Origin of the sequence: Amycolatopsis plumensis (genome assembly GCF_042652605.1) — a bacterium.
GTDB classification, from domain to species: Bacteria; Actinomycetota; Actinomycetes; order Mycobacteriales; family Pseudonocardiaceae; genus Amycolatopsis; species Amycolatopsis plumensis.
On the sequence record NZ_JBHSJY010000001.1, the window covers coordinates 9,161,632 to 9,219,058 of the forward strand.

Annotated in this window: 49 protein-coding genes, 3 rRNA genes and 1 pseudogene (2 of these 53 running past the window's edge); 15 read left to right on the plus strand and 38 right to left on the minus strand. The window is 70.1% G+C overall.

What is annotated here, in order from left to right:
- The 14 genes from steA to ACFPLC_RS44205 all read right to left on the minus strand — a co-directional run.
- Positions 1-478 carry the 5' portion of a putative cytokinetic ring protein SteA gene (steA, locus tag ACFPLC_RS44140; RefSeq protein WP_378204683.1) on the minus strand. It extends 707 nt beyond the left edge of the window, so the window shows 478 of its 1,185 coding nt (coding positions 1-478); its start codon is at positions 476-478; its stop codon lies beyond the left edge, outside the window.
- A gap of 88 nt (positions 479-566) precedes the next feature.
- Positions 567-1,742: a DUF1266 domain-containing protein gene (locus ACFPLC_RS44145; protein ID WP_378204557.1), complete on the minus strand. Its 1,176-nt coding sequence runs from the start codon at positions 1,740-1,742 to the stop codon at positions 567-569.
- Positions 1,739-2,725 carry a zinc-binding alcohol dehydrogenase family protein gene (locus ACFPLC_RS44150; protein WP_378204554.1) on the minus strand — a complete coding sequence of 329 codons (987 nt, stop codon included), beginning with the start codon at positions 2,723-2,725 and terminating at the stop codon, positions 1,739-1,741. The genes ACFPLC_RS44145 and ACFPLC_RS44150 overlap by 4 nt, the downstream gene beginning before the upstream one ends.
- A gap of 67 nt (positions 2,726-2,792) precedes the next feature.
- Entirely contained in the window at positions 2,793-4,574 is a 1,782-nt protein-coding gene (recN, locus tag ACFPLC_RS44155; protein WP_191316059.1) for a DNA repair protein RecN, read from the minus strand.
- A gap of 90 nt (positions 4,575-4,664) precedes the next feature.
- Positions 4,665-5,591: an NAD kinase gene (locus ACFPLC_RS44160; protein WP_378204551.1), complete on the minus strand. Its 927-nt coding sequence runs from the start codon at positions 5,589-5,591 to the stop codon at positions 4,665-4,667.
- The gene (locus ACFPLC_RS44165; RefSeq protein WP_378204548.1) at positions 5,588-6,415 is read right to left on the minus strand and encodes a TlyA family RNA methyltransferase; all 828 of its coding nucleotides are present in this window, start codon (positions 6,413-6,415) and stop codon (positions 5,588-5,590) included. The genes ACFPLC_RS44160 and ACFPLC_RS44165 overlap by 4 nt, the downstream gene beginning before the upstream one ends.
- Positions 6,416-6,420: 5 nt before the next feature.
- Positions 6,421-6,618, minus strand: a complete 198-nt coding sequence (locus ACFPLC_RS44170) for a hypothetical protein (protein WP_043774930.1) — start codon at positions 6,616-6,618, stop codon at positions 6,421-6,423.
- A 17-nt stretch (positions 6,619-6,635) separates the two neighbouring features.
- Entirely contained in the window at positions 6,636-7,601 is a 966-nt protein-coding gene (locus ACFPLC_RS44175; RefSeq protein ID WP_378204544.1) for an HAD-IIA family hydrolase, read from the minus strand.
- Positions 7,594-9,588 (minus strand): hypothetical protein, encoded by a 1,995-nt coding sequence (locus tag ACFPLC_RS44180; RefSeq protein WP_378204541.1) that lies wholly within the window; start codon positions 9,586-9,588, stop codon positions 7,594-7,596. The genes ACFPLC_RS44175 and ACFPLC_RS44180 overlap by 8 nt, the downstream gene beginning before the upstream one ends.
- Before the next feature lie 95 nt (positions 9,589-9,683).
- A 5S ribosomal RNA gene (rrf, locus tag ACFPLC_RS44185) occupies positions 9,684-9,800 on the minus strand.
- 64 nt (positions 9,801-9,864) lie between these two features.
- Positions 9,865-12,986: ribosomal RNA gene (locus ACFPLC_RS44190) — 23S ribosomal RNA — on the minus strand.
- Between the two features lie 309 nt (positions 12,987-13,295).
- Positions 13,296-14,816 (minus strand): 16S ribosomal RNA (locus tag ACFPLC_RS44195).
- The 16S, 23S and 5S rRNA genes sit together here, the layout of an rRNA operon.
- 350 nt (positions 14,817-15,166) lie before the next feature.
- Positions 15,167-16,441, minus strand: coding sequence for a tyrosine--tRNA ligase (tyrS, locus tag ACFPLC_RS44200; protein WP_378207840.1), 1,275 nt, complete (start codon positions 16,439-16,441; stop codon positions 15,167-15,169).
- Positions 16,442-16,473: 32 nt separating this feature from the next.
- A complete protein-coding gene (locus tag ACFPLC_RS44205; RefSeq protein WP_191313272.1) occupies positions 16,474-17,112 on the minus strand; it encodes a DNA-3-methyladenine glycosylase in 639 nt (212 codons plus the stop codon).
- A gap of 108 nt (positions 17,113-17,220) precedes the next feature.
- Here ACFPLC_RS44205 and ACFPLC_RS44210 point away from each other — a divergent pair, with 108 nt between their 5' ends.
- Entirely contained in the window at positions 17,221-17,823 is a 603-nt protein-coding gene (locus ACFPLC_RS44210) for a TetR/AcrR family transcriptional regulator (RefSeq protein WP_378207838.1), read from the plus strand.
- Here the strand turns inward: ACFPLC_RS44210 and argH are convergent.
- The 8 genes from argH to argC are packed head-to-tail and all read right to left on the minus strand — an operon-like array spanning position 17,816 to position 25,263.
- Complete coding sequence (argH, locus tag ACFPLC_RS44215) at positions 17,816-19,231, minus strand: argininosuccinate lyase (RefSeq protein ID WP_378207836.1); 1,416 nt, start codon at positions 19,229-19,231, stop codon at positions 17,816-17,818. The two genes, ACFPLC_RS44210 and argH, sit on opposite strands and share 8 nt — an antisense overlap.
- A 32-nt stretch (positions 19,232-19,263) precedes the next feature.
- Positions 19,264-19,545 carry an argininosuccinate synthase gene (locus ACFPLC_RS44220; RefSeq protein ID WP_378207833.1) on the minus strand — a complete coding sequence of 94 codons (282 nt, stop codon included), beginning with the start codon at positions 19,543-19,545 and terminating at the stop codon, positions 19,264-19,266.
- The gene (locus ACFPLC_RS44225; RefSeq protein ID WP_191313262.1) at positions 19,542-20,042 is read right to left on the minus strand and encodes an arginine repressor; all 501 of its coding nucleotides are present in this window, start codon (positions 20,040-20,042) and stop codon (positions 19,542-19,544) included. The genes ACFPLC_RS44220 and ACFPLC_RS44225 overlap by 4 nt, the downstream gene beginning before the upstream one ends.
- Positions 20,039-20,965 (minus strand): ornithine carbamoyltransferase, encoded by a 927-nt coding sequence (argF, locus tag ACFPLC_RS44230; RefSeq protein ID WP_191313260.1) that lies wholly within the window; start codon positions 20,963-20,965, stop codon positions 20,039-20,041. Before argF ends, ACFPLC_RS44225 begins: the two co-directional genes overlap by 4 nt.
- On the minus strand, positions 20,965-22,167 hold the full coding sequence (locus ACFPLC_RS44235; RefSeq protein WP_378207830.1) for an acetylornithine transaminase: 1,203 nt from the start codon (positions 22,165-22,167) through the stop codon (positions 20,965-20,967). Before ACFPLC_RS44235 ends, argF begins: the two co-directional genes overlap by 1 nt.
- Entirely contained in the window at positions 22,164-23,081 is a 918-nt protein-coding gene (argB, locus tag ACFPLC_RS44240) for an acetylglutamate kinase (protein WP_191313256.1), read from the minus strand. The genes ACFPLC_RS44235 and argB overlap by 4 nt, the downstream gene beginning before the upstream one ends.
- Positions 23,078-24,238, minus strand: coding sequence for a bifunctional glutamate N-acetyltransferase/amino-acid acetyltransferase ArgJ (argJ, locus tag ACFPLC_RS44245; RefSeq protein WP_378207827.1), 1,161 nt, complete (start codon positions 24,236-24,238; stop codon positions 23,078-23,080). The genes argB and argJ overlap by 4 nt, the downstream gene beginning before the upstream one ends.
- The gene (gene argC, locus ACFPLC_RS44250) at positions 24,235-25,263 is read right to left on the minus strand and encodes an N-acetyl-gamma-glutamyl-phosphate reductase (protein WP_378207824.1); all 1,029 of its coding nucleotides are present in this window, start codon (positions 25,261-25,263) and stop codon (positions 24,235-24,237) included. The genes argJ and argC overlap by 4 nt, the downstream gene beginning before the upstream one ends.
- Positions 25,264-25,337: 74 nt before the next feature.
- Here argC and ACFPLC_RS44255 point away from each other — a divergent pair, with 74 nt between their 5' ends.
- Positions 25,338-26,294: a helix-turn-helix transcriptional regulator gene (locus ACFPLC_RS44255; RefSeq protein ID WP_378207821.1), complete on the plus strand. Its 957-nt coding sequence runs from the start codon at positions 25,338-25,340 to the stop codon at positions 26,292-26,294.
- Between the two features lie 145 nt (positions 26,295-26,439).
- Here ACFPLC_RS44255 and ACFPLC_RS44260 read toward each other — a convergent pair whose 3' ends face one another.
- Positions 26,440-26,937 carry a helix-turn-helix domain containing protein gene (locus ACFPLC_RS44260; RefSeq protein ID WP_378207818.1) on the minus strand — a complete coding sequence of 166 codons (498 nt, stop codon included), beginning with the start codon at positions 26,935-26,937 and terminating at the stop codon, positions 26,440-26,442.
- 203 nt (positions 26,938-27,140) lie between these two features.
- Positions 27,141-28,724 (minus strand): alpha/beta hydrolase, encoded by a 1,584-nt coding sequence (locus tag ACFPLC_RS44265; protein ID WP_191313245.1) that lies wholly within the window; start codon positions 28,722-28,724, stop codon positions 27,141-27,143.
- Between the two features lie 193 nt (positions 28,725-28,917).
- Here ACFPLC_RS44265 and ACFPLC_RS44270 point away from each other — a divergent pair.
- A pseudogene (locus tag ACFPLC_RS44270) lies at positions 28,918-29,603 on the plus strand (DNA alkylation repair protein).
- 328 nt (positions 29,604-29,931) lie between these two features.
- Here ACFPLC_RS44270 and pheT read toward each other — a convergent pair.
- From pheT to infC, 6 genes are all read right to left on the minus strand, one after another.
- Positions 29,932-32,502, minus strand: coding sequence for a phenylalanine--tRNA ligase subunit beta (gene pheT, locus ACFPLC_RS44275; RefSeq protein WP_378207815.1), 2,571 nt, complete (start codon positions 32,500-32,502; stop codon positions 29,932-29,934).
- Positions 32,502-33,563: a phenylalanine--tRNA ligase subunit alpha gene (pheS, locus tag ACFPLC_RS44280; protein ID WP_191313238.1), complete on the minus strand. Its 1,062-nt coding sequence runs from the start codon at positions 33,561-33,563 to the stop codon at positions 32,502-32,504. The genes pheT and pheS overlap by 1 nt, the downstream gene beginning before the upstream one ends.
- Positions 33,564-33,719: 156 nt before the next feature.
- Positions 33,720-34,535, minus strand: a complete 816-nt coding sequence (locus ACFPLC_RS44285; RefSeq protein WP_378207843.1) for a TrmH family RNA methyltransferase — start codon at positions 34,533-34,535, stop codon at positions 33,720-33,722.
- The gene (gene rplT / locus ACFPLC_RS44290) at positions 34,532-34,909 is read right to left on the minus strand and encodes a 50S ribosomal protein L20 (protein ID WP_004559056.1); all 378 of its coding nucleotides are present in this window, start codon (positions 34,907-34,909) and stop codon (positions 34,532-34,534) included. The genes ACFPLC_RS44285 and rplT overlap by 4 nt, the downstream gene beginning before the upstream one ends.
- 67 nt (positions 34,910-34,976) lie before the next feature.
- Positions 34,977-35,171, minus strand: a complete 195-nt coding sequence (rpmI, locus tag ACFPLC_RS44295; RefSeq protein WP_361102923.1) for a 50S ribosomal protein L35 — start codon at positions 35,169-35,171, stop codon at positions 34,977-34,979.
- 68 nt (positions 35,172-35,239) lie between these two features.
- Positions 35,240-35,860, minus strand: coding sequence for a translation initiation factor IF-3 (gene infC / locus ACFPLC_RS44300; RefSeq protein ID WP_086840451.1), 621 nt, complete (start codon positions 35,858-35,860; stop codon positions 35,240-35,242).
- A gap of 190 nt (positions 35,861-36,050) precedes the next feature.
- Between infC and ACFPLC_RS44305 the strand changes: the two genes are divergently transcribed.
- The 3 genes from ACFPLC_RS44305 to ACFPLC_RS44315 all read left to right on the plus strand — a co-directional run bounded on the left by ACFPLC_RS44305 (position 36,051) and on the right by ACFPLC_RS44315 (position 38,146).
- Complete coding sequence (locus ACFPLC_RS44305; protein ID WP_191313234.1) at positions 36,051-36,410, plus strand: DUF1844 domain-containing protein; 360 nt, start codon at positions 36,051-36,053, stop codon at positions 36,408-36,410.
- A 96-nt stretch (positions 36,411-36,506) separates the two neighbouring features.
- On the plus strand, positions 36,507-37,151 hold the full coding sequence (locus tag ACFPLC_RS44310) for a GntR family transcriptional regulator (protein WP_191313232.1): 645 nt from the start codon (positions 36,507-36,509) through the stop codon (positions 37,149-37,151).
- The gene (locus ACFPLC_RS44315) at positions 37,148-38,146 is read left to right on the plus strand and encodes a 1-aminocyclopropane-1-carboxylate deaminase (protein ID WP_378190115.1); all 999 of its coding nucleotides are present in this window, start codon (positions 37,148-37,150) and stop codon (positions 38,144-38,146) included. Before ACFPLC_RS44310 ends, ACFPLC_RS44315 begins: the two co-directional genes overlap by 4 nt.
- Before the next feature lie 15 nt (positions 38,147-38,161).
- On the opposite strand, the gene ACFPLC_RS44320 is transcribed toward ACFPLC_RS44315, so the two are convergent.
- The 3 genes from ACFPLC_RS44320 to ACFPLC_RS44330 are packed head-to-tail and all read right to left on the minus strand — an operon-like array spanning position 38,162 to position 40,235.
- The gene (locus ACFPLC_RS44320; protein WP_364260593.1) at positions 38,162-38,545 is read right to left on the minus strand and encodes a RidA family protein; all 384 of its coding nucleotides are present in this window, start codon (positions 38,543-38,545) and stop codon (positions 38,162-38,164) included.
- Entirely contained in the window at positions 38,545-39,303 is a 759-nt protein-coding gene (locus ACFPLC_RS44325) for an IclR family transcriptional regulator (protein ID WP_191313226.1), read from the minus strand. The genes ACFPLC_RS44320 and ACFPLC_RS44325 overlap by 1 nt, the downstream gene beginning before the upstream one ends.
- A complete protein-coding gene (locus ACFPLC_RS44330) occupies positions 39,300-40,235 on the minus strand; it encodes a sugar kinase (protein WP_378190289.1) in 936 nt (311 codons plus the stop codon). The genes ACFPLC_RS44325 and ACFPLC_RS44330 overlap by 4 nt, the downstream gene beginning before the upstream one ends.
- Positions 40,236-40,405: 170 nt before the next feature.
- Between ACFPLC_RS44330 and ACFPLC_RS44335 the strand changes: the two genes are divergently transcribed.
- Genes ACFPLC_RS44335 through ACFPLC_RS44370 form a run of 8 tightly spaced genes read left to right on the plus strand, consistent with a single transcriptional unit; the run spans position 40,406 to position 50,356 of the window.
- Positions 40,406-41,704 carry an amino acid deaminase gene (locus ACFPLC_RS44335; RefSeq protein WP_378190117.1) on the plus strand — a complete coding sequence of 433 codons (1,299 nt, stop codon included), beginning with the start codon at positions 40,406-40,408 and terminating at the stop codon, positions 41,702-41,704.
- Positions 41,704-43,299 carry an N-acyl-D-amino-acid deacylase family protein gene (locus ACFPLC_RS44340; protein ID WP_378190119.1) on the plus strand — a complete coding sequence of 532 codons (1,596 nt, stop codon included), beginning with the start codon at positions 41,704-41,706 and terminating at the stop codon, positions 43,297-43,299. Before ACFPLC_RS44335 ends, ACFPLC_RS44340 begins: the two co-directional genes overlap by 1 nt.
- Complete coding sequence (locus tag ACFPLC_RS44345) at positions 43,296-44,684, plus strand: GntP family permease (RefSeq protein ID WP_378190121.1); 1,389 nt, start codon at positions 43,296-43,298, stop codon at positions 44,682-44,684. The genes ACFPLC_RS44340 and ACFPLC_RS44345 overlap by 4 nt, the downstream gene beginning before the upstream one ends.
- A gap of 48 nt (positions 44,685-44,732) precedes the next feature.
- Positions 44,733-45,857, plus strand: coding sequence for a lactonase family protein (locus ACFPLC_RS44350; protein ID WP_378190122.1), 1,125 nt, complete (start codon positions 44,733-44,735; stop codon positions 45,855-45,857).
- 60 nt (positions 45,858-45,917) lie between these two features.
- A complete protein-coding gene (locus ACFPLC_RS44355; RefSeq protein WP_378190124.1) occupies positions 45,918-47,201 on the plus strand; it encodes an extracellular solute-binding protein in 1,284 nt (427 codons plus the stop codon).
- Positions 47,201-48,148: a carbohydrate ABC transporter permease gene (locus ACFPLC_RS44360; protein ID WP_378190126.1), complete on the plus strand. Its 948-nt coding sequence runs from the start codon at positions 47,201-47,203 to the stop codon at positions 48,146-48,148. The genes ACFPLC_RS44355 and ACFPLC_RS44360 overlap by 1 nt, the downstream gene beginning before the upstream one ends.
- Positions 48,139-48,987, plus strand: coding sequence for a carbohydrate ABC transporter permease (locus ACFPLC_RS44365; protein ID WP_378190128.1), 849 nt, complete (start codon positions 48,139-48,141; stop codon positions 48,985-48,987). Before ACFPLC_RS44360 ends, ACFPLC_RS44365 begins: the two co-directional genes overlap by 10 nt.
- Position 48,988: 1 nt before the next feature.
- Entirely contained in the window at positions 48,989-50,356 is a 1,368-nt protein-coding gene (locus ACFPLC_RS44370) for a beta-N-acetylhexosaminidase (RefSeq protein WP_378190130.1), read from the plus strand.
- On the opposite strand, the gene erm is transcribed toward ACFPLC_RS44370, so the two are convergent.
- The 4 genes from erm to ACFPLC_RS44390 all read right to left on the minus strand — a co-directional run bounded on the left by erm (position 50,353) and on the right by ACFPLC_RS44390 (position 55,657).
- Complete coding sequence (erm, locus tag ACFPLC_RS44375) at positions 50,353-51,084, minus strand: 23S ribosomal RNA methyltransferase Erm (protein ID WP_378190132.1); 732 nt, start codon at positions 51,082-51,084, stop codon at positions 50,353-50,355. The genes ACFPLC_RS44370 and erm overlap by 4 nt on opposite strands.
- A gap of 461 nt (positions 51,085-51,545) precedes the next feature.
- The gene (locus tag ACFPLC_RS44380; protein WP_378190133.1) at positions 51,546-53,294 is read right to left on the minus strand and encodes a M64 family metallopeptidase; all 1,749 of its coding nucleotides are present in this window, start codon (positions 53,292-53,294) and stop codon (positions 51,546-51,548) included.
- A 93-nt stretch (positions 53,295-53,387) separates the two neighbouring features.
- On the minus strand, positions 53,388-54,056 hold the full coding sequence (locus tag ACFPLC_RS44385) for a response regulator (RefSeq protein WP_176171321.1): 669 nt from the start codon (positions 54,054-54,056) through the stop codon (positions 53,388-53,390).
- Positions 54,053-55,657, minus strand: coding sequence for an ATP-binding protein (locus ACFPLC_RS44390; protein WP_378190135.1), 1,605 nt, complete (start codon positions 55,655-55,657; stop codon positions 54,053-54,055). The genes ACFPLC_RS44385 and ACFPLC_RS44390 overlap by 4 nt, the downstream gene beginning before the upstream one ends.
- Positions 55,658-55,783: 126 nt before the next feature.
- On the opposite strand from ACFPLC_RS44390, the gene ACFPLC_RS44395 reads away from it, so the two are divergent.
- Positions 55,784-57,127, plus strand: a complete 1,344-nt coding sequence (locus ACFPLC_RS44395) for a cation:dicarboxylate symporter family transporter (RefSeq protein WP_378190137.1) — start codon at positions 55,784-55,786, stop codon at positions 57,125-57,127.
- 127 nt (positions 57,128-57,254) lie between these two features.
- On the opposite strand, the gene ACFPLC_RS44400 is transcribed toward ACFPLC_RS44395, so the two are convergent.
- Positions 57,255-57,427: the end of a winged helix-turn-helix transcriptional regulator gene (locus tag ACFPLC_RS44400; protein ID WP_378190140.1), read on the minus strand. Its footprint extends 223 nt past the window's final position; only the last 173 of its 396 coding nucleotides appear in the window; the start codon falls outside the window, past its right edge; the stop codon is at positions 57,255-57,257.

Below are 57,427 nucleotides of genomic sequence, written 5' to 3' on the forward strand. Positions count from 1 at the left end.
GGCGCAGGAACTCGATGGTGTTCGCCGAAAACGCTTCCAGCTGGGTCGACATCCCGGCCTTGGCCTCGATCATCTGGTCGGCGACGCTCTCGGCGGTCTGCAGGATGCCGGAGGCGACCTGCCGCTCGCCGACGTAGACGACGCCGTCGTGCAGCCGCAGCTTCGTGCCGTCCTTGATCGAGCGCAGCAGCTCGCCGCCGACCGAGTCGACCAGCGGGATGCCGGCGGCGACGAGGATCTCCGGTCCCATGTTGGGGAACCGGCCGGAGATCGACGGCGACGCGTTGACCACGCCCGCGACCTCGGCCTCGACCAGGGCGTCGGCCGTCGCGCGGTCGAGGTCCAGCTGGTCGAGCACGACGATGTCACCGGGACTGATCCGGCGCAGCAGCTCCCGGGTGCGGCGGTCGACCCGGGCGACCCCGGTGATCCCCGGCAGGGGTTCTTGATTCCGCGTGAGCAGACCGGTGAGCTTCATGTGGCCGATGGTGACAAATTTGCTCATGGGACGAGGCTCGCCACGCCGTAGCCGGGGTGACTCGTTGTGGTGACCTCCCCCGCACGGGTCAGGCGTCCGACTCCTCCGACAGCGAGCCGAAATCGAGGTTCAGCCAGGGGCTGGCCGGGTCCTGAAGGAGCTGGTGGTGGACGCGCACGGCCGCCGGGTACCACTCGCCGAACTCCCCGGAGTCGTCGTGCAGCACCCGGCCCATGACGTACCCCGCGGACAGGTCGGCCCATGACTGGTGGTAGCGACGGGCGAGCGAACCGGCTTCGAGCACCATCAGCTCGGCGCTCAGCGCGTCGCAGTACCCGGCCGCCAGCCCGCCGCGGGCGATCGTGACCGCGCGGCCGACATCCCAGGACAGCGCCGTCGTCACGCAGCCGTCCGCGTCGACCAGGCCGTCGGCGCGCAGCCGCCGTTCGCAGCGGGACACCCGGCGGACGGTGTCGCGCAGCTCGTCGGCCTGGTCCGCGGCGTCGTTCTCCGCGCACCACCGGTCCACCAGCTGCGCCCAGGTCAGCGGATCGAACTCGGCACCCGGCAGCCCGTACTCGGCGGCGAACCGCAGGCGCAGCATGAGGACGAGGTTGCCGGGGGTCAGCGCGTACCCGTCGCCGATGAGGCCGGTCATGGTTGCGCGCCAGCCGGGCGGGTCGGGCACGCCCCACCAGTCCCGCAGGCTGCGCACCTCGGCGACGTAGTCGTGGTAGCGGCCGTCGAGCAGGTTCCAGGGCGCGGCGTTGAGCACGGCCAGGTGCGCGCCGCAGGCCAGCGCGTGCGCGATGGGCCCTTCGAGGTGCCCGTACGGCGCGGTGATCAGCCGCTCGACCTGCTCTTCGAGCGGCGTGACGTCGTCGGCGTGCGCGTCGAGCCAGGGCTGCAGCGTCGCGCCGGACAACCGCCATTCGCTGCGGGTGCCGCGGTTGAACACGACGCGCTCGTGCCGCCCGACCCCGTCCACCGCCCAGTCGAGCGCGCCGCTCATGGCCACGACGTCCGGGCCGAAGTCCGGGAGCGCGCCGCGGGTGAAGACCTGCAGGAACTCGTCGCCGCCGGTCTCGAAGTAGACGTTCGGGAAGGTTTCCGCCCGCTCGTCGAGGATGCTCCGGGCGTCCACCCGCCGGATCGGCACGAACAGCTCCTCGCCGGCGAGGAGGCCGAGGTAGCGATCGAGGTCGCTGTCCCGCCGCGCGGCGGCGAGCCGGGCTTCGACATCGGCGGACGGCGGCAGGATCACGGGGCGGCTCCCTCCGCTCGGCCGGTCAGCACGACGAGCTTGCCCGCCGTCCGGTTGTGCTCCAGGTCGTCGTGCGCCTGCCGGATCTCCGCCATCGAGTACACCTTGACCGGCCCGAGGCTCGCTTCGCCGTCGGCGATCCGGTCGAGGTGGCGCTGGAGAACGGAGGCCGGCAGGTCGTCCGCCTCACCACCATAAGCGGTCAACCGGACCCCAGCGGGAAGGTATCCGATCGGATAGAAGTTCGAGATCGTCCATTCGTTGGACAACATGCCGGTGAAGCAGACGGTCCCGTGCACGCGGGTGGCGTTCAGGGTGTCCGGCAGGGTCGGGGTGCCGACGAGTTCGAGAGCGGCGTCCACCCCTTCGGGGACGATCTTGCGGACCTGCTGGGCGACGTCACCGTCGTCGAGGATCGGGTGATCGACGCCGTGGGCGCGCAGGGTTTCGAGCCTGCCGGGCTGCCGGGTGGTCGCGAAGACGGTGGCGCCGAGGTCCTTCGCCAGTGCCGCGGTGGCGAACCCGAGCGCGGACGTGCCGCCGCGGATCAGCAGGGTCTGGCCTCGCTGCAGGTCGAGGCCGGTGGTGAGGGAGCCGTACGCGGTCTGCAGCGTCTCCGGCACCTGGCCGATGACCTCCCAGGGCAGGTCGCTGTGGAACGGGATGACCTGGTTCTCCGGGACGAGCGTGTATTCGGCGTAGCCGCCGTCGAAGGTGCGGCCCATGCCGCCCATCATGGTGGCGACCTGCTGGCCCGGCGCGAAATCGCCGCCGGCGTCGACGACCCCGACGGCTTCGATGCCGGGCACGCGCGGGAAGGTGACGCCTTCGGCCAGCCCGAGCCGGGTGTGCAGCTCCGACCGGTTGAGGCCGAACGCCTTCACGGCGATCCGCACCCAGCCGGGTTTCACCTCCGGCACCGGGAGCTCGCGGAGCTCGAGGTTCTCGACCGGACCGGGTTCTCGCAGCACCACCGCGCGCATCGGATTCCTTTCGCCACCTGCAGTCGTCACGACAACTGTGGGGAGGCGAGAAGTAATTCCCCGGCGGCTACTTCTTCTTCGCCGACCGCTTCTTCTTCGGCTCGAACTCCGTCTTGTCCTTCTCGGCCGTCGCCAGCAGTTCCTCCGCGTGGGCGCGGCCCGTCTCGTTGTCCATGCCCGCGAGCATCCGGGCCAGCTCGCTCACCCGCTCGGTCTGGCTCAGGTTCTTCACGCCGCTGCGCGTGACCCCGCCGCTGTGGCCCTTGTCCACCACCAGGTGCTGGTCGGCGAACGCCGCCACCTGCGGCAGGTGCGTGACCACCAGGACCTGGTGGGTGCGCGCCAGCCGGGCCAGCCGGCGGCCGATCTCGACCGCCGCGCGGCCGCCGACGCCCGCGTCGACCTCGTCGAACACCAGCGTCTGGACCGTGTCCGCGTGGGCCAGGACGACCTCGATCGCCAGCATCACCCGCGACAGCTCACCGCCCGAGGCGGCCTTGTGGACCGGCAGCGGCGGCGCGCCGTCGTGCGCGCGCAGGAGCAGCTCGACGTCGTCGACGCCGTCCGGGCCCGCGTGCACCGCGCGGCCGTCGATGGTCAGCGCGTGCGTGTCGCCGTGCTCGGCCGGGCGCTGCTCGACCGTCACCTCGATCGCCGCCTGGCCCATCGCCAGCCCGGACAGCTCGCGGGTGATCTCGGCCGCGAGCTCGGCCGCCGCCGTCTCGCGGGCCGCCGACACCTCGGCCGCGTGCGCGGCCAGCTGGATCGCGAGCTGGTCGCGCCGCAACGCCAGCTCGGCGAGCGCCTCTTCCGACGTGTCCATGGTTTCCAGCCGGCGCCGGGCGTCGTCGGCCCAGGCGAGCACGCCGTCGACGTCCGCCGCGTACTTGCGGGTCAGCCGCTTGAGGTCGCCCTGGCGGGCCAGCACCTTCTCCAGCAGCGCCGGGTCGGCGTCGAGCGTCTCGACGTAGTTGCCCAGCTCGGCTCCGACGTCGGTGAGCAGCACCGACGCCTCTTCCAGCCGCGGCGCCAGCTCCCGCAGCACCGAGTCCTCGGACGTCGAGAGCCGGCGCAGCGCCTCCGAAACCAGGCCCATCGCGCCGGGCGCGTCCGGGTCGCCGTCCGGAGAGCCGGACACCGCGATGTGCGCCTCGGTCGCGGCCGCGCGCAGTTCGTCGACCGCCGCGAGCCGTTTGATCTGCTCGGTGAGCTCGACGTCCTCGCCCGGTTCCGGCGCGACGGCGTCGATCTCGGTCAGCCCGTGCTTGAGCAGGTCGGCCTGCTGGGCCATCTCCCGCGAGCGCGTCGACCGCTCGGTGAGTTCGGCGATCACCGCCAGCCATTCCGACCGGATCTCCCGGTAGGCCTGCAGCGGCTTCGCCACGGCGTCGCCGGCGAACCGGTCGATCACCGCGCGCTGCTCGGCCGGGCGCAGCAGCCGCAGCTGGTCGTTCTGCCCGTGGACCGCGATCAGCTGTTCGGACAGCTCCGCGAGCACGCCGACGGGCACGGACCGGCCACCGAGGTGGGCACGGGACCGCCCGTCGACGGCGACCGCGCGCAGCGCGATCACGCTGCCGTCCTCGTCGACGTCCGCGCCCGAATCGGCGACGATCCGCTCGGCGCCTTCGACGCCGGAGTAGGTGAACCGCCCTTCGACGAACGCCTTCAGCATCCCCGTCCGGACCTTGGACACCTCGGCGCGGCCCCCGGACAGCAGGTGCAGCCCGGTGACGACCATGGTCTTGCCCGCACCCGTCTCACCGGTCACGACGGTGAAGCCCGCGTGCAGTTCCAGCAGGGCGTCCTCGATGACTCCGAGGCCCTGGATGCGCATCTCGGCCAGCACGCCGCCTACGGTAGCGGCCACCACCGACACTCTGCGCGCCCGGGACCCCGGCGCGTCGCCGATATGTTCGAATGAATCGGCGAGCGGCGCTTATTCACACGGACGCGCGTGGCGCTCGCGCCAGCTCTTCACCGGCAGCGAGAACTTCTGGACCAGACGGTCGGTGAACGGGCCGTCCCAGAGCCGGACCAGCCGCACCGGCGTCTTGCCGCAGGTCACGCGCACCCGCGCCCCCGGCGGCAGGTCGATCGGGCGGGTCCCGTCGCAGGTCAGCACCGCGGACGAGCCGTCCGGGTCGATCCCGACGGTGATCACCGAGCTCCGGGAGACGACCAGCGGCCGCGCGAACATCGCGTGCGCGTTGCTCGGCACCACCAGCAGGGCCTGGACGTCCGGCCAGATGATCGGGCCGCCCGCCGAAAACGCGTACGCGGTCGAGCCGGTCGGTGTGGCGCAGAGCACACCGTCGCAGCCGAAGGCCGACACCGGGCGGCCGTCGACCTCGATCAGCGCGTCGAGCACGCGCTCCCGGGTGCTCTTCTCCACGCTGGCTTCGTTGAGGGCCCAGGTGCGGGCGACCTCCTCGCCGTCGTGGGTGACGGTGACGTCGATGGTCATCCGCTCTTCGACCTGGTAGTCGCCGTCGACGACCCGCTGGACGGTGTCGGCGAGCGCGTCGGAGTCGGCTTCGGCGAGGAAGCCGACGCGGCCGAGGTTGACGCCGAGCACCGGCACACCGGCCGGGCGGGCCAGCTCGGCCGCGCGCAGCAGCGTGCCGTCGCCGCCGAGCACGAAGACCAGCTCGACGCCGCTGGCGGGGTTGTCGTCCGGGTCGACGACGGTGCAGCTCGCGCCGACGCCGTGCTGCTCGGGGTTGATCAGCGCGCAGACGTCGTGCTCGGTCACCCGGATCCGGATGCCGGCCTTGGCGAAGCGCGCCGAAACCTCGCGCGCGGCTTCGCCCGTCGCGTCGCGATCGGGGTGCACCATCAGGAGCACTTCACGTTCGGTGGTCATGCGGGCCCTTCCTCGACGGCGGTCCGGACGAGCCGCTCGGCCTCAGACCTGTCTACCGCGTCCACAGTGGATTCGGCCACGTGTTCTTTCTTGAGCCACACGAAGTACTCGACGTTCCCGGACGGCCCGGGCAGCGGGCTGGCGGTCACCCCGCGCAGCGCGAGCCCGAGCTTCGCGGCCTCGTCGATGACGGTGAGCACGGACTCGGCGCGCAGCTCCGGGTCGCGGACGACGCCGCCGCTGCCGAGGCGGTCCTTGCCCACCTCGAACTGCGGCTTCACCATCGGCACCAGATCGGCGCCCTCGCGCGCGCAGGCCGCGAGCGCGGGCAGCACGAGCTTGAGGGAGATGAAACTCAGGTCCCCGACGATCAGGTCGACCTGGCCGCCGAGGTCGTCGGGGCGGAGGTTGCGAACGTTGGTGCGATCCATGACCACTACACGTTCGTCGGTGCGGATCCGCCAGTCGAGCAGGCCACGGCCCACGTCGGCGGCGATCACGGTCGCGGCGCCGTTGCGCAGCAGGACGTCGGTGAAGCCGCCGGTGGACGCGCCGGCGTCGAGACAGCGCTTGCCCTCGACGCTCAGGTCCGTGAACGCGTCGAGGGCGCCGAGGAGCTTGTGCGCGCCGCGCGAGGCCCAGCCGGGGTCGTCTTCGTCCTTGACGACGATCGGGGCGTCGGTTTCCACGCCGGTGGCGGGTTTGGTCGCGACCATGCCGCGCACGGTGACCTTGCCGCCGGTGATCAGGGCCGAGGCCTGCTCGCGCGACCGGGCGAGGCCGCGCCGAACCAGTTCCGCGTCGAGGCGGGCCCGCTTGGGCACGCCGATCAGACCTTGTCGATGCTGGACAGGGCGACCGTCAGCTCGGTGTGCACGGCGTCGAAGCGCTCGACGTGCTCCGCGAGCGGCAGCGCGTCCAGGTCGTCCAGCCCGGCGACGGCTTCGTCGATGCCGGCCCGCGGGTCGGTCTGCTGCGAGAACGAACCGGGCGGCGGGCCCGGGACGGGGTAGGGATGGTCCTGCACAGTGCAGACGGTATCAGTCAGGACAGTGCTGCTTTGGCGCGCTCGCCGAGTTCGGTGACGCCGGTCTCCCACGCCGTGTGGCACAGCGCGCGCAGCAGGTCCAGCTCGTCACCGTCGCCCTCCGCCGTCAAGGTCTGGTTCTCGACGGTCACGGTCCAGCCGGGCCGCGGCCCGATCTTGAGGTCTTCGGCCGCTTCGGTGAGCGCGGTCAGGTCTTGGGCGAGGTAGGTGCCGCGCTCGGCGGGGACTGCCTTGATCAGCTGCATCGGCGTCGCGACGCCGGACAGGACGACCAGGGAATCGATGCCCGCGGCGACCGCACCGGCGATGTCGGTGTCGAGCCGGTCGCCGACGACCAGCGGCCGGTCCGCACCCGCCGACCTCGCCGCGGTCTCGAACAGCAGCGGCTGCGGCTTCCCGGCGACCAGGGGTTCGACGTCCGTGGCGGTGCGCAGCGCGGCGACCATGGAGCCGTTGCCGGGCAGCAGACCGCGTTCGCTGGGCAGCGTCGCGTCGACGTTGCAGGCCACCCACAGCGCGCCGGCGCGGATGGCCAGGCAGGCCTCGGCCAGCGCGGCCCAGGTGTTGTCCGGCGAGTGCCCCTGAACGACGGCCTGGACGCTCGAGGCGTTCTCCCGCACCGGCACGAGCCCGGCTCGGGCGACTTCGGCAGCGAGCGATTCGGTGCCGACGACGAGGACCTCGGCGCCGGCGTCCAGGCGTTCCTTCAGCAATTGCACACCGGCCTGGGCGCTGGTGTGCACCTCGCCGGTCTCGGCGGGCATGCCGAGCCCGGTGAGGTGCGCGACGACCTCGTCGGGCGCCTTCGAGGCGTTGTTCGTGACGAAGCGGACGGGGGTGCCGTGCTCCCGCGCGGCCCGCACCGTCTCCGGGGCACCCGGGATCACCCGGGTGCCGTGGTAGACGGTGCCGTCGAGGTCGAAGAGGACCGCGTCGTAGGCCGCGAGGAGAGCGTCACTCATCGGTGTCTTTTTCGTCGTTCTCCGCATTCGACAGATCGGCGGCCCGCTCGGCGGCGTCGGTCTCGTCTTCGGCGTCGGCCTCGGCGGCGTTGAGGAACCACCGGATGGCCTCGTCCTTGCGCCCGGCCGCCTCGAGGTTGTCGGCGTAGGCGTAGAAGAGGCGAGCGCTCCACGGGTCGCGCTTCTCGGCCTTGAGGTCGTCACCCTGCAGCGAGACGACGGCGGCGTCGAGCTGCCCGAGGTCCCGCCGCGCCCCGGCCGCGACGATCGCGAGCTCGACCTGGGTGGCCTTCGTGAGCTTCGCCGTGTCGACCTCCTTCGCGAGGTCGAGGGCCCGCTCGGGACGCCCGAGCGCCCGCTCGGCGTCGGCGATGATGGCGATGTGGTCGTCACTGCGCGTCATCCGGCGGACGGCCCGCAGTTCGGAGAGGGCTTCGGACCAGTTGCCGGCGTGGTAGGCGACCAGGCCGAGGGCTTCGCGCACGATCGGGACGCGCGAGGCCTTGGCCTTGGCGTACTTGGCGTGCTCGAGGGCGGCCTCGGGATCGCTGTCGATCAGCCCACCGGCGGCGACGAGGTGCTTCCCGACGGTCTCCGCCAGGCCCTTCGGCAGGGTCCGCAGCTCGCGGCGGGCTTCCTCGTCGAGGTCGGAGAACTCGATGTCCTCGGGGAGCTCGGGAGCCTCGAGGAGCTCCTTGGCGAGGGCCTCGTCGTCGAGCGGGGCGCCGACCTTGGGCCGCGGGTCGCGGCGGGGGCGGTCGTCACGGCGGTCCTTGCGGTCGCCGTGGCTGCGGCTGGTGGTGTCGCGGTCGTTGCGCTTGCCGGAGTCGCCGGTGCGCTCGCCCCGGTTGTCCCGGCTTTCGCCGCGGGAGTCCTCGCGCCGCTGGTAGCCGGGGCGGCCACCGCGGTCATCATCGCGACGCTGGTAGCTGCCCCGCTCGCCACGCGAATCATCGCGGCGGTCGCTGCCACCGCGACCACGGTCATCCGAGCGGAACCCACCGGCCCGGTCACCGCGATCGTCGCGACGCTGGTAGCTGCCGCGGGATTCGTCGCGGCGGTCGCTGCCCCGGTCCCGGTCATCGGAACGGAAGCCGCCGGTGCGGCCGCCACGGTCATCGTCGCGACGCTGGTAGCCGCCGCCCCGGTTGCCGGAACCACCCGTCCGAGCACCACGGTCGTCGTCACGGCGCTGATAGCCACCGCGGTCCCGGTCGTTGGAGCGGAAGCCACCGCGGTCATCGTCGCGACGCTGGTAACCACCGCCGTCGCGGTCACCGGAACGGAAACCACCCGTCCGAGCGCCACGGTCATCGTCGCGGCGCTGATAGCCACCGCGGTCCCGGTCGTTGGAGCGGAAACCGCCACGGTCGTCGTCACGGCGCTGGTAACCGCCACGGTCCCGGTCGCCGGAACGGAAGCCGCCGGTGCGGGCGCCGCGGTCGTCGTCGCGGCGCTGGTAGCCGCCACGGTCGCCGCGCGAATCGTCGCGGCGGTCGTTCGAACGGAAGCCGCGGTCGTCGTCACGGCGGCTGCTGTCCCAGCGGGGCTTGCGGTCGCCGTACGACGACTTGCCCTGCGGCCGGCCGCCGCGGTCCTCGTAGCCGCGGCCCGAGCTGTCGCTGCGGGTGCCGGACCGGCTGTTGCCCCGGTCTTCGTAGCGCCCGCCCGGCCGGCCGGCGGAGTCGCGGCTGCCGTAGCCGCCCTTGCGGTCGTCGCGGTCGCTGAAGCTGCGGCCGGCGTAGCCTCCGCGCTGGTCGCGGTCGCGGGGACCGTCGCCGCCGCGGAAGGGCTTGCCGCCGCCGCGGACGCCGCGGTCGTCACGGCGCGGGCGCCCCTGGTAACCGCCGTCGCGGCCGCCGCGGTCCTGCCGCGCGCCGCCCTGGCTCTTCCGGGGTCCGTCCGACCGGCCCCGGGAGCCTTCGTCCCGGCGTGCCGACCGGCCGGACCCATCATCGCTTGAGTCTCGTCGACCGAACTCGGACACCTGGCCTCCTGCCGTGAAAAATCTTGTTCTGGACATACGCGTACGGCCCGCTAGGGCAGCCAACTGGCTATCCTAACGGGCCGTACGGAAGGTAAGTTCGGCGGTGTCCTACTCTCCCACAACCCTTCGGTTGCAGTACCATCGGCGCTGTCAGGCTTAGCTTCCGGGTTCGGAATGGGACCGGGCGTTTCCCTGACGCTAAAACCACCGAAACACTACGAAACAACACACCTGGTGTGGTGTTTCAGAACCGTAGAGTGGATGCGTAACATCTTCGTAGGCAAGTCCTCGGCCTATTAGTACCAGTCAACTCGACAACACATTACTGTGCTTCCATTTCTGGCCTATCAACCCAATGGTCTGTTGGGGGCCTTAACCCACATGGGGTGGGATACCTCATCTTGGAACAGGCTTCCCGCTTAGATGCCTTCAGCGGTTATCCCTTCCGAACGTGGCCAACCAGCCATGCCCTTGGCAGAACAACTGGCACACCAGAGGTTCGTCCGTCCCGGTCCTCTCGTACTAGGGACAGCCTTCCTCAAGTATCCTACGCGCGCGGCGGATAGGGACCGAACTGTCTCACGACGTTCTAAACCCAGCTCGCGTGCCGCTTTAATGGGCGAACAGCCCAACCCTTGGGACCTACTCCGGCCCCAGGATGCGACGAGCCGACATCGAGGTGCCAAACCATGCCGTCGATATGGACTCTTGGGCAAGATCAGCCTGTTATCCCCGGGGTACCTTTTATCCGTTGAGCGACACCCCTTCCACCAGGAGGTGCCGGATCACTAGTCCCGACTTTCGTCCCTGCTCGACATGTCTGTCTCACAGTCAAGCTCCCTTGTGCACTTGCACTCAACACCTGATTGCCAACCAGGCTGAGGGAACCTTTGGGCGCCTCCGTTACTCTTTAGGAGGCAACCGCCCCAGTTAAACTACCCATCAGGCACTGTCCCTGAACCAGATCATGGCCCGAGGTTCAGATTCCCAATTCGACCAGAGTGGTATTTCAACAACGACTCCACCACAACTAGCGTTGCAGCTTCACAGTCTCCCACCTATCCTACACAAGCCGAACCGAAAACCAATACCAAACTATAGTAAAGGTCCCGGGGTCTTTCCGTCCTGCCGCGCGTAACGAGCATCTTTACTCGTAGTGCAATTTCGCCGGGCCTGTGGTTGAGACAGCCGGAAAGTCGTTACGCCATTCGTGCAGGTCGGAACTTACCCGACAAGGAATTTCGCTACCTTAGGATGGTTATAGTTACCACCGCCGTTTACTGGCGCTTAAATTCTCAGCTTCGCCCCGAAAGGCTAACCGGTCCTCTTAACGTTCCAGCACCGGGCAGGCGTCAGTCCATATACATCGTCTTGCGACTTCGCATGGACCTGTGTTTTTAGTAAACAGTCGCTTTCCGCTGGTCTCTGCGGCCACCCACCCCTAGCCTGTAAAGAGCTTCAGGATGTTTGGCCCCCCTTCTCCCGAAGTTACGGGGGCATTTTGCCGAGTTCCTTAACCACAGTTCACCCGATCGCCTTGGTATTCTCTACCTGACCACCTGTGTTGGTTTGGGGTACGGGCCGTGCATGCACTCACTAGAGGCTTTTCTCGGCAGCATAGGATCACTCTACTTCGCCTCAAACGGCTACACATCACGTCTCAGCCTATTGCCATGCGGATTTGCCTACATGACGGCCTACACGCTTATACCAGGACAACCATCGCCTGGCGGAGCTACCTTCCTGCGTCACCCCATCGCTTGACTACTACGAAATCAGGTCCCACGCTCCACACACCAACCTCCGTCCGAAGACATTGGCTGATGGCTTTGGGTGGTTAGTATCAAACGCCTCGTCATGGGCGCACATGCTCGGGTACGGGAATATCAACCCGTTGTCCATCGACTACGCCTGTCGGCCTCGCCTTAGGTCCCGACTTACCCTGGGCGGATTAGCCTGGCCCAGGAACCCTTGGTCATCCGGCGGCAGAGTTTCTCACTCTGCATTCGCTACTCATGCCTGCATTCTCACTCCCACACCCTCCACGACTGGCTTCCGCCGCCGCTTCCCTGGATGCAGGACGCTCCCCTACCCATCCACACCACTAGACAACCGTACGAATACGGAAGCCGATGTATATGTGTGAATGACACAGCTTCGGCGGTGTGCTTAAGCCCCGCTACATTGTCGGCGCAGGACCACTTGACCAGTGAGCTATTACGCACTCTTTCAAGGGTGGCTGCTTCTAAGCCAACCTCCTGGTTGTCTGGGCAATCCCACATCCTTTCCCACTGAGCACACACTTAGGGGCCTTAGCTGGTGTTCTGGGCTGTTTCCCTCTCGACGACGAAGCTTATCCCCCGCCGTCTCACTGCCACGCTCTCACTAACCGGTATTCGGAGTTTGGTTGATTTCGGTAACCCGGTAAGGCCCCTAGACCATCCAGTAGCTCTACCCCCGGCAAGAAACACGTGACGCTGCACCTAAATGCATTTCGGGGAGAACCAGCTATCACGGAGTTTGATTGGCCTTTCACCCCTACCCACAGCTCATCCCCTCAGTTTTCAACCTAAGTGGGTTCGGGCCTCCACGACGTCTTACCGTCGCTTCACCCTGGCCATGGGTAGATCACTCCGCTTCGGGTCTAGACCACGCGACTATGGGCGCCCTATTCAGACTCGCTTTCGCTACGGCTACCCCACACGGGTTAACCTCGCCACGCAGCACTAACTCGCAGGCTCATTCTTCAAAAGGCACGCCATCACCCAACAAGTAGGCTCTGACGGCTTGTAGGCACACGGTTTCAGGTACTCTTTCACTCCCCTCCCGGGGTACTTTTCATCTTTCCCTCACGGTACTCGTCCGCTATCGGTCTTCAGGAAGTATTTAGGCTTACCGGGTGGTCCCGGCAGATTCACAGCAAATTCCACGAGCTCGCTGCTACTCGGGAACACCACCAAGACCAACAACAGCAGTTTTCGCGTACGGGGCTCTCACCCACTCCGGCCGCCCATCCCAAGGCGTTCCACTAACCACTGCGCAAATCCGAAGGAATGTCAGTCCCTTCAAGGCGGGTCCCACAACACCGTCTGCACAACGCCTGACAGCTTGACATGCAAACGGTTTAGCCTCTTCCGCTTTCGCTCGCCACTACTCACGGAATCACGGTTGTTTTCTCTTCCTGCGGGTACTGAGATGTTTCACTTCCCCGCGTTCCCTCCACACACCCTATATATTCAGGTGCGGGTAACACCACATCACTGGTGCTGGGTTTCCCCATTCGGAAATCCTCGGATCACAGCTCGGTTGACAGCTCCCCGAGGCTTATCGCAGCCTCCTACGTCCTTCATCGGCTCCTGAAGCCAAGACATCCACCATGTGCCCTTAACAACTTGACCACAAAGATGCTCGCATCCACTCTACAGTTCTCAAACACCACACCAGAAACAAACGTCCCTCTGGGGCGAGTAGCCCCAAGGCGTGTTGCCTCAGGACCCAACAGTGTGCCAAGTGAACAACCACGGCCCCAGGCGCCGGCCGCGAGTTCCACGATCGCAAGCGATCAGTACTACCGCAGGCATTGCCTACCAACCATGACCATAACCAGTAGTTCCACAATTCCTTGAGCAACCAGAGCAGACCTGCATTCGAGGCCTAAGCTCCAGCCACTCCCAGCTCTATGAGCTGGGATGTGTTGTGCTCCTTAGAAAGGAGGTGATCCAGCCGCACCTTCCGGTACGGCTACCTTGTTACGACTTCGTCCCAATCGCCAGTCCCACCTTCGACCACTCCCTCCCCTTACGGGGTTGGGCCATGGGCTTCGGGTGTTACCGACTTTCATGACGTGACGGGCGGTGTGTACAAGGCCCGGGAACGTATTCACCGCAGCGTTGCTGATCTGCGATTACTAGCGACTCCGACTTCACGCAGTCGAGTTGCAGACTGCGATCCGAACTGAGACCGGCTTTAAGGGATTCGCTCCACCTCGCGGTATCGCAGCCCTCTGTACCAGCCATTGTAGCATGTGTGAAGCCCTGGACATAAGGGGCATGATGACTTGACGTCATCCCCACCTTCCTCCGAGTTGACCCCGGCAGTCTCCCACGAGTCCCCGCCATAACGCGCTGGCAACGTAGGATAAGGGTTGCGCTCGTTGCGGGACTTAACCCAACATCTCACGACACGAGCTGACGACAGCCATGCACCACCTGTACACCAACCACAAGGGAAGCCCCATCTCTGGGGATGTCTGGCGCATGTCAAGCCCAGGTAAGGTTCTTCGCGTTGCATCGAATTAATCCACATGCTCCGCCGCTTGTGCGGGCCCCCGTCAATTCCTTTGAGTTTTAGCCTTGCGGCCGTACTCCCCAGGCGGGGCGCTTAATGCGTTAGCTACGGCACGGACAACGTGGATGTCGCCCACACCTAGCGCCCAACGTTTACAGCGTGGACTACCAGGGTATCTAATCCTGTTCGCTCCCCACGCTTTCGCTCCTCAGCGTCAGTATCGGCCCAGAGACCCGCCTTCGCCACCGGTGTTCCTCCTGATATCTGCGCATTTCACCGCTACACCAGGAATTCCAGTCTCCCCTACCGAACTCAAGTCTGCCCGTATCGACCGCACGCTCCACGTTAAGCGTGGAGATTTCACGGCCGACGCGACAAACCGCCTACGAGCTCTTTACGCCCAATAAATCCGGACAACGCTCGCACCCTACGTATTACCGCGGCTGCTGGCACGTAGTTAGCCGGTGCTTCTTATCCAGGTACCGTCACTTGCGCTTCGTCCCTGGCGAAAGAGGTTTACAACCCGAAGGCCGTCATCCCTCACGCGGCGTCGCTGCATCAGGCTTGCGCCCATTGTGCAATATTCCCCACTGCTGCCTCCCGTAGGAGTCTGGGCCGTGTCTCAGTCCCAGTGTGGCCGGTCACCCTCTCAGGCCGGCTACCCGTCGTCGCCTTGGTAGGCCACTACCCCACCAACAAGCTGATAGGCCGCGGGTTCATCCTGCACCGCCAGAACTTTCAACCAATCTAGATGCCTAGAAAGGTGATATCCGGTATTAGACCTCGTTTCCAAGGCTTATCCCAGAGTGCAGGGCAGATTACCCACGTGTTACTCACCCGTTCGCCACTCATCCCCACCCGAAAGTGGTTCAGCGTTCGACTTGCATGTGTTAAGCACGCCGCCAGCGTTCGTCCTGAGCCAGGATCAAACTCTCCAACAATGTCTTCGAATTCAATCGAGGCAAATGTATTGCTCTCAAAGGAAACCCCGACGAGGGGGTTTCATATAAGCTCTACTGGCTTAGTTCACTAGCACACTGTTGAGTTCTCAAGCAACACACCCCGAGTCCGCCGCGACCAAGCGGCTCGCTCGAAGCGAGTCATTCCTAGCAGTTTTTGGTGGGACACCCACTCAATCGCGATCCGCGAGAGCTTGGTTCGTGTTCCCGGTGGCCGCCCGGTTTCCCTGGCGACTTGGAGAACTTTACACCCCCTCCGGAGGCCCGGAACAGGGGGGTCCCTTAACCGCGTTCCCGCAGGTCAGGGGTCTTTTTCGGGTCGCCGGAGCGGGTCAGCCGCCGAGCGCGACGCCGGCGACGTTCCGCTTGCCCTTGCGGACCACGAGCCACTTGCCGTGGAGGGCGTCCTCGCGGGACGGCTTCCACTCCTCGTCCGCGATCTTCACGTTGTTGACGTACGCGCCGCCCTCCTTGAGGGTGCGGCGCGCGGCGCCCTTGCTGTCCACCAGGCCCGCGGCGAGCAGCAGGTCGACGATCGTCGCGTCCCCGGACGGGTCGACCTTGCCGTTCGGCACCTCGGCCATCGCCGCGTCGAGGGTGCGTTCGTCCAGCTCACCGAGCTCGCCGCGGCCGAACAGCGCCTGGCTCGCGTTGATCACCTGGCGGGTCTGCTCCTCGCCGTGCACCAGCGTGGTGAACTCCTCCGCCAGCCGCTTCTGCGCGGCCCGCAGCTGGGGACGCTGTTCGGTGTCCTCCGCCAGCGCCGCGATCTCCTCCTGGCCGAGGAAGGTGAACATCCGCAGGTAGCGGACGACGTCGGCGTCACCCACATTGACGAAGTACTGGTACCAGGCGTACGGCGAGGTCATCTCCGGGTCGAGCCAGAGGTTCCCGCCGCCGGTGGACTTGCCGAACTTGCGGCCCTCGGCGTCGGTGACCAGCGGCGCGGTCAGCGCGTGCACGGCCGCCCCGTCCGTCCGGCGGATCAGGTCGACCCCGCCGACGAGGTTGCCCCACTGGTCGGAGCCACCGACCTGCAGCTTGCAGCCGTACTGCCGGTGCAGTTGCAGGTAGTCCTGCGACTGCAGGAGCAGGTAGCTGAACTCGGTGTACGACATGCCGTCGCCCTCGAGCCGGCGCTTCACCGTCTCCCGGTTGAGCATGACGTTGATCGAGAAGTGCTTCCCGACGTCGCGCAGGAACTCCAGCGCGGTCTGCTGCCCGGTCCAGTTGAGGTTGTTTTCGACGATCGCGCCGGTCGGCGAGTCGTCGAAGTCGACGAACCGCTCGAGCTGGCCGCGGATGCGCCCGGCCCACTCGGCGACCACGTCGAGGGTGTTCAGCGTGCGCTCGCCGGTGTCGCGCGGGTCGCCGATCATCCCGGTCGCGCCGCCGGCCAGCACGATCGGCCGGTGCCCCGCGCGCTGGAAGCGCTTGAGCATGAGCAGCGGGACCAGGTTGCCGGCGTGCAGGCTGGGCGCGGTCGGGTCGAAACCGCAATAGAGCGTCACGGGACCCTGGTCGAGCTCGCGCCGGAGGGCGTCGATGTCGGTGGACTGCGCGATCAGGCCGCGCCAGGACAGCTCGTCGAGGATGTGTTCGCTCACGCCTGTAGATCCTCCCGCACCAGGTCAACCGACTAACTGGCGGGTCGGACCCGCCGCTTCCCGCCGCGGCGGTAGGTGGACACGGCGGGTGAGCCGTCGACCCAGAACCGCCACGGCGTGTCCATCGCCATCGCGACGCCGACGCGCGGGCCGCTGCGGACCTGCTCGGCCGGCACCCGTTCGCCCACGTACAGCCGGACCGGCGACGCCGGGTCGGTCAGGTCGACGCCGTTTTCGTCGCGGTCGATGCGCAGCACCGACGTGAGGATCGCCGGGCCCTTGGCCAGCTCGCCGGTCCCCCGCGCGTTCGGCCGCCGCTTGCGCACGACGTCGAGGCCGGTGACGACCTCGCCCGCCCGCAGCAGCACCGCGCCGGCGACACCGTCGGTCGAGCCGACGATGTTCGCGCAGAAGTGCATCCCGTAGACGAAGTACACGTAGAGGTGACCGGCGGGACCCCACATGACGGCGTTGCGCGGGGTCTGACCGCGGTAGCAGTGCGACGCCGGATCGTCCTCGCCGCGGTAGGCCTCGACCTCGACCAGCCGGACGCCGACGGTGCCGTCCGGGCCGTCGGCCTCCAGGACCGAGCCGAGCAGCAGGTGGGCCAGGTCGACCGGGTCGAGCGCGAGTTCGTCGCGGGTGAACAACCGGCCTGCGTCGCCGCTCAAACGGTTTCCTCTCCTCGGCTGCCTGGCCCGGCCACCTTAACCCTTGAGTGACGTCGGCGGTGGCGTCAGCGGAGCGGTGAAGCCACTCCGTGAGAAGGTCATGGACTGATGGGCACCGGCCGGAACTCCAGTTCGCAGGACACGAAGCAGCGGCTCGTGGACGGCGTGCTGGAAGTCGTCCGGCAGCAGGGCATCACCGCCGTCTCCGCGCGGTCGGTGGCCAGTGCCGCGGGCGCGAACCAGGCGTGCGTCTCCGCGACCGAGGCGCGGGTCGCCCTCTACCGGGACCGGTTCGCCACCGTCGCCACGGTCGGCGAGCTGCTGGCGCTCGGCCGGGAGATCCGGACCGCGGAACGCGCGGAAGGCAACCTGGCCCTCCTCGCCCAGACCCTCGCCGGGGCGCAGGGCAGCGAACGGCTCGCCGAGGCCACCCGCGAAGGCCTCGACAAGTGGATCACCGAGGTGCGGACGGCCCTCGAGCGGGTGCTCGAGGGTTCGCCGCTGGCCGAGCTCGCGGACCCCGACGGGCTGGCCCACGCCGTGTCCACCGGGTTCCTCGGGCTGACGCTGTTCGACACGGTCGACCCCGACGGCGCCGAGCAGGCCGTCACCGCCTTGGAGCAGCTGGCCGTGCTCGTCGACGTCCTGGACGGGCTCGGCCCGGTGGCCACGCGGGCCGTCCGGGCCAAGCTCCGGAAGTCCCTCAGTTGAGCCACTGGCGGGCCGCGGTGACGCGCTCTTCCAGCCGCGCTCGCTGTTCCGCCACCCGGACGGGTGCCGTGCCGCCCCGGGCGTCGCGGGAGTTCACCGAACCTTCGACGGTCAGGACTTCGCGCACCGCGGGCGTGAGCGCCGGGTTGATCTTCTCGAACTCTTCGTCGGTCAGCTCGTCCAGGCCGACGCCGCGGGACTCGGCGACGCGGACGCTCTCTCCCGCCGCTTCGTGCGCGACGCGGAACGGGACGCCCTGGCGCACCAGCCACTCGGCGATGTCGGTGGCGAGGGTGAAGCCCGCCGGGGCCAGCTCGGCGAGCCGGTCGGTGTGGAAGGTGAGCGTTTGGAGCATGCCGGCGATCGCCGGGAACAGGAGCTCGAGCTGCTCGACCGAGTCGAACACCGGCTCCTTGTCCTCCTGCAGGTCGCGGTTGTAGGCCAGCGGCTGCGCCTTGAGGGTGGCCAGCAGGCCGGTGAGGTTGCCGATCAGCCGGCCCGCCTTGCCGCGCGTGAGCTCGGCGACGTCCGGGTTCTTCTTCTGCGGCATGATCGAGCTGCCGGTGGCCCAGGCGTCGTCCAGCGTGACGTACCCGAACTCGGCGGTGTTCCAGATGATCACCTCTTCGGCGATCCGGGACAGGTTCACCGCGAGCATCGCGACGGCGAAGGCGAACTCGGCGACGAAGTCACGCGAAGCGGTGCCGTCGATGGAGTTCTCGACGCTGGTGGCGAAGCCCAGCTCCTCGGCGACGGCCTCGGGGTCGAGGCCCAGCGACGAGCCGGCGAGCGCACCCGAGCCGTACGGCGACTCGGCCGTGCGGGCGTCCCAATCCTGCAGGCGCGAGACGTCCCGCAGCAGCGCCTGGCCGTGGGCCATCAGGTGGTGCGCGAGCAGCACGGGCTGAGCGTGCTGCAGGTGCGTGCGGCCGGGCAGGACGGCGTCCGGGTGCCGCTTCGCCTGCGACACCAGCGCGTCGATGACCTCCAGGGTGCCGGCGACGACCCGGCGGGCGGCGTCGCGCAGCCACATCCGGAACAGCGTGGCCACCTGGTCGTTGCGCGAACGGCCGGCGCGCAGCTTGCCGCCGAGCTCGGTGCCCGCCCGCTCCAGCAGGCCGCGTTCGAGGGCCGTGTGCACGTCTTCGTCGGCGATCGTCGGGGTGAACGCCCCCGACGCGACGTCCTGGGCGAGCGTGTCCAGCGCGGCCAGCATGCCGGCGAGCTCGTCTTCGGTGAGCAGGCCCGCCTTGCGCAGCACGCGAGCGTGCGCGCGGGACCCGGCGATGTCGTAGGGCGCCAGGCGCCAGTCGAAGTGCGTCGACGCGCTCAGCGCGGCCATGGCCTCCGCCGGACCGCTGGCGAACCGGCCGCCCCACAGCTGCACCGGCTGCTCGTTCCCGCTCACTGTTCTCGCTTCTCCTCGGTGTTCGTTCGATGTCAGGCGACGGTGATCCGGCCGTCGTACAGGACCAGGCGGACTTCGCCCGAAACGGTGTCGGTCAGCCTGGCGCATCCGCGGCCGGCCCGCCGTTCGAGGGCGGCGCACGCTTCGCGGCGCGAGATCCTCTGCGCCTCGCCGCGCACGCTCAGCATCCGGCGCGCTTCGGCGACGGAGACGGTCTCGCCGTCGATCGCCACCGGCACCCCGCCGTCGTAGGTGACGACGACCTCGTCCGGCGCGAGGAACTCGCCCTCGGCCGGGAAGATGTCGGCGATCATGGTGGTCCTTCGTCCGCCGACCGCTGGGCGAGGGCGGCGAACCGTTCGGCCAGGTCCTTGCCGGTCAACGGCTCGCGCGCGATCACGGCGACCGTGTCGTCGCCCGCGATCGACCCGACGACCTCTTCCAGGGCCGCCCGGTCGATCGCGCTGGCCAGGAACTGGGCCGCCCCGGGCGGGGTGCGCAGCACGGTCAGGTTGCCGGACGAGTCCGCCGAGACCATCAGCTCGGCCAGCAGCCGGGAGAGCCGGGACGTGCCGCCCTGCACACCGCGGACCGGGCTGCCGTCTTCGGGGATGACGTAGACCGGCGCGCCCGAGTCCGGCCCGCGCAGCTTGACCGCGCCCAGCTCGTCGAGGTCGCGCGACAGCGTCGCCTGGGTGACCTCGATGCCTTCGGCGGCCAGCAGCTTGGCCAGCTCGGTCTGGCTGCGGATGGTCATGGTGGACACGAGCTCGGTGATCCGGGCCTGCCTGCCCACTCGGCTGCCGGTCATCGTCGGCTCTCCTCGAACAGCCAGACGAGCAGCGCCTTCTGGGCGTGCAGGCGGTTCTCGGCCTCGTCCCAGACCGCGCTGGCCGGGCCGTCGATCACCTCGTCGGTGATCTCCCAGCCGCGGTGCGCCGGCAGGCAGTGCAGCACGATCGCGTCGTCCGCGGCCTTCTTCAGCAGCTCGGTGTTGACCTGGAGGGCGCGGAACGGGCCGACCCGGTCGAGCCCGTCGTTCTCCTGCCCCATCGACGTCCACGTGTCGGTGACGAGCACGTCCGCGCCGTCGACCGCCGCGTACGGGTCGGTGAAGACGGTGGCGGTGCCGCCGGTCTCGCTCGCGCGCTTCTTCGCGTCCAGCATCACGCCCTGGTCCGGCTGGAAGCCGACCGGCGAGACGACCCGGACGTGCATCCCGGCGGTGACCCCGCCGAGCAGCAGCGAGTGGGCCATGTTGTTGGCGCCGTCGCCGAGGTAGACGAGGGTGAGGCCGGCGAGCCTGCCCTTGCGCTCGCGGATCGTCATCAGGTCGGTGAGCACCTGACACGGGTGGAACTCGTCGGTGAGCGCGTTGACCACGGGGATCGACGCGGCCGACGCCATCGTCTCGATGCGCTTCTGCGCGAAGGTGCGCCACACGATCCCGTCGACGTAACGAGAGAGGACCCGCGAAGTGTCTTCGATGGTCTCTTCGCGGCCGAGCTGCATCGATCGGCCGTCGACGATCACCGGGTGGCCGCCGAGCTGGCTGATGCCGACCTCGAACGAGAACCGGGTCCGCGTCGAGTTCTTCTCGAAGATCGCCGTGACGGACTTGCCGGCGAGGGTCTTGTTGCCGAGCGGGTCGGCCTTGAGTGCGTCGGCGAGATCGAGGATGGCCTTCTGCTCGGCCGGACTGACGTCGTCGTCGCGGAGGAAGTGGCGCAGCATCAGTCGGAGTCCTTCGTGGTGGAGTCGAGCGCGTCCGGGAGCGCGGCGAGGAAGCCTTCGGCCTGGTCGCCGTCGAGGACGAGCGGGGGCGCGAGGCGGATGGTGTCCGGCGCGACCGGGTTGACGAGGTAGCCCGCGGCCTGGACGGCCTGAGCCACCGCCGCCGAGACCGGCTGCTTCAGGGCGATGCCGAGCAGCAGCCCGGCGCCGCGCACGCCGGCGACGAGCGGGTGGCCCAGCGCCTCGACGCCGGCCGCGATGTCCTTGCCCAGCGAGGCGACGTGGTCGAGGAGGCCCTCGGCGGCGATGGTCTTCAGCACGGCCAGGCCGGCCGCGCAGCAGACCGGGTTGCCGCCGAAGGTGGTGCCGTGCTGGCCCGGCTTGAGCAGGTCGCCCGCCGCGCCGACGCCGATCACCGCGCCCAGCGGCAGCCCGCCGCCGAGGCCCTTCGCCAGCGTGATGACGTCCGGGACGACGCCGGCCTGTTGGTAGCCGAACCAGGTGCCGAGCCGGCCGAGACCGGTCTGCACCTCGTCGAGCACCAGCAGCGTGCCGGTGGCCTTGGTGATTTCGCGGGCGGCCTGCAGGTAGCCGTCCGGCGCCGGGATGACGCCCGCTTCGCCGAGCACCGGCTCGAGGAACACGGCCGCGGTGTCGGTGTCGACGGCGGCCTTGAGCGCCGCGACGTCACCGAAGGGGACGTGCTCCACCCCGGGCACCAGCGGCTTGAAGGCGTCGCGCTTGCCGGGCTGGCCGGTGAGGGTCAGCGCGCCCATGGTCCGGCCGTGGAACGCGCCTTCGGCGGCGACCACCTTGGTGCGCCCGGTCAGCCGGCTGATCTTCAGCGCGGCTTCGTTGGCCTCGGCGCCGGAGTTGACGAACAGCACCTTGCCGTGGCCGGTGAGGCCGGCGACGTCGAGCAGCGCCTCGGCGAGCTCGACGGCGACCGGGTTGACGTAGAGGTTCGAGGTGTGGCCGAGCCGCTTGATCTGCTCGGTGACGGCTTCGACGACGGCCGGGTGCGCGTGGCCGAGCGCGTTGACGGCGATGCCGCCGACCAGGTCGACGTACTCCTTGCCGTCGGCGTCCCACACCTTCGCGCCCTCGCCGCGCACCAGCGTCAGCGTGGGGGTGCCGTAGTTGTCCATCAGGGCGGACTGCCAGTGCGCCTGGCCATCCACATTGGACTCGAGGTCGGTCACGGGAGCTCCGTTTCGGGGAAGACCATGGTGCCGATGCCGCGCGAGGTGAAGACCTCCAGCAGCACCGAGTGGGCGAGGCGGCCGTCGATCACGTGCGCCCGGCGCACGCCGCCGCGGATGGCGCGCACGCACGCCTCCATCTTCGGGATCATGCCGCTGGCCAGGCCGGGCAGCATGGTCTCGAGGCGGTCGACGCGGATGCGGTCGATCAGCGACGACCGGTCGGGCCAGTTGGCGTACAGGCCTTCGACGTCGGTGAGCACCACGAGCTTTTCGGCGCCCAGCGCGGCCGCGAGCGCACCGGCGGCCGTGTCGGCGTTGACGTTGTGCACCACGCCGTCGACGTCCGGGGCGACGGTGGAGACCACCGGGATGCGCCCGGCGTTGACGATGTCGAGCACCGCGTCCGGGTTGACCTCGGCGACCTCGCCGACGAGCCCGATGTCGACCTGCTCACCGTCCACAGTGGCCTGTTTGCGCTCGGCGGTGAACAGCCGGGCGTCCTCGCCGGAGATGCCGACCGCGTACGGCCCGTGCGCGTTGATCAGCCCGACGAGCTCGCGGCTGACCTGCCCGGTGAGCACCATCCGGACGATGTCCATCGTCTCCGGCGTGGTGACCCGCAGGCCGCCCTTGAACTCGCCTTCGACGCCGAGGCGCTTGAGCATCGCGGTGATCTGCGGGCCGCCGCCGTGCACGACGACCGGGCGCAGGCCGGCCAGCCGGAGGAAAACCATGTCCTCGGCGAAGGCCGACTTCAGCTGATCGTCGATCATCGCGTTGCCGCCGTACTTCACCACCACGGTGGCCCCGTGGAACCGCTGCAGCCAAGGCAGCGCCTCGATGAGCACCCCGGCCTTTTCGGCCGCCGTCGCGAGTCGTTCGTCCGCGGAAATCAGAGCCTCCTGGTTCATGAGGAGTACGCGCTGTTCTCTTCGACGTAACCGTGCGAAAGATCGGTGGTGTAGATGGTCGCCGTGCTCATGCCGACGCCGAGGTCGACGACGATTTCGATGGCCCGGCCGGTGAGGTCGGCCTCGGACCGGTCGGCCGCGGGCACGCCCTGGGCGAACAGGGTGACGCCGTTGATCGCGATCGACACGGCGTCCGGGTCGATGCGGGCCGGCACCCGGCCGAGTGCCATGGCGATCCGGCCCCAGTTCGGGTCGGAGCCGAACAGCGCCGTCTTGACCAGGTTGTCCTCGGCGATCGTGCGGGCGACGGCGATCGCGTCGGCTTCGGTGGCCGCGCCCCGCACGGTGACGTCGACGTCCTTGGTCGCGCCTTCGGAGTCGGCACGCAGCTGGAGCACGAGGTCGTGGCTGACCGCGGTGAGCAGCTCGGTGAGCTCGGCCTCGGTGGGTTCGACCCCGCTCGCGCCGGACGCCAGGACCAGGACGGTGTCGTTGGTGGACGTGCCGCCGTCGACGTCGAGCCGGTCGAAGGTGATGTGGGTCGCCGCGCGCAGGGCCCGGTCGAGGGTTTCCTTGTCCACCACCGCGTCGGTGGTCAGGACCGAGAGCATGGTGGCGAGGTTCGGCGCGAGCATGCCCGCGCCCTTGGCGAAGCCGCCGACGCTCCAGCCGCTGTCGTGCTTGGCAAACGCCTGCTTCGGCTTGGTGTCGGTGGTCATCACGCCCTTGGCGGCGTTGAGGCTCGCTTCGGGGCTCGCGTCGAGAGCCTTGACCGCGGTGTCCACTCCGGACAGGACGGCGTCCATCGGCAGCCGCTCGCCGATCAGGCCGGTGGAGCAGACAGCGACCTCGATCGCGCCCGCCTCCAGGACTCCGGCGACCTTTTCGGCCGTGGCGTGGGTGTCCTGGAAACCGCCGGGGCCGGTGGCCGCGTTGGCGCCGCCCGAGTTGAGGACGACGGCCTTCAGCCGCTGCTGCTTGAGCACCTCCTGCGACCACAGCACCGGCGCGGCCTTGATGACGTTGCGGGTGAACACGCCCGCCGCGACGTCGAGCGGCCCGTCATTGACGACCAGGGTGAGGTCGAGCGCGCCGGAGGCCTTGATCCCGGCGGCGACGCCGGCGGCGCGGAAGCCCTGGGGGCCGGTGACGGTCACGGTGCCACTCCTACGGTGGGAAGCCCGGTGGTTTCCGGGAGGCCGAGGGCCAGGTTCATCGACTGGACGGCACCGCCGGCGGTGCCCTTCGTGAGGTTGTCGATCGCGGCGACGACGACCAGGCGCCGGGCGTCGGCGTCGACCGTGACCTGCAGCTGGGTGTTGTTCGAGCCGAGCGTGGCCGCGGTCGTCGGCCAGGCGCCCGCGGGCAGCAACTGGACGAACGGCTCCGCGTCGTAGGCCTTTTCGTACGCCGCACGGGCCGCGGCCTCGTCGACGCCGTCCTTCAGCGGGGCGGTCGCCGTGGTGAGGATGCCGCGGGGCATCGGCGCGAGCACCGGCGTGAAGGACACGGTGACCTTCTCGCCCGCGACGGCCGAGAGGTTCTGCGCGAACTCGGGGGTGTGGCGGTGGGCGCCGCCGACGCCGTACGCGCTCGCCGAGCCCATCACCTCGGAGCCGAGCAGGTGCGGCTTGAGGCTCTTGCCCGCGCCGGAGGTGCCGGTGACCGCGACGATCGTGACGTCGGGGTCGATCAGCCCGGCGGTGAACGCGGGCGCCAGGGCCAGCGACCCGCCGGTCGGGAAGCACCCCGGCACGGCGATGCGCTTGGTGCCGGCGAGCCGTTCGCGGGCGCCGGGCAGCTCGGGCAGGCCGTACGGCCACTGGCCGGCGTGGTCGCCGCCGTACCAGCGCTGCCAGTCGGCCGCGTCGGCCAGGCGGTGGTCGGCGCCGAGGTCGACCACCAGGACGTCCGGGCCGAGCTGCGCCGCGAGCTCCGCCGAGTGCCCGTGGGGCAGCGCGAGGAAGACGACGTCGTGGCCGGCGAGCGTCTCCGGCGTCGTCTCGGCCAGGACGCGGTCGGCGAGGGGGACGAGGTGGGGCTGGTGGACGCCGAGCTTCGTGCCCGCGCTGCTGGCGGCCGTGAGCGCGCCGATCTCGACCCCGGGATGGGTCAGGAGCAGGCGCAGCAGCTCACCACCCGCGTACCCGCTGGCTCCGGCCACCGCGATGTTCACCGTCATACGCATGATTATGCACGCCCTTGCAAGTCTAAACAAACCCGGAGTGGTGGCCGCCACCTTGGGATGCTGGGCCCATGACGGACACCCCGGCCCGGTTGCTCGGCCTGCTTTCCCTGCTCCAGACACCTCGCGAGTGGCCGGGCAGCGAACTCGCCGAGCGCATGGGCGTCAGCCCGCGCACCATCCGCCGCGACATCGACCGGCTGCGCGACCTGGGCTACCCGGTCGAGGCCAGCCGCGGTGTGGCGGGCGGGTACCGGCTGGTCGCCGGCACCGCGATGCCCCCGCTGGTGCTCGACGACGAGGAAGCCGTCGCGATCGCCGTCGGGCTGCGGACGGCGGCGGGCCAGACGGTCGACGGCATCGAGGAAGCGTCCGTGCGGGCGCTGGCCAAGCTCGAGCAGGTCCTGCCGGCGCGGTTGCGGCGGCGGGTGGGCACGATCGGCACGGCGACGGTCGCCGTGCCGGCCACCGGACCGGTCGTCGACCCGGCGCAGCTGACGGTGTTCGCCGCGGCGATCACCAACCACGAGACCGTCCGGTTCCGCTACCGAGCCCACGACGGCGCCGAGACCCGGCGCCGCGCCGAGCCGCTGCGGCTGGTCGCCGCGGGCCGCCGCTGGTACCTGGTCGCCTACGACCTCGACCGGGCCGACTGGCGCGTTTTCCGCGCGGACCGCGTCACCGAGGCTCAGGCGACCGGTGGCCGGGCGGTGCCGCGCGAGCCACCAGCCACGGACCTGGCGGCCTACGTCCTCGACCGGTTCTACGACCTGGCGCCGTCGTACCGGGCGGTGGCGGTCTTGGCGGAACCGGCGTCGCAGATCGCTCCCCGGCTGGGACCGGCGATGGGCGAACTGACCGACCTCGGCGACGGCCGCTGCCGGTGGCGGAGCCACACGGACACGGTGGACTGGCTCGCGTTCCGGCTGCTGGGCCTGGGGTGCGCGTTCACGGTCGAGGAACCGCCAGAACTGGTGGCACACCTGAAGGTGCTCGCCGCCCGCGCAACCGCGGCCGTGCCGGACTGACCGGCGATTTTTTCCTCGCCCGCCTGCCGACGTGCTCCGGCGCACCGCCTTCGGTGACCTGCTCACTGAATCCTCCCCTGATTGATCGGCTCACCGGACCCGGCGGTGGGCCGGTCCACCCTGCGGACCGGCCCACCGCCACCAGTCAGCCCGGCTCACCTCCGTCCAGGTCCGTGCGCCTGCTCGGCGGCACGGGGAGGTAGCAGCCCGGGTTCTCCGGGTCGCAGCCCACTCGCGGCAGCCGGGCGCGGATGCCGCCGGGGGTGCGCTCGAAGTACGCCGCGAGCTGCGCGACGCTCTCCCCCGCGATCCACCGGCTCTCCAGCTCCGCGTCCGACTCCTCGCTCCACGGGCGGCCCTGCTGGGCGGGCCGGTCCGCGGATCTTCGCCGCGGCCCGCGGCCGGCGCCGGTCGCGGACAGCAAGCCGTCCGCCACGAGCTCCGCCACCGTGTCCGCCACCGCGACGTCGACGTCGAGGCTGCCCTCGGCGACCGGTTCGCCGCCGGGACCGCCGGCTTCCAGGGTGATCATCACCCGGGGTGTGGGTTCGGCGCGGTCGACGTCCGTCCTGGTCGAGACCACGATCTGGTAGATGTTGTCGGCTGCCCGGATCTCGGTCCGGCGCTCTTCGATGATCGACATGCCACGAAGCTAGCGCGCACCCCCGACAATTTTCGGCCACGCGCTGCTCACGGCCCACTCCGCTCCGAAATTGTCGGACCCCTCCCCTAACGTCGGCGATGACCACGAACCGTCACGAGGAGGCGACGATGGGACACCGGCGGACAGGACACTGCCCCGGTCCGGAAGAACCGGGCCGGGGCAGCGGGGTGAAGCAGTTTCGCTCAGAAGTGCAGCAGCTGGGCCAGCGTGCTCTGCTTCTCCTGGGCGGCCTTCGCGGTGTTGTCCGACTTCTGCGCCGCGGCGCCGTCGGGCACCGGCGGCGGCACCGGGCTGCACTGGACGTCCGAGTGGTTGCCGGGCTGGCGCTTCGGCAGGGTGCCGTTCGCCAGGTAGTCGGCGATCTTGTCGTCCACACAGGACACCCCGGACAGCGAACCGGCGTGCGTGGTCCCGCCCGGCGCGCTGATCAGGCTCGAGTTCGGGAACCGCTTCCGCACCTCGAGGCTGCCGGTGTACGGCGTGGCGGCGTCGAGCTCTTCGCTGATGAGCAGGGCACCGGCCACCTTGCGGCCGTCGATGTTCACCGGCTTGCCCGCCTTCGCCGGCCAGAACACGCAGGGCGCGTTGAACCAGGCGTTGCCCCACGTCTCGAACGGGGCCTTGAAGTAGGTCAGCCAGTTGTCGACCCGCCACCGGTTCCAGTCGGTCGGCCACTGCACGTCGGTGCACTGCACGCCCAGGTACACGGCGAAGCCGTTGTCGTTGCCCGGCGGGTTCGAGCTGTCGTAGAGGTCCTTGAGCGTCTGCCAGTCACCCCGGTGCACGTAGCCGTCGAAGGCCTTGGCCATGTCGACCCAGCCGAAGACGTAATAGCCGGCCTGCAGGAAGATGTCGGTCCACTCGTCGCCGCCGATGACCCCGCCCGCCGGGTTCTCGGCGAGTTTGTGCTGCGTGGCGTACCACAGCTTCTCGACCGCGTCGCCGGTGTTGCCCAGGTGGTAGACGTCGTCGTACTTCGCGAGCCAGTCGAAGTAGATCTTGATGTTCTTGTCGAACGCGACGTCCTGGTCGAGGTTGGCCTGGTACCAGACCTTCCGCGGGTCGACGTTGCCGTCCAGCACCATCCGGCGGACGTTCTTCGGGTACAGGGTGCTGTACACCTGGCCGAGGTAGGTGCCGTAGGAGAAGCCGTAGTAGTTGATCTGCTTCTCGCCGAGGGCCTTGCGCAGGCTGTCCATGTCCTGCGCGACGTCGGTCGTCTTGAGGTGGTTCAGGATCTCGCCGTTCTTGCGGCACGCGTCGGCGTACCCCTTCGAGCGGTCGAGCCAGGTCTTCTCCAGCTGCGGCGTGGTCGGCACGTACGCCGGGCGGTTGTAGCTGAAGTAGTTCCCGTCGCAGCTGACGGCGGGCTTGCTGGACCCGACACCCCGCGGGTCGAAGCCGATCCAGTCGTAGTTGTCCCCGGCGTGGTTCGGCACGTACTTGCCGAGCACCGAGAGGCCGAGGCCGGAGCCACCCGGGCCGCCCGGGTTCACCAGCATGATGCCCTGGGACTGCGCGGTCTTGTGCTTGATCCGCGAGACCGCGACGGAGACCTTCGCCCCGCCCGGCTTCGCGTAGTCCATCGGCACTTCGAGGAAGCCGCACTCGGCGCCGTTGGCCTTGAGGCTCGCCGACGCGCAGGGGCCCCAGGCGATCGGCGCGGGGGTGAACTGCACCCCGGTTTCCGCCGAGGCGGCGGGCGCGGCGGCCAGCAGCCCGGCCGCGAGCCCCGCCGTGGCGATGGCGGCAACGATTCGTTTCACAGTCGTCCTTTTCGTCCGCATTCGACAGCGTTCGCCAGATTTCGACGAAACTACCGGCAACCCCGGACAATCTCGCTGACCGACGCGACTTTCGCCATCCGCCTTTCGTTGGTACCTGGCGCGGCCGCGCGGCGGCGGAACTGTCGGTGGCCGGCAGTACGCTCCGGATCGCCGGAGCCCCACGGGAGGACAGATGAACGCGGAAAAGCTGGTCACGGCGATCCGCGCCGGGCTGGCGGAGCTGGCCGACCCGGCGAAGCGCCGGCGATGCAGGCGTACATGAAGTCGGCCATGCCCTTCCGCGGGGTGGCGAAACCCGAGCGCAGCGCGCTCCTCAAGCGAGTGCTGGCCGACCACACATTGACCGATCGGGTGACGTTTTCGGCGGCCGTCCTGGCGCTGTGGCGAGCAGCCGAATTCCGCGAGGAGCGCTACGCGGCGATCGATCTGTCCGGATACCGGGCGTACCGGCGCTGGCAGGCCCCGGACCTGGTCCCGCTGTACGAGGAAATGATCGTCGGCGGGGCGTGGTGGGACTACGTGGACGAGCTCGCCATCCGCCGGATCGGCCCCATTCTCCGGGAGTACCGCCCCCGGATGACCCCGATCATGCTGGCGTGGGCCCACGACACCGACCTCTGGCGCCGCCGGACGGCGATCATCTGCCAGGTGGGCGCGAAGGGGGAAACGGACACGGACCTGCTCACCCGGGCGATCGAGCCGTCGATCGCCGAGCCGGAGTTCTTCCTGCGCAAGGGAATCGGGTGGGCGCTACGGGACTACGCGAAGACGGCGCCGGACTGGGTACGGTGCTTTGTGGACGATCACCCGGGGTTGTCCGGGCTGTCGAGGCGGGAGGCGCTGAAGCACATCGGGTGAGGTGAGGTTCCTCGGGGGCCGGGGGCCGGGGGCCGGGGGCCGGGGGCCGGGGGCCGGGAGGATCGGATCACGTACCCAGGCAGTCGACTCGCGTACCTGGAGGATCGGCCTGCGTGCCTGGAGGGTCGGCTTGCGTGCCTGGAGGGTCGGCCTGCGTGCCTGGAGGGTCGGCCTGCGTGCCTGGAGGGTCGGCTTGCGTGCCTGGAGGGTCGGTTGCGTGATGGGAGGGGGATCTTGCGTGTCTGGAGGGGCTTTTTGCGTGATTGCTGGGCCATCACGGGGTCCGGCCCCTCCCGGGCTGGTGCGCGGGAGGGGCCGGACTTGGCCGTCAGGCGCGGAGGGTGGCGTTGAAGCGCTCGCCTGCCGCTGCCACCGCCGCGTCGCGGGCCTTGGTGGCCTCGTCGACCGTCAGCGTGCGGTCCGGGGCGCGGAAGCGCAGCTTGTACGCCAGCGATCGCTTGCCCTCGCCCACCTGCTCGCCCGCGTACACGTCGAACAGCGTGATGTCCTCCAGGAGGTCGCCCGCGCCCTCGCGCAGCACCGCGGCGAGGTCCGCCGACGGGACCTCGGCCGCCGCCACCAGGGCGACGTCCAGGAGCACCGGCGGGTAGCCCGACACGCTCGGCGCCGGGCGGTCGTCCGGGAGCGGGATGGCGTCGAGGTCCAGCTCCATCGCCACCGTGCGCGGCGGCAGGCCGAGTGCCTCGACCACCTTCGGGTGCAGCTCACCCGCGTGGCCGACCGGCCAGTCGCCGACCCGGAGCTGGGCGCAGCGACCGGGGTGCCACGGCGGGAGGTCGGCCGCCTGGACCGTCAGCTCGACGCCGGCCGCCTGCGCGACCGTGCGGGCCGCCTGGACCGCGTCGGCCCAGTTGGCCGGCTCGCCCGCGCCCCACCAGCCCGCGCGGCGGCGGTTTCCGGCCAGGACCACGGCCACGTGCAGCGGCTGCTGAGGCACCGCGGCCTCCAGCAGGGCCAGTTCCTCGTCCGACGGCCGCCGGTCGACGCCGAGGTCGGGGACCTTCAGCGGGTTCGGCGCCGGGAGCACCACCTGGCCGATGTGGTACAGCGAGACGTCCTTCAGCCCGCGGGACACGTTGCGCTGCATCGTGTCCAGCAGGCCCGGCAGCAACGTCGTCGCCAGGCGGTTGCGGTCGGCTTCCAGCGGGTTGCGGACCACGACCGTGTTGCGGCGGACGTCGTCGGCCGGGAGGCCGAACGCGTCCCACACGGTGTCGCTGATGAACGGGAACGGACGCACCTCGACGTACCCGGCCTCGGCCAGCGCCCGGGAAACGCCGCGGACGCGACGCTGGGCGTCGGTCAGGCCGCGGCCCGCCGGGGCCGCCGGCAGCGTCGACGGGATGCTGTCGTAGCCCTCCAGCCGCAGCACCTCTTCGACGAGGTCGGCCGGCTGGCGCAGGTCGCCGCGCCAGCTCGGCGGGATCGCCGTGACCAGGCCGGTTCCGTCGTCGCCCGTGCCGACCGAGACCTTGCAGCCGATCTGGGTGAGCCTGCGGACGGTGACCCCGCGCTGGTAATTCACGCCCGCGACCTTGTCGGGCAGGTTGATCGGCATCACGACCGCCGGGTTCGGCTCGACCACGCCCTCGTCGGTGCGGCCGGGCTGGATGGCCGCGTCGCCGTACTGGCGCAGCAGCCGGGCGGCCAGCTCGACCGCGGCCGCGCACAGCTGCGGGTCGGTGAACCGTTCGAACCGCTTGGCGGCCTCCGAAAACAGCTTGTGCCGCCGCGCGGTGCGGCTGATCGCGGCCGGGTTCCAGTGCGCCGCCTCGAGCAGCACGTCCGTGCTCTCCGGCGTGATCTCCGTACTCGCGCCGCCCATCGTGCCGGCCAGCGAGATGACGCCGCTGTCGTCGGCGATGACCACGTCGTCCGGGTCGAGCGTGCGCTCGACGTCGTCCAAAGTGGTCAGTTTCTCGCCCGCCTTCGCCCGGCGCACCACCAGATCGCCCTGGATGGCCTTGGTGGCGAACGCGTGCAGCGGGTGCCCGAGCTCCAGCATCACGTAGTTGGTGACGTCGACGGCCAGCGAAATCGACCGGATGCCGGCCAGCATCAGCCGCCGCCGCATCCGCCACGGGGTCGGCGCGGTGGCGTCCAGGCCGGTGACCCGGCGCAGCACGAACCGCGGGCAGCCTTCCGGGTCCTCCACGCGGACCGGCCAGGCGTCGCCCTCGGCCGCCGGGACCTCCAGCAGGGCCGGGTCGCCGAAGGGCACGTCGAGCGCGTTCGACAGCTCGCGCGCGAGGCCGCGGATCGACAGCGCATACCCGCGATCGGGGGTCGGGGCGAGCTCGATCACCGAGTCGTCGAGGCCGAGCAGCTCGCTCGCGTCGTCGCCCGGGCTCGCGGTGCCCGACGGCAGCACGAGGATGCCGGTGTGGTCGTCGCCGAGGCCGAGCTCGCGCGCCGAGCAGATCATGCCGTCGCTGATCCGGCCGTAGGTCTTGCGGGCCGCGATCTCGAAGTCGCCCGGCAGGACGGCGCCCGGCAGCGCGACGACGACCAGGTCGCCCTCGACGAAGTTGCGCGCGCCGCAGATGATGCCGCGGGTCTTGATGCCGTGCGGGCCCTCGTCGAACTCGCCGGCTTCGTCGTCGTCCTCGTCGTCTTCGTCGTCGAGTTCGTCGAGCTCTTCGGCTTCGTCGGCGGGCTCGCCGACGTCGACGCGGCAGAAGCGCACCGGCTTCTTGAACTCGGTGAGCTCCTCGATCTCGGCCACCCGGCCGACGACCAGCGGGCCGGTCACGGGACCGAGCTCGCGCAGGTCGTCGACCTCGATGCCGATCCGGACGAACGCGTCGGCCAGGTCCTGCGGGGTGACCTCCTCAGCGAGCTCGAGGTGTTCGGTCAGCCAGCTGACTGGGACTCGCACTACGCCTCCGTTCCGAAGGGAAGGGTGAAGCGGACGTCGCCCTCCACCATGTCGCGCATGTCGGGGATCCCGTTGCGGAACTGCAGGGTGCGCTCGATGCCCATGCCGAAGGCGAACCCGGAGTACACCTCGGGGTCGACGCCGCAGGCGCGCAGCACGTTCGGGTTGACCATGCCGCAGCCGCCCCACTCGACCCAGCCGGGGCCGCCCTTCTTCTCTTCGAACCAGACGTCCACCTCCGCGGACGGCTCGGTGAAGGGGAAGAAGTGCGGACGCAGCCGCGTCTTGGAGCTTTCGCCGAACATGGCGCGGGCGAAGGCGTCCAGCGTGCCCTTGAGGTGGGCCATGGTGATGCCCTTGTCCACCGCCAGGCCCTCGACCTGGGTGAACACCGGCGTGTGGGTCGAGTCGAGCTCGTCGGTGCGGTACGTCCGGCCGGGGCAGACGACGTACACCGGCAGATCGCGGTGCAGCAGCGTGCGCGCCTGGACCGGCGAGGTGTGCGTGCGCAGCACCAGGCCCGAGTCCTCTTCGCCGACGTAGAACGTGTCCTGCAGCTGCCGGGCCGGGTGGTCCTTGCCGAAGTTCAGCGCGTCGAAGTTGAACCACTCGGCTTCGAGCTCGGGGCCCTCGGCGATCTCGTAGCCCATCGCGACGAAGGCGTCCGCGACGCGTTCGGAGATGGTGCTGATCGGGTGCCGGGCGCCGCGCGGGACGCGGTCCCACGGCAGGGTGACGTCGACGGCTTCTTCGCGCAGCACGCGTTCGTCGCGCTCCGCCTGGAGCTCGGCGCGGCGGGCGTCGAAGGCCGCCTGGACGGCCTGGCGGGCCTCGTTGACGCGCTTGCCCGCCTCGGCCTTTTCCTGCTTGGGCAGGGCGCCGATCCCGCGGCGGGCCAGGCCCACCGGGGACTGGTCACCGAGGTGGGCCGGCTTGACCTCGGCCAGCCCTTCGAGCCCGGTCGCGGCGGCGAACGCCGCTTCGGCGGCCTTGACCGCCTCCTGCAGCGTCTCGGGGGCGAGTACCGCGCCCTGTGCTTCCTTCTCCGTGGCTCCGGACATAACTCCTCGGCGTCCGCTGGGACTGGTCGTTCGCGCTCCGCCGCACACGGCACGCGAGAGGTCAAAGGCGGGAAAAGTCTATGGGATCGGCTCCGCGCGGCCCCGGTCGCCCCGCAGGCTCCGCGCCGGTCCGGCCGGCGGCCCGGGCGGCGCTGGTCAGCGCCGCGCCGCCATCGCGCTGGTGTAGACGCAGACCGCCGCCGCGGTGGCCAGGTTGAGGCTCTCGGCGCGGCCGTACAGCGGGATCCGGACGGCGAGATCGGTGCGGTCGAGGACGTCCGCGGGCAGGCCGTGGGCCTCGTTGCCGAACACCCACGCCGTCGGCGCGGTGAGGTCCACCCGATCGAGCTCGGCGTCGGCGTAGCCGTGGGCGGCGAACGTCCGCAGGCCCGCGGCGGAGCAGGCGGCCAGCGCGGCCGGAACGTCGCGGACACGCGCGATCGGCAGGTGGAACAGGCTGCCGGCGGCCGCGCGGACGCACTTGCCGTTGTGCGGGTCGACCGTGTCGCCCGCCAGGACGACCGCGTCCGCGCCGGCCGCGTCGGCGACGCGGATGACCGTGCCCGCGTTGCCGGGATCGGCGACGTCCACCAGCACCACCACGAGCCGGGCGGCCGGGGTCACGGCTTCCTCGAGGGGCCGGTCCAGCAGCGCGCAGACGGCCACGATGCCCTGCGGCGTCACGGTTTCCGACAGGCCGTCGGCGGCGCGGTCGGTGATCGGCGAGACGCCGACGCCGGCCGCGCGGGCCGCGTCGACCAGGTCCGCGTGCTGCTCCGACGCCCGGGCGGTGACGAACAGCTCGTGCACCGTTCCCTCCGCCAACGCGGCCTCGACGGCGTTGGCGCCTTCGGCCAGGAACCGGCCGGTCTTGTCGCGTTCCGCGCGCCGCGTCAGCTTGCGCGCAGCAACGACCCGGGGGGTCCGTTCGGTGAACGGTTCCGCCCCGGGTCGTGGAAAGCTGCCGGTCAGGCCGACTTCGCTTCGCCGGTGTTGACGTTGGCCTTGGCGAGCTCGGCCAGCGCGGTGAAGGCGGCGGCGTCGTTGACGGCGAGGTCCGCGAGGATCTTGCGGTCGACCTCGACACCCGCGGCCTTGATGCCCTGGATGAACCGGTTGTAGGTCACGCCGTTGGCGCGAGCGGCCGCGTTGATGCGGGTGATCCACAGCTGGCGGAAGTCACCCTTGCGGGCACGGCGGTCCCGGTAGGCGTAGTTCAGCGAGTGAAGCGTCTGCTCCTTGGCCTTGCGGTACAGCCGCGAACGCTGGCCGCGGTAGCCGCTGGCCAGTTCGAGAGTTGCGCGACGCTTCTTCTGGGCGTTGACCGCCCGCTTGACGCGTGCCACGGGTCCATCCTGTCGATCTCAGGGGGCGAGGGGGACGCCCCGGGTGGTTACAGCAAGTTCTGCGGGATCAGATGCCGAGCAGGCGCTTGACGCGGCCGACCTCGGTCTTCGACACCTCGGTGGTGCCCTCGAGACGGCGGGTGACGCGGCTGGACTTCTTCTCCATGCGGTGGCGCCGGCCGGTCATCTGGCGGCGCAGCTTGCCCGAACCCGTCTTGCGGATCCGCTTGGACGTCCCGCTGTGGGTCTTCATCTTCGGCATTTCTGTCCTCTTTCGTGCGGCGGCTCACCGGAGAAACCGGTGAGCCGCTGACTCGTGCTGGTCGGCGCCTACGCCTCGGGGGCCTGCTCGGGGGCGGGCTCGGCCTTGGCCTTCGGCTTCACGTTCTTGTGCGGGGCCAGCACCATGATCATGTTGCGGCCGTCCTGCTTGGCCGACGACTCGACGAAGCCGAGCTCGGTGACGTCCTCGGCGAGCTTCTGCAGCAGCCGGTAGCCGAGCTCCGGCCGGGACTGCTCGCGGCCGCGGAACATGATCGTGACCTTGACCTTGTTGCCCGCCGCCAGGAAGCGCGACACGTGACCCTTCTTGGTCTCGTAGTCGTGCTGGTCGATCTTGGGGCGCAGCTTCTGTTCCTTGATGACGGTCAGCTGCTGGTTGCGCCGCGATTCGCGGGCCTTCTGCGCGCTCTCGTACTTGAACTTGCCGAAGTCCATGAGCTTGCACACCGGCGGGCGGGCCTGCGGCGCGACCTCGACGAGGTCGAGGTCGTTCTCCTGCGCCAGGCGCAGCGCATCCTCGATCCGGACGATGCCGACCTGTTCGCCGGCGGGTCCGACGAGACGGACCTCCGGCACCCGGATTCGGTCGTTGATGCGTGTCTCGGAGCTGATGGGGCCTCCTTGGTCCGAGGAATGTTTCCTGTTCTCGTTTCGACCTGGTGCCCACATAGCGAAGGCCCCGACACCGTCTCGGTGCGCGGGGCCCACTCTGTTTCCGATCGTGCCCCGGAGGACACTCCTTCACCCTGGACGGGTGAGACCGGACCCGGCCACCTGTACGGTGACGCGGGTGGGAGCGGGGCTCCACTTGCCGCCCCCGATCACTCGGGGGCTGGTCGCACGTGGAAGGGTACCAGACGTGTCAGAACAACCCTCCGAACAGCCCCCTTATTCCCCCGAAGCCCGCCACCTGGAGGACATCCCCAGCGTGGAGGTGATCAGCCGCGCGGCGGTGATGCTGCTGTCGGCCGGCGCCGAGCGGCTCGGCCTCGCCGACGCCGACCCGGCGACCTCCCCGCACCGCGACCTCGACGAAGCGCGGCGGCTGATCACCGCGCTCGCCGGGCTCGTGACCGCGTCTGCGGAGTACCTGGGCCTGCACGCCGGGCCGTTGCGGGATGGTCTGCAGTCGCTGCAGAAGGCGTTCCGGGAGGCTTCGGCCGTGCCGGACGAGCCCGGGCAGGGGCCTGGGGAGAAGTACACCGGCCCGGTCTACTGACCACCGGCTTCAAGCGCTCCAAGGCGGCCTTGGTTGCGTCTGACGCACCGAGGGCCGCCTTGGAGCGCTTGTGGACCAGCCTTCGCGACATCTAACATGTTAGATGTGAGTCTCTCGAAGGTCACCCGCCCGCTCCTCCGCGACGAGGCCTACGACCGGATCCGCCGGGCGATCGTCGACGGCACCCTGCCGCCCGGCACCCCCCTGCGCGACGGCGACCTCGCCGACCAGCTCGGGCTCTCGAAAGCTCCCGTCCGGGACGCCCTCCGCCGCCTCACCGACGACGGGCTCGTCGACCAGAAGCCCCAGAGCTACACGCGCGTCTCCGACGTCATGTCCCCCGACGTGCTCGACGCCCGCGAGATCGTCCGGGTGCTGCACGAGTTCGCCGTCCGCCAGGCCGCCGCGAAGTGCCGCCCGGCCGACATCGCCGCCATGCGGGCGGCCAACGACCGGTTCGCCGAAGCCATCGTGGCCCGGGACATCGCGGCCGCCGTGCAGGCGGACGACGAGCTGCACGACGTCCCGGTCCGGCTGGCCGGCAACGCCGCCGTCGCCGCGACCCTCGACCGCTACACCCCGCTGCTGCGCCGCCTCGAGCACGCCCGGTTCAGCTCGACGCTCGCCTGGAACTCCGTCGAGCGCCACACGAAGCTCATCGACGCGCTGGAGAAGCACGACACCGAAACCGCCGTCGCGGTGATCTCGACCATCTGGACCGAACTGCTGGAGGACCGATGACCCTCGCCGACTTCCCCCGCTACCCGCTGCTGTTCGGCCCGTCGCCGGTCCACCCGCTGGACCGACTGACCGCCCACCTCGGCGGCGCGCGGATCTGGGCCAAGCGCGAGGACGTGAACTCCGGCCTCGCGTTCGGCGGGAACAAGACCCGCAAGCTGGAGTACCTCGTCGCCGACGCACTCGAGCAGGGCGCCGACACGCTCGTCTCCATCGGCGGCGTCCAGTCCAACCACACCCGCCAGGTCGCCGCCGCCGCGGCGCGGGCCGGACTGAAGGCCGTGCTGGTGCAGGAAAGCTGGGTCGACTGGCACGACCCGCTCTACGACAAGGTCGGCAACATCCAGCTCTCGCGCATCCTCGGCGCCGACGTCCGGCTCGTCGAGGCCGGCTTCGGCATCGGCTTCAAGGAGGCGTGGGAGAACGCCGTCGCTGAGGTCGAAGAGCGCGGCGGGAAGCCCTACGCCATCCCGGCCGGCGCGTCGGACCACCGGCTCGGCGGGCTCGGCTTCGCGAACTGGATCGTGGAACTCGAGAAGCAGGAAGAAGAACTCGGTGTCTTCTTCGACACCGTCGTCGTCTGCTCGGTCACCGGCAGCACCCAGGGCGGGATGGTCGCCGGGACCGCGCTGAGCGGCAAGCCGCGCCGGATCCTCGGCATCGATGCGTCCGCCAAGCCCGCAGAAACACGGGAGCAGGTCACCCGCATCGCGCGCAACACCGCCGAACTGATCGGCGCCGGGGAAATCCCCGACGTCGAACTCGACGACCGCTACCACGCCGGGATCTACGGCATCCCGGACAAGTCCACAGTAGACGCCATCGAGACGTGCGCCCGGCTGGAAGGCATGATCACCGACCCGGTGTACGAGGGCAAGTCGATGGCCGGGCTCATCGACCTCGTCACGAACGGCGAGATTCCGCGCGATGCGAACGTCCTCTACGCCCACCTCGGCGGGCAGCCGGCCCTGAACGGCTACACGAGCGTCCTGGGCTGACCGCCCGCCGAAGGCTCAGTCCAGCACGCAGAGCACGTCGATCTCGACGAGCAGCTCGCCCGGGAGACCGACGTACACCGTCGTGCGGGCGGCGTGCGGCGCGTCGCCGATCAGCTCGTTGTAGACCTCGTTGAACGGCGCGAAGTGCGCGGTGTCGGTCAGGTACACCCGGACCATGATCGCGTCCGCGAGGCTCGAGCCCGCTTCCGCCAGCACGGCCTCGATGTTCTTGAACGTCTGCCGGGTCTGGCCCGCGACGTCGTCGCCGACGATCGCGCCGGTCGCCGGGTCGAAGGCGACCTGGCCGGCGACCTGCAGCAGGTTCCCCTTGCGGACGGCCTGCGAGAACTTCGCCGGCGGCTTCGGCGCGTTCTCGGTGGAAACTGCCGTCTTGCTCATCAGTGCCCCTTTCCGTTCTCCGTCCATCCGCTGTGGACGGAAGCTTCCTTCGTGGCGGCCCGCAGCTCGGGCACCAGCGCCAGCAGGCCGTCGTAATCGAGCAGCACCTTCGGCACCGACATCGACGCGGCGGCCAGCACCTCGCCGCCGGTCCCCCGGACCGGCGCCGCGATGCAGTGGATGAAGTCCTCGTGCTCGGCGTTGTCGACGGCGTACCCGCGCTGGGCCACACGCTCCAGCTCCGCCAGGTATTCCGCGGGCGTGGTGATCGTGTTCGGCGTCCGCACCGGGTATTCGATCGACCGCGCGATCTCCTCGCGGCGGGCCACGGGCATCGCGGCGACCAGCACCTTCCCCACCGCCGTGCAGTGCAGCGGCGCGCGCTTGCCGATGCGCGAGTACATCCGCACCGAGTGCCGGCCCTCGAACTTGTCGATGTAGACGACTTCGCCATCCTCGTAGCTGGCCAGGTGGACGGTGTGCCCGGTGCGCTCGTTGAGGGCGGCCAGCGCGGGGTGGGCGCTGCGCCGGACGTCGAAGGAGTCCAGGGCTTGGTTGGCGAGGTCGAACATGGCGCTGCCCAGCCGGTAATGCCGGGCACCTTCGCGGCGGACGAAGTGGTGCTGCTCGAGGGTGCGCAGCAGCCGCAGCACCGTCGACTTGTGCACGCCGATCTCGTCGGCGAGGTCGTCGAGGGTGCGCGCGTCCTGCGCGATCGAGGTCAGCAACGTCAGCGCGCGGTCCAAGCTCTGGCTCATGGGAGCACCACGCCCTCTCCGGTCAGCCGCACCGAACGCCACTCGTCCGGGTCCGCGTGCAGCAGGGTATCCACGACCTCCCGCGGCAGCGGCACCCCGACGTCGTCGTGCGTGAGCAGGGTGACCGCGGCCTGCAGGTGCCCCTGCCGCAGCCGTTCCAGTGGCGTGGCGCCGCGCAGGGTCGCGGCGAGGAACCCGGCGGCGAACGCGTCACCCGCACCGACCGGCTCGACGACGTCGACCTTCAGCGCGGGCGCGAACAGCGGCTCGCCCTCGACCAGTGTGGCGCCGCGCTCGCCGTGCTTGACCACGAGTGTGCGCGGCCCCGGCAGCAACGCCCGCAGCTGTTCCGGGTCGCCGGTTCCCCAGACCCGCTGGGCCTCGTCGTCGCCGGTCAGGACGATGTCGGCCTGCGCGGCCAGTTCGGCGAGCAGGCCGGGGTCGCGGCCGGCCCACAGCGCGGGCCGCAGGTTGACGTCGAACGAGATCAGCCGGTCGCCGCGGGGCAGGGCCAGCAGCGCCCGCACCAGGGCCAGGCAGCTGTCCGACAGCGCGGGCGTGATGCCGGACAGGTGCAGCACGCGGACGCCGTCGAGATCGAGCCGGTCCAGCAGCTCGGGCCCCATCCCGGACGCGGCCGAGCCCGCCCGGTAGTAGCGCACGGGACTGCCGCCGGCGCCGCTTTCCTTGACGTAGAGCCCGGTCGGGCGCAGCGGGTCGACGGAACACGCGCTGACGTCGACGCCGTGGGAGGCGACCTCGCGCAGCATCGCCCGGCCGAACGGGTCGTCGCCGACCGCGCTCACCCAGCCGCTGCGCACCCCGAGCGTCGGCAGGTTGCAGGCCACGTTCGATTCGGCGCCGCCGATGGTGCGCACCCAGTGCTTCACCTCGTCCGGCGGGCCGGGTTCGGCGGGCACGAACAGCGCCATCGTCTCGCCCACGCACAACACCTCGGGCCCGCTCGTCACTTTCCGTCTCCCTGCCCTTCACCCCGTTGACCTGTGGCGACCCGGATGCTACACCTATGACACTCAAAATGCGCAACAGTCGTTGCAAGATACGCAACACTGCACCATTCGCAACACAGAGGTCGCCGCCGATGAACCCTTGCCAGATGGACCCCGCCGCGCTCGCCGCCCTCCGCCAGGAGCGGATCGACTGGCGCTTCCGCTCGGCCGCTCCCGCGCTGTCCGGGCTCACGCTGGACGAGGCCGCGGACCGCAGGCTGAACCTGTTCACCGACGGGTTCTTCGCGCCCTTCGTCGTCCTGGACGAAGACGCGCTCGAACACAACCTGCGGACGATGGCCGCGTGGTGCGCCGCCCGGGGTGTGGTGCTCGCGCCACACGGCAAGACGACCATGGCACCGCAGCTGTTCGCGCGCCAGATCGAGCACGGCGCGTGGGGTGTGACCTGCGCGAACGCCGGTCACCTCCGGATCTACCGCGCCTTCGGGGTCTCGCGGATCCTGCTGGCCAACCAGTTCCTCGACCCGTCGGGCCTGCGCTGGCTGGCCGCCGAGCTGGCGGCGGATCCGGCGTTCGAGTTCGTCTGCTGGGCCGACTCGGTCCGCGGGGTCGAGCTGATGACCGCGGCCCTCGAAGGGGCCGAACGCCCGGTGGACGTCCTGGTCGAGCTGGGCGCCGACGGCGGCCGCACCGGCGTCCGCGACACCGCCACCGCGCTGGCGATCGCCGAAGCGGTCCACGCGAGCCCGGCGCTGCGCCTGCGCGGCACCGGCGGCTACGAAGGCGCGTTGTCGCACGACACCGACGAAGCCGCGCTCGCCAAGATCAGTTCCTATGTGGACGGCCTGCGCGACCTGGCGATCTCGTTCGCGGACAAGGGACTCCTGAACGGGCAGATCATCGTCACCGCCGGCGGCAGCGCCTACTTCGACCAGGTCGCGAACGAGCTGCCGAAGCCGTGGCCGGACGGTCTCGACGTGCTGCCGGTGCTGCGCAGCGGCGCCTACCTCACCCACGACGACGGCTTCTACCGCCAGATCTCCCCGCTCGGCGACCACCCGCGCATCGACGGCGTCGACTCCTTCCGGCCCGCGCTGCGAGCGTGGGCTCAGGTGACGTCGAAGCCGTCGGACGAGCTCGCGCTGCTCACCCTCGGCAAGCGGGACGCGTCCTTCGACGAGGGCATGCCCGAGCCGCAGCTGCGCCGGACGCCGGACGGCCCCGCCGACCCCCTCGAAGGCCACGTCGTCGCGAAGATGAACGACCAGCACGCGTTCCTCACGCTGCCGCCGGGCTCGCCGGTCGAGGTCGGCGACTGGATCGGGCTCGGCCTCTCGCACCCGTGCACGGTGTTCGACAAGTGGCCGCTGCTGCCGGTGACCGCGGCCGACGGCGAAACCGTCGTCGACTACGTCCGGACGTGGTTCTGATGGACGTCGTCGTCCGGAACGCGCTGGTCGCCGACGGCACCGGTGCGCCGCTCGCCCGCCACGACGTCGGCATCACCGACGGGAGGATCGCGGACGTCGCCGCCCCTGGCTCGCTCACCGGCGGCCGGACCGTCGACGCCGACGGGCTCGTGCTCGCACCCGGGTTCATCGACATGCACTCGCACTCCGACCTGCAGCTGCTGGCCAACCCGGAGCACCCGGCGAAGATCACCCAGGGCGTGACGACCGAGGTCCTCGGCCAGGACGGCCTCTCGTACGCGCCGGTCGACGACGTCGTGCTCGACGCCCTGCGGCAGCAGCTCGCGGGCTGGAACGACGACCCGGCGGGGTTCGACTGGAACTGGCGGTCCGTCGGTGAGTACCTCGACCGGCTGGACCGGGGCATCGCCGTCAACGCCGCCTACCTCGTGCCGCAGGGCACGGTCCGGATGCTCGCCGTCGGCTGGGACGACCGCCCGGCCACGGAGGCCGAGCTGGACCGAATGAAGGAACTGGTGGCGACCGGTCTGCGCGAAGGCGCGATGGGGATGTCGTCCGGCCTCACCTACACGCCCGGGATGTACGCGGAGACGAGCGAGCTGGTCGAGCTGTGCCGGGTGGTCGGCGAGCTGGGCGGGTTCTACAGCCCGCACCACCGCAGCTACGGCAAGGGCGCCCTCGAAGCCTTCGCCGAGATGATCGACGTCTCGCGAAGGTCGGGCTGCCCCCTGCACCTGGCCCACGCGACGATGAACTTCTCGGTCAACAAGGGCAAGGCGCCCGACCTGCTGAAGCTGCTGGACGACGCCCTCGCCGACGGCTGCGACATCTCCCTCGACACGTATCCGTACCTGCCGGGCGCGACCTACCTGAGCGCGCTGCTACCGAGCTGGGCCACCGAAGGCGGGCTGGACGCCACCCTCGCTCGGCTGTCCGATGTGGACGAGCGTGAGCGGATCCGCGCCGAGATCGAAGAGTCCGGTTCGGACGGTGCGCACGGCGTCCCGATCGATTGGGACGCCATCGAAATCAACGGCGTCCGCAACGAGGACAACGCCCATCTCGTCGGACACAGCGTTGCCGCGTCGGCGCGCACGCACGGCATCGAACCGGCGAAGCTGTACTTCGACACCCTGCTCGACGAACGGCTCGGGACGTCGTGCCTGATGCACGTCGGGCACGAAGAGAACGTCCAGGCCATCATGCGGCACGCCACGCACACCGGCGGCAGCGACGGGCTGCTCGTCGGCGCCCGGCCGCACCCGCGGGCCTGGGGCACGTTCCCCCGCTACCTGGCCCGGTACGTCCGCGAACTGGGCGTGCTGGACCTCGCCGAGTGCGTCGCCCACCTGACCGGGCGGGCCGCGCGGCGGCTGCGGCTGGCCGACCGCGGCCTGGTCCGCGCCGGGTACGCCGCCGACCTGGTGCTGTTCGACCCCGAAACGATCACCGACACCGCCACCTTCGACGATCCCCGGCAGCCTGCCGCCGGGATCACCCACGTCTTCGTCAACGGCGTCGCCGCCCTCGACGACGGAAGTCCCACCGGCGCCCTCGCCGGACACTCCCTGCGCAACCCCCGGAGAGCCGCATGATCCACTGGCTGCAACACACCACGGGCGGGCTGCTGACGCTCGCCGCCGTCTCGATCGCCGTCCTGCTGGTGCTGATCATCAAGCTGAAGCTGGAGCCGTTCATCGCGCTGATCGTCGTCGGCCTGCTGACGGCGCTGGCCGCCGGCCTGCCCGTCGGGACGATCGTCGGCTCGGCCCAGAAGGCGTCGGACTCCCTGCTGGAAAAGGGGTTCGGCAGCATCCTCGGGCACATCACGGCGATCATCGGCCTCGGCACGATCCTCGGCTCGATCCTGGAACGCTCGGGCGGCGCGAAGGTGCTGACCGGGGCGCTGCTGCGGTCGTTCGGCGAGAAGCGGGCGCCGCTGGCCATGGGTGTCGCCGGGTTCGTCTTCGGCATCCCGGTGTTCTTCGACATCGGCATCTTCGTGCTGGCCCCGCTGGTCTACGTCGCCGCGAAGCAGGGCGGCAAGTCGCTGGTGCTGTACGCGATGCCGCTGCTGGCCGGCCTGTCGATCACGCACGCCTTCCTGCCGCCGCACCCCGGTCCGGTGGCCGCCGCCGGGCTGCTGCACGTCGAGCTGGGCTGGATCATCCTGATGGGCCTGGCCTGCGGGATCCCGGCGTTCCTCATCGGTGGCGTGCTCTATTCGACGTGGATCGGCAAGCGCATCACGGTCGAGGTGCCCGAGGACATGGTGTTCGCCGAAGAGGAGGGCGAGCGCGAGGAGAACCCGCCGTCGCTGGGCCTGGTCGCGGCGATCATCGCCGTGCCGCTGGTGCTGATCCTGGCCGGCACGTTCGGCAGCATCTGGCTGCCGAAGGGGTCCGCGCTCGCCGGTGTCGCCGCGTTCGTCGGGACGCCCGCGGTCGCGCTGACCGTCGCCGTGCTGCTCGCGTCCTGGCTGCTGGGCCTGCGGCGCGGGTTCACCGGCAAGGACCTCAACGAGCTGGCCGCCAAGTCGCTGCGGCCGGTGGCGATGATCCTGCTGGTCGTCGGCGCGGGCGCGTTCTTCGGCGCGGTGCTGTCGGCGACCGGGATCGGCAAGGCCGTGGCCGACTCGCTGCACGACGCCGGGCTGCCGGTGCTGCTCGCGGCGTACGTCATCAGCTGCGGCATGCGGATCGCGCAGGGCTCGGCCACCGTCGCCATCGTGACCACCAGCGGCATCATCGCGCCGACCGTGGCCCAGCTCGGATATTCGCAGATCCAGCTCGCCCTGCTGGTGATGGCGATCTCGGCCGGTTCGATCATCGCCTCGCACGTCAACGACGGCGGCTTCTGGATCGTTTCGCGGTACTTCAACCTGACCGTGCCGCAGACGCTGAAGTCCTGGACCGCGCTGGAAACCGTGCTTTCCCTTTCGGGATTCGGGGTTTCGGCATTGCTCATGGCCGTGGTCTAGACCATACTGGAGCCTGTCACCGCCGAAACCCGTTGGGAGACAAAGACGATGACCGGACTCACCCGTCGTACGTTCCTCGGCGCTGCGGCCGGCGCGGGCGCCGCCACCGTTCTCGGCAGCCAGGTCGCGTCGGCCGCCACCACGCCGAAAGGCTGCTTCGCCGGAGGAACCGTGTACATCGGCAGTTACACCAGCGGGGCGACCGGGCACGGGCTCGACGTCACGAGCCGGTCCGGCGCCGCGCTGAACCCCGTCCGCACGGTGCCCGGCATCACCGACACCTCCTGGTTCGACCGCGGTGCCGACGGCAAGACGCTGTACGTGACCAACGAAGGCGACCCGAACGGGTACGTCTCGGCGCTGAACATCGCCGACCCCGCGAACCCGAAGCTGCTCAACAAGGTTTCGTCCAAGGGTGGTGCACCGACGCACCTCAGCGTGCACTCGAGCGGGAAGTACGTGCTGGCCGCGAACTACAGCTCGGGCAGCGTCGTCGTGCTGCCGATCCTGGCCGGCGGCAAGCTCGGCGCGGCCACGGACCTCGTCACCCACCACGGCGCCGAGCGGGACGCGCACGCGCACCAGGTCGTCAACGACCCGACCGGCCGCTGGGTGCTGGCGGTCGACCTCGGCGCCGACTCGGTGTACGTCTACGGCTTCGCCGCCGGGAAGCTTTCGCTGCACCAGCAGCTGAAGCTGCCCTCGGGTGCGGGGCCGCGGCACCTCGCGTTCGACCGCACCGGGAAGTTCGCCTACATCCTCGGCGAGCTGCGGGCGGAGGTGACGGTGGCGAGCTGGGACGCGGCCGCCGGGAAGCTGACGGCGCTCTCGGTCGTCCCGGCCGTGCCCGCCGGGAGCACCGGCGAGCTGTACCCGGGCGAAATCATCCTGTCGCGGGACGGGAAGTTCGCCTACGCCACCGTCCGCGGCCCCAACACGCTGGCCACCTTCTCCGTTTCCGCCGCCTCGCTGAAGCTGGTGTCGACCGTGCCGACCGGCGGCAACTGGCCGCGGCACGTGGCGCTCGACCCCACCGAAGGCTGGTTCTACGTCTCGAACCAGCGCTCCGGCACCGTCACCTGGCTGCCGCGCGACCCGGCCACCGGCCTGCCCGGCGCGGTCGCCGGGAGCCTCGCCGTCGGCAGCGTCAACTCCGTCTACTTCGCCTCGTGAGTGCGTAACAGTGTTAGAACACTGTTACGCACTCACGAGGGTATCCACGGGAGGTTCCTCATGAGACTGCGCCGCACCCTGCCCGTCGTCGCCGGGCTGGCCCTGCTGGCCGGCTGCGCCCCCACCCAGTCCGCCCCCGCGGGCGGCGGCGGGGACGACAAGACCGGCACCGTCCGCGTCTGGCTGTTCGACGAAGCCAACCGCGCGCCCAAGGAGGCCGCGGTCAAGGAGGCGATCACCGAGTTCAAGGCGGCCCACCAGGGCGTCGAGGTCGACGTCCAGTGGGTGCCGGTCGAAGGCCGCGCCGACAAGTTCTCGGGTGCCTTCAACGACCCGGCCAACGCCCCGGACGTCGCCGAGTTCGGCAACACCGACGTCTCCAACTACGCGGCCACCGGCGCGCTGGCCGACCTGACCGGGGACCTCGCGGCGTGGCCCGAGGGCAAGGACCTCATCCCGACCGTGCTGGACACTGCGAAATCCGGCGGCCAGACCTACGGCCTGCCCTGGTACACCGGCATCCGCGCGCTCTACTACCGCACCGACGTCTTCACCGAGCTCGGCCTCAAGCCCCCGGCGACGCTGGCCGAGCTGACCGACACCGCCCGCCGGATCCGGGCGGCCAAGCCGGACCTCTACGGCATTTCCGTCGGCGGCAAGTACACCTACGCGATGCTGCCCTTCCTCTGGGCCAACGGCGGGGAGCTGGCGCAGGAGCAGGGCGGCAAGTGGACGTCGGCGGTCACCGGTGAGCAGGCCAAGGCCGGCGTCACGCAGTACGCGAACCTGCTCAAGGACGACATCTGCCCGCCGGCGCAGTGCGCGAACCTGACCGGCACGCAGAGCGTCACGGCGTTCGCCGGCGGCAAGGCCGGGATGACGATCGGCGGCGACTTCAACCGCAAGGCCGTCGAGCAGGGCGCGGTGAAGGGCAAGTACGCCGTCGTGCCGATCCCGGGAACCACCGCGGGCAGCACCGCGCCCGCGTTCGCCGGCGGCAACCTGCTGGGCGTGTTCAAGGCGAGCAAGCACCGCAGCCTGGCGCTGCAGTTCGTCGAGCTGCTCGGCGGCGCGAAGTACCAGGAGAAGATGTACACCGCGATGGGCAACCTGCCGACGCTGGGCAGCGTGCAGCAGAAGCTGGCCGCGAACGACCCGTTCCTCAAGCCGTTCGTCGACACGCTCAAGGCGGGCACGAAGTTCGTCCCGGCGACTCCGGCGTGGTCGAAGATCGACAGCCAGAACGTGCTGCCGACGGCCGTGCAGCAGATCGCCACCGGCGGCAAGGACCCGGCGGCGGCTCTGGCCGACGCGGCCGCCGCGATGAACAAGGCCTTCGGCTAGTGGTGACGCTCCAGGAGTCCCCTCCCGTCGCGGCGCCCGCGCGGCGGCCGCGGCGGAAGGGGGACGGCCGGGCCGCCGCGCTCTACCTCGCCCCGGCGGGCATCCTGCTCGCCGCGCTGCTGGCCTACCCGATCTACCAGCTCATCCTGATTTCGTTCTACGACTACGGCCAGCCGCAGGCCGCAGGCAACGCGCCACTGGTGTTCCTCGGCTTCGCGAACTACGCGGACCTGCTGTCGCAAGCGCAGTTCTGGACCGTGCTCGGCAAGACCGTCGGGTTCGCCGCGGCCTGCGTCGTCGGTTCGCTCATCGTCGGCACCGGACTCGCGGTGCTGGCTTCGCGGGTGCGCTCGCTGCCGCGGATGCTGCTGTTCCTGGCCGCGCTGGGTGCCTGGTCGACCCCGGCGATCGCGGGCTCCTACGTCTGGCTGTTCCTCTTCGACACCGACTTCGGCCTGGTCAACGAGGTGCTGTCGGGCCTGGGCCTGCCGTTCGAGCACCACTCGTGGACGTTCGGCACGCTCGGCGCGTTCGGGCTGGTCGCGGCCGAGGTGATCTGGTGCTCGTTCCCCTTCGTGCTGGTCACCATGTACGCCGGGATCAAGGGCGTCCCGGACGAGGTGCTTGAGGCGGCGTCGCTCGACGGCGCGTCGGCCTGGCGCACGACGTGGACGATCGTGCTGCCCATGGTGCGGCCGCTGCTGATGATCGCCACCGTCCAGTGCATCATCTGGGACTTCAAGGTGTTCACCCAGATCTACGTGATGACCAACGGCGGCGGCGTGGCCGGGCGCAACCTGGTCCTCAACGTGTATGCGTACCAACAGGCTTTCGCCGGGCAGGAGTACGGCCTCGGCTCGGCGATCGGAGTCGTGATGACGCTGTTGCTGCTGTCGGTCACCGGGCTGTACGTCCGGACGCAACGCCGGAGTGCGGCATGGCTGTGAAACGCCCTGGGCGGCTGATCGCCGAAGTCGTCACCGTCGTGATCGCCGGGATCGTCGCGTTCCCGCTGTACTGGATGGTGCTGTCGGCGGTGAAGCCGGCGGGCGAGATCCAGTCGGCTTCACCGAAGCCGTGGACGCTGAATCCGTCGTTCGACAGCTTTTCGCGCGTGCTCACCGTGTCGGGCTTCGGGCGGTACTTCATCAACAGCCTGGTCGTCGCCCTGGTCGTCGTGGCGTTGTCGCTGCTGCTGTCCTTCCTGTCGGCGGTGGCTCTGACACGGTTTCGCTTCCGCGGGCGCACGGTGCTGCTGGTGATGACGCTGGTCGCCCAGATGGTGCCGGTGGAGGCGCTGACCATCCCGCTGTTCTTCCTGATGCGATCCCTCGGCGGGGCGGTACCGGCGCTCGGGCTCAACGAACTGGGTTCGCTGGTGCTGGTCCACCTGGCGTTCAGCCTGCCGTTCGCGATCTGGATGCTGCGGGGCTTCGTCGCCGCGGTGCCGGTGGAACTCGAAGAGGCAGCGAAGCTCGACGGCGCGTCGCGGGTGCGGTTCACCTGGCAGATCCTGTTCCCGCTGGTGGCGCCCGGGCTCGTGGCGGTGAGTGTGCTCGCGTTCATCCACGCCTGGAACGACTTCCTGTTCGCCAAGACGTTCATCGTGTCCAAGACCGAGAACCAGACGCTGCCGCAGGCGATCCTGGTGTTCTTCAAACCGGAGGACACCGACTGGGGCGCGGTGATGGCGTCGTCGACGCTGATGACGATCCCGGTGCTGGTGTTCTTCGTCCTCGTCCAACGACGGCTGGTGTCCGGCATGGCCGGCGCCGTGAAGGGCTGACATGGCTTTCGACACCCTGCTCCCCCGTCCGGTCTCGGTGACCCCCGCGCCGGGTTCCTGCCCGTGGCCGTCCACAGTGGACGTCCGGCCTGCTTCGCTGCCGCCGGAGGGGTACCGGCTCTCGATTTCCCCGTCCGGTGTCGTCCTGGAGGTCGCGGACGCCGCCGGCGAGGTCTACGGGCGGGAGACGCTGCGGCAGCTGGCGGGCCCGGCCGCGTTCCGGGCGGCCGGGTTCACGCCGTCGTCGCTGCCCTGCGGGGTCGTCGAGGACCACCCGCGGTTCGGGTGGCGCGGCTGCCTGCTCGACGTCGCCCGGCACTTCCGGACCAAGGCGGAGGTGCTGCGGTTCGTCGACCTGCTGGCCGCGCACAAGCTGAACGTGCTGAACCTGCACCTCACCGACGACCAGGGCTGGCGGTTCGAGGTTCCGGCGTTCCCCCGGCTGACCTCGGTGGGCGGCTGGCGGCCGTCGTCGATGGTCGGCAGCGGGGGCGCGCAGGACGGCCGGCCGCACGGCGGGTTCTACACGGGTGACGACCTGCGGGAGATCGTCGCCTACGCCGCTTCGCGGGCTGTCACGGTGGTGCCCGAGATCGATATCCCGGGACACGCGCGAGCGGCGCTGGCGGCTTATCCCTCCTTGGGTGACTCTTCGTCCTACGAAGTCTGGGACTCCTGGGGCATCAGCACTTCGCTGCTTTCGCCCAGCTCGTCCACTTTGGACTTCTTCCGGCAGGTGTTCGACCACCTGCTGGAGATCTTCCCGTCCCCGGTGATCGCACTGGGCGGCGACGAGACGCCGGGCGCCACCGACGAGCACCGCAAGTTCGTCCGCCTGCTGGCCGAGCACCTGGTGGCGCGCGGGCGGACGCCGATGGGCTGGGACGAGGTCCTCGACATCGACGGTCTCCCCCCGATGGTGATCGGCGCCTGGCGCAACGAAGACGCGGGCGTGCGGGCGGCTTCGGCGGGGCACGACGTGGTGATGTGCCCGGAGCAGCACGTCTACCTCGACCACCGGCAGTCCGCGGACCCCGGCGAGCCGATCCCGGTGGGGTGGGTCCACACGCTGGAGGACGTGTACGCGTATTCGCCGGCGCTGGAGGGCCCGCGACTGCGCGGCGTTCAGGCCCAGGTGTGGAGCGAGCACCTGGACAGCGTCCGGCGGGTGGACTACATGGCTTTCCCGCGGCTGTCGGCGTTCGCGGAGGTGGCCTGGAGTTCCGGGCCGCGGGACTACACGGAGTTCCTGCCACGGCTGCGCGACCACCATCTGCCGCGGCTGGATGCGCTCGGGGTGGAGTACCGGCCGCTGGACGGGCCGCACCCCTGGCAGACCCGGCCGGGGGTGCCGGGCCGGCCGCGCTAGCCGTGCCACAGTGCCGCCCACTGGCTGGGGCTGAGGTCGCGCGGCAGGGCCGACGGCGGGATCCCGGCGGCCTTCAGGGCGGCGCGCCGTCGTTTCGGGAGGATCTCGCCGATCCCGCGGCCGCGTCCGGTGAAGACCGCGCGGACGAACTGTTCGTAGTCCGCGCGCTCGGCCGGATCGACGAGCGGTTCACGCCGCCGGACGACGGTCAGGAGTCCGCCGTCGACGCCGGGTTTCGGCCGGAAGGCGTCGGCCGGGACGCGGCCGTGCAGGGCGAAGCCGAACCAGGGCGCGGTCTGGGCGGTCAGCATGGTGCGGCCGCCGACGCCCGCGCGTTTGCGGGCCACCTCCCACTGGGTGAGGAGGATCGCGTCGTTCCAGCTGCCGTCGGTGAGCAGCCGCCGCAGGATCGGGGTGGTGAGGTGGAACGGCAGGTTGCCGACGACGACCGGCCGGTCCAGCGGGATCCGCAGGGCATCGCCCTGAACCACGGACACCGACGGCAGCCGGCGCCGCAGCCGGCGCACCCGGTGCTCGTCGAGGTCGACGGCCCGGACGTCACGGCCGAGCGCCGCGAGCTGCCGGGTGATCGCGCCATCGCCGGCGCCGATCTCGAGGATCGGGCCTTCGGTCCGACGCACGAGCCGGACGATCGTGTGGATGGTGGCGGGGTGGTGCAGGAAGTTCTGGCCGAGCTCATGGCGGCCGCCATGGACGGAGCGGGACAAGGGAGGCACTCCAGACTTACGGAATGGAGCACCCGGGGATGGTCACTCGACCGCCTCCGGGTGCCGGGGCATCCGGAAGTACGGCGCGATCGGATCTTCAGCGAGACGCGCCGTCAGGCGCGGCGGGGCCGCTGAGTCTTACGCCCGCAGGCGGGCATCCACAATGTTCCCATGGGCGCGGACTTTACAAGCCCGCGGTCACTGCGGCGACCGATTTACGGCAGCGTCACCGTGACGGGGGGTCGGCCGGCCGTCGTCACAATCGCGGCTTCGGGGTGGTGGACGCTGAACTGCCAGTCGACTCGGGGTACCCCGACTTGTAGCGACCGACCTCGCCGGAAACTCCCCCGCCCTCCCTGGGGGGCGTCCCCAAGTCCAGTCTATCGGCCGCCGCCGACAAACCCGGCCGGCAACCGGTCAGCGGGCGCAGTAGTCCACAGCCGCCGCCGGATGGGGACAGCTCACGGCAGCAGCGTCACCGTGACCGACTTCGCCGGGCCCACGTTCCCCGCCGCATCGATCGACCGGTACTCGATCCGGTGCATGCCATACCCCGGCTTCCGCTCCGAGAACGGCGACACCGTCAGCCCGCCGTCGCCCAGGTTGCCGTACGCCAGCCTGTCGATCTCCGTGCCCCGCGGCGTGAACAGGTACGGCGCGTTCGGGTCCGTCGGCCAGCCGTAGTACTTGTGCCAGCCGTCGCCGTCGACGCGGAACTCCGGCATTCCGTCGGGCGAGGACAGCCGCATCGTGAACGAACCGTGGTACACCGTTCCCGGGGGCAGCTCCGCTGTCGTCGCCGGGCCGGTCGCGTCCACCGTCCACGTCACCGTCGTGCCGCCGGTTGTCGCCGTGAGCCGGTGGGAGCCGCGGGGTGCGTCGAGGGCGAAGTCGGGGCCCGTTCCGGCGAAGCGGCCGTCGAGCGTCCACCGGACCTGCGGGATCGAGCCGGTCGGCTCGCCGGTTTCGACGTACACCACGTCGTGGCCGCCGACCGGGCGTGAGGTCGGCGTCGAGGCCACCACCGCCGGGCCACCCGCCGGGGGTGTGACCACCGACGTGTCGACCGTCCAGGTGCGCGTCGCGGCGGGCCGGACCGCCGGGTCGCGGACGAACGGCGTTGGGTCGGTCACTGTGGCCGTCAACGTGTGGCGGCCGGGCCGGACGTGCGCGGTCCGCAGGTCGACCGCCTCGCGGCCGGGCAGCGCCACGCCGTCGAGGGTCCAGCGGATGTCCAGCCGGTGGCTCGCCGGGTGCATCGGCCGCACCCACACGACACGGTCGGCGCCGATCGTCCCCGCCGGGGTGCCGCCCGCGATGAGCGGGACCTTCGCCGCGATCCGCTGCGTCATCCGCTCGCGGCCGACCTGGTCGAACGCGTACCCGAGCGTCTTCATCATCGAGTGCTCGCTCGGCCGCCAGACCCCGGTCTGGGTGTACAGGCCGCCTTCGAAACGGCCGATCCGGCCACCGGACTCGCTCGGCTCGCCCAGCCAGCGCCACCACTTCGCGTGCTGGGCACGCATCTGCGGCTCGGTGAGCAACGTGTGGTGGACCGAGTCGGGCTCGCCGCCTTCATACGCGCCACCGGGGACATTGCGCGCGTAGTAGTCGTACTCGTCGTCGAGGCCGCCGAGGGAATGGCCGAGCTCGTGCGGCGAGATCAGCGCGGACAGGGCGTTCCCGCCGGACGCCGTCGCGTAGGTGCCACCCGCGCCGCCGTACGTGGCGCTGTTGCCCAGCGCCAGGATCTGGCGGTTCGCGCGAGTCGTGCCGGACACGAGATCGGCGTACCGCTGGGCGGCCGCGTCGTCGACGGTCAGCAGCCGCTGGACGCTCTGCGGGTTGCAGCCGCCCCAGAACCCCATGTTCAGCGGGGTGTCCCGCTTCGGCGCGTCGAGGCCGGGATCACAGTCCACACCGGACTCGGGCGAGGCGATCGAGACGGCGTAGACGTTGAAGTAGCTGCGGTAGGACTTGAACGGCTCGAGCGACCACAGGGTGCTGACGTGCCGCTCGACGTCGGCGAAGAACTTCGGCTGCTCGGCGGCGGTGTAGCCGTCCCCGAGCACGACGAGGTTGAACCGCTGGGCGACCGGCCCGGTGACCTGCACCTCGGTGACGGTGGCCGTGGGCTCGGCCGCCTGCGCCGGGGCGGCCGTTCCCAGGGCAAGCACGAACGCTGCGACGAACCCGGCCCACTTCCGCATGGCGGCACTCCCCTGGTCGGTGATCTTCTCGGTCTACCGCACCGGAAGCGGCACGGGAACCGCCAGAAGTCGGCTGCCGCAGAGTATAGGCCGTTATACGCGAGTCAGGCGGTACCAGACCTCCGGGCGCCCGACCTGGCCGTAGTGCGGCTCGCGGTGAGCCATCCCGTTGTCCGCCAAGTACTCCAGGTACCTCCGGGCCGTCACGCGGGAGGCACCGATCGCCGAAGCCGCCGCGCCCGCGGAAAGTCCTTCCGCCGCGCCGGAAAGGGCGTCGGTGATCGCCTCCAGCGTCTGGACGCTCATCCCCTTGGGCAACGGCGGCTGCTCGGTCGTGCGCAGCGCGCCGAGGGCGCGGTCGATCTCCGCCTGGCCGGTGACCTCGCCGGACGCGTCGCGGAATTCCGCGTAGCGCTCGAGCTTTTCGCGCAGCGTCGCGAAGGTGAAGGGCTTGAGCAGGTACTGCACCACCCCGACCGACACCGCCGCCTTCACCAGACCGAGGTCGCGCGCCGACGTCACGGCGATGACGTCGATCGGCAGGCCGGCCGCGCGCAGGGACCGGCAGACCGCCAGGCCGTGCGTGTCCGGCAGGTAGAAATCCAGCAGCACCAGGTCGACCGGCTCGCGCTCGCAGAACCGCAGTGCCTCGCCGCCGGAGTGGACCACGCCGGCCACGGCGAACCCGGGGAGCCGCTCGACGTACACGCGGTGGGCCTCGGCGGCCACCGGCTCGTCCTCGACGACCAGCACGCGGATCACCGGGCCACCGCCTGCCGCGGCAGCCGCACGGTGAACACCGCGCCCTCGTCCCGTCCGATGTCGACCGTGCCGCCGTAGCGGCGCACCGCCTGCCCGACGAGCGCGAGACCGAGCCCGTGGCCGTCCTCCGCCTTCGTCGACCACCCGCGCCGGAACACGTCGGCGTCCTCGGGCACCCCGGGGCCGTTGTCGGCCACGCGCAGCAGCAGGCCGTCCTCGTCGGAGCGGGCGGTGACGACGACCTTCGGGTGCCCGGTGCCGCGCACGGCCGCGTCGAGGCCGTTGTCGATCAGGTTCCCCAGGATGGTCACCAGGTCCCGGGCCTCGATCCCGAGCGAGACGTCGTCGATGACGGTGTCCGGGGTGACCGTCAGCTCGACCCCGCGCTCGCTCGCCTCGGCCGCCTTGCCCAGCAGCAGCGCGGCGAGCACCGGCTCGGCGACGGCACCGACGACCCGGTCGGTCAGCTCCTGGGCGAACGCCAGCTCCGCCGTGGCAAACTCGACGGCCTGCTCGGGTTTGCCGATCTCCACGAGGGAAACGACCGTGTGCAGCCGGTTCGCCGCCTCGTGCGCCTGCGACCGCAGCGCCTCGGCGAGACCGCGGGCGGTGGTCAGCTCGCCGGTCAGCGACTGCAGTTCGGTGTGGTCGCGCAGGACGACGACGGTGCCCTGCGCCCGCCCGCCCGAGCGGACTGCGTTCGTGCTGACCAGCAGCACGCGGGAGTCCGTCAAGTGCAGTTCCTCCGCCCGGTTCTCCGCCGACGTGAACGCCTCGGCCAGCCCGTCCGGCAGGCCCAGCGTCGCCAGGTCGCGGCCGACCGGGTCGGTGTCGAGGCCGAGGAGCGTGCGGGCGCCGTCGTTGCAGAGGCCGATCCGCCCGTCACGGCCGACGAGCAGCACGCCTTCGCGGACCGAGTGCAGCACGGCCTCGTGGTACTCGAAGAGGTTGCTCAGCTCGTCCGGCGCGACACCCCGGGTCTGGCGCCGCAACCGGGCGCTGATCAGCCAGCCGCCCAGCGCCCCGACCAGCAGGACCGCGCCCGCCACGCCGAACAGCGGCCACAGCCGTTCGCGCAGCTCGGCCGAGATCGCCGCGACCTTGATCCCGACCGCGACCAGCGCGACGACCCGGTGGCCGGCGTCGAACACCGGGACGACCGTGCGCACCGACGGGCCGAGTGAGCCGGTGTAGGTCTCGGTGAGGTCGTGGCCCTGCTGGGCCTGGGCGATGGTCCCGATGTAGCGCTGCCCGATCAGCGCCGGGGTCGGGTGGGTGTAGCGGATCCCGGCGGGGCTCATGATCGTGATGAAGTCGACGTCGGTGTCGTCCTGCACGCGCAGCGCGAACGGCTGCAGCGTGGCGCTCGGGTCCGGCGTGGTCACCGCGGCGACGACGGTCGGCGCGTCGGCGACGGTCCGGGCGATCGCGCTCACCTGATCCTCGGCGTTCTGCTCGACCGCGTGCCGCGCGTCCAGCCAGGCGAAGGTGATCCCGGCGCCGGCCAGCACGCAGAGCACCGCCAGCTGCAGCACGAGCAGCTGGCGCGCCAGGCTCCAACGGGACCGCACGGTCGGGGGCACCTCCTCATACCAGCACATCGCGCGGGCGGCTGTCCGAACGGGACGGTGCGATCATCACACGAACTCAATGAACACAAGTGAGCCGGATCACCGGACTCGGCCTACAGTGTGCCGCAACCCGAACACCCCTAGCTGGAGGCAACGGTGCCTACACCGACCCCCGACGCGGCGCCGCGCCGCCGCGACAAGACCCACTACCTGTACCTGGCCGTGATCGTCGCGGTCCTGCTCGGGATCCTGGTGGGCTTTCTCTTCCCCGGTTTCGCCAAGGGCCTCAAGCCGCTGGGCGACGGGTTCGTCAACCTGATCAAGATGATGATCTCGCCGATCATCTTCTGCACCATCGTGATCGGTGTCGGCTCGGTCGCTAAGGCGGCGAAGGTCGGCAAGGTCGGCATCATGGCGCTGGTCTACTTCATCGTGATGTCGACGTTCGCGCTCGCCATCGGCCTGGTCGTCGGCAACCTGCTGCACCCGGGCGAGGGGCTGCACCTCAACCCCGCCGACGTGAAGAGCGTCCAGAAGTCCGCCACCGGCGCCGACGGCCCGGTCGACTTCCTGCTCCACATCATCCCGAAGACGCTCGTGTCCGCCTTCACCGAGGGCCAGGTCCTGCAGACGCTGCTCGTCGCGCTGCTCGTCGGCTTCGCGCTGCAGAAGCTGGGACCGAAGGGCGCGCCGATCCTGCGCGGTGTCGAGCACATCCAGCGGCTGGTGTTCCGCATCCTGGCGATGATCATGTGGGCCGCGCCGATCGGTGCGTTCGGCGCGATCGCCGCGGTGGTCGGCGCGACCGGCTGGGCGGCGCTGAAGAGCCTCGCCGTGATCATGATCGGCTTCTACGCGACCTGCCTGGTGTTCGTGTTCGTCGTCCTCGGCCTGGTGCTGTGGCTCGGCGCGCGGGTGAACATCTGGCACCTGCTGCGCTACCTCGGCCGCGAGTTCCTGCTGATCCTCTCGACGTCGTCGTCGGAATCGGCGCTGCCGCGGCTGATCGCGAAGATGGAGCACCTCGGGGTCGGCAAGTCGGTCGTCGGCATCACCGTGCCGACCGGGTACTCGTTCAACCTGGACGGCACGGCGATCTACCTGACCATGGCGACGTTGTTCATCGCCGCGGCGCAGGACGAGCCGCTGTCGATCGGCGCGCAGATCGGCCTGCTCGTGTTCATGATCATCGCGTCGAAGGGTGCCGCGGGGGTCAGCGGTTCCGGCATCGCGACCCTGGCCAGCGGCCTGCAGTCGCACCGGCCGGAACTGGTCAACGGCGTCGGCTTCATCCTCGGCATCGACCGGTTCATGTCCGAGGCCCGCGCGCTGACCAACTTCGCCGGCAACGCCGTCGCGACCGTCCTCATCGGAAATTGGACGAAGGAATTCGACCGCGACCAGGCGGAACGCGTGTTCGCCGGGACCGCGCCGTTCGACGAAGCCACGTTGATCGACGAGGAGCGGCAACCCGAGCCCGAGGAAGTCGCCGCCAAGTAACACGTTCGTGCTCACGCCCCGCTGAGCACGAGCCACCGCGGGCCGCGGTGCGAGTCTCCCCGACCTCGCACCGCGGCCCGTTCCACTTTGCGCGGCAAAGCCGCACTTTCCCTATGAAAGTGGCGTCTCAGGCGTTGGCGTCGTAGGCGACGCGGGCGGCCGCGATGTCGTCGCGGTGCTGCTCCGCCCAGCCGAGCAGGCCGTTCAGCGACTGGTAGAGCTCCTTCGCCATCGCCGTGGCTTCGTACTCCACGCGCGGCGGGACGGTCGGGTAGATCGTGCGGACCAGCAGGCCGTCAC

Excerpts from the sequence above, each read along its gene's own strand:
- ACFPLC_RS44150 (WP_378204554.1), bottom strand. The coding sequence starts at position 2,725 with ATGCGCGCGGTGGTGCTGCGAGAACCCGGTCCGGTCGAGAACCTCGAG.
- ACFPLC_RS44160 (WP_378204551.1), bottom strand. The coding sequence starts at position 5,591 with ATGACCACCGAACGTGAAGTGCTCCTGATGGTGCACCCCGATCGCGAC.
- ACFPLC_RS44175 (WP_378204544.1), bottom strand. The coding sequence starts at position 7,601 with ATGAGTGACGCTCTCCTCGCGGCCTACGACGCGGTCCTCTTCGACCTC.
- ACFPLC_RS44210 (WP_378207838.1), top strand. The coding sequence starts at position 17,221 with ATGGGCACCGGCCGGAACTCCAGTTCGCAGGACACGAAGCAGCGGCTC.
- ACFPLC_RS44220 (WP_378207833.1), bottom strand. The coding sequence starts at position 19,545 with ATGATCGCCGACATCTTCCCGGCCGAGGGCGAGTTCCTCGCGCCGGAC.
- ACFPLC_RS44225 (WP_191313262.1), bottom strand. The coding sequence starts at position 20,042 with ATGACCGGCAGCCGAGTGGGCAGGCAGGCCCGGATCACCGAGCTCGTG.
- argF (WP_191313260.1), bottom strand. The coding sequence starts at position 20,965 with ATGCTGCGCCACTTCCTCCGCGACGACGACGTCAGTCCGGCCGAGCAG.
- argB (WP_191313256.1), bottom strand. The coding sequence starts at position 23,081 with ATGAACCAGGAGGCTCTGATTTCCGCGGACGAACGACTCGCGACGGCG.
- argC (WP_378207824.1), bottom strand. The coding sequence starts at position 25,263 with ATGACGGTGAACATCGCGGTGGCCGGAGCCAGCGGGTACGCGGGTGGT.
- ACFPLC_RS44255 (WP_378207821.1), top strand. The coding sequence starts at position 25,338 with ATGACGGACACCCCGGCCCGGTTGCTCGGCCTGCTTTCCCTGCTCCAG.
- ACFPLC_RS44260 (WP_378207818.1), bottom strand. The coding sequence starts at position 26,937 with ATGTCGATCATCGAAGAGCGCCGGACCGAGATCCGGGCAGCCGACAAC.
- pheS (WP_191313238.1), bottom strand. The coding sequence starts at position 33,563 with ATGTCCGGAGCCACGGAGAAGGAAGCACAGGGCGCGGTACTCGCCCCC.
- rpmI (WP_361102923.1), bottom strand. The coding sequence starts at position 35,171 with ATGCCGAAGATGAAGACCCACAGCGGGACGTCCAAGCGGATCCGCAAG.
- infC (WP_086840451.1), bottom strand. The coding sequence starts at position 35,860 with ATGTGGGCACCAGGTCGAAACGAGAACAGGAAACATTCCTCGGACCAA.
- ACFPLC_RS44310 (WP_191313232.1), top strand. The coding sequence starts at position 36,507 with ATGTTAGATGTGAGTCTCTCGAAGGTCACCCGCCCGCTCCTCCGCGAC.
- ACFPLC_RS44315 (WP_378190115.1), top strand. The coding sequence starts at position 37,148 with ATGACCCTCGCCGACTTCCCCCGCTACCCGCTGCTGTTCGGCCCGTCG.
- ACFPLC_RS44320 (WP_364260593.1), bottom strand. The coding sequence starts at position 38,545 with ATGAGCAAGACGGCAGTTTCCACCGAGAACGCGCCGAAGCCGCCGGCG.
- ACFPLC_RS44325 (WP_191313226.1), bottom strand. The coding sequence starts at position 39,303 with ATGAGCCAGAGCTTGGACCGCGCGCTGACGTTGCTGACCTCGATCGCG.
- ACFPLC_RS44330 (WP_378190289.1), bottom strand. The coding sequence starts at position 40,235 with ATGGCGCTGTTCGTGCCCGCCGAACCCGGCCCGCCGGACGAGGTGAAG.
- ACFPLC_RS44335 (WP_378190117.1), top strand. The coding sequence starts at position 40,406 with ATGAACCCTTGCCAGATGGACCCCGCCGCGCTCGCCGCCCTCCGCCAG.
- ACFPLC_RS44340 (WP_378190119.1), top strand. The coding sequence starts at position 41,704 with ATGGACGTCGTCGTCCGGAACGCGCTGGTCGCCGACGGCACCGGTGCG.
- ACFPLC_RS44345 (WP_378190121.1), top strand. The coding sequence starts at position 43,296 with ATGATCCACTGGCTGCAACACACCACGGGCGGGCTGCTGACGCTCGCC.
- ACFPLC_RS44350 (WP_378190122.1), top strand. The coding sequence starts at position 44,733 with ATGACCGGACTCACCCGTCGTACGTTCCTCGGCGCTGCGGCCGGCGCG.
- ACFPLC_RS44355 (WP_378190124.1), top strand. The coding sequence starts at position 45,918 with ATGAGACTGCGCCGCACCCTGCCCGTCGTCGCCGGGCTGGCCCTGCTG.
- ACFPLC_RS44365 (WP_378190128.1), top strand. The coding sequence starts at position 48,139 with ATGGCTGTGAAACGCCCTGGGCGGCTGATCGCCGAAGTCGTCACCGTC.
- ACFPLC_RS44370 (WP_378190130.1), top strand. The coding sequence starts at position 48,989 with ATGGCTTTCGACACCCTGCTCCCCCGTCCGGTCTCGGTGACCCCCGCG.
- ACFPLC_RS44380 (WP_378190133.1), bottom strand. The coding sequence starts at position 53,294 with ATGCGGAAGTGGGCCGGGTTCGTCGCAGCGTTCGTGCTTGCCCTGGGA.
- ACFPLC_RS44390 (WP_378190135.1), bottom strand. The coding sequence starts at position 55,657 with ATGTGCTGGTATGAGGAGGTGCCCCCGACCGTGCGGTCCCGTTGGAGC.